This window comes from Hymenobacter lapidarius (assembly GCF_001816145.1).
GTDB lineage: Bacteria > Bacteroidota > Bacteroidia > Cytophagales > Hymenobacteraceae > Hymenobacter > Hymenobacter lapidarius.
The window spans coordinates 1-56,120 of the sequence record NZ_MDZB01000131.1; the positions used below are offsets into that span (position 1 = coordinate 1).

At 62.4% G+C, this 56,120-nt stretch carries 51 protein-coding genes, 1 tRNA gene and 2 pseudogenes (1 of these 54 running past the window's edge); 30 read left to right on the top strand and 24 right to left on the bottom strand.

Translation table 11 applies throughout. The annotated features are described in order from the left end of the window. The first annotated feature begins 228 nt into the window (after nt 1-228). On the top strand, nt 229-747 hold the full coding sequence (locus BEN47_RS14830) for a GNAT family N-acetyltransferase (protein ID WP_070729230.1): 519 nt from the start codon (nt 229-231) through the stop codon (nt 745-747). 62 nt (nt 748-809) lie between these two features. Here BEN47_RS14830 and BEN47_RS14835 read toward each other — a convergent pair whose 3' ends face one another. After that, on the bottom strand, nt 810-1,241 hold the full coding sequence (locus tag BEN47_RS14835; RefSeq protein WP_070729232.1) for a hypothetical protein: 432 nt from the start codon (nt 1,239-1,241) through the stop codon (nt 810-812). Between the two features lie 798 nt (nt 1,242-2,039). Between BEN47_RS14835 and BEN47_RS14840 the strand changes: the two genes are divergently transcribed. Then, the gene (locus BEN47_RS14840) at nt 2,040-2,711 is read left to right on the top strand and encodes a hypothetical protein (protein ID WP_070729234.1); all 672 of its coding nucleotides are present in this window, start codon (nt 2,040-2,042) and stop codon (nt 2,709-2,711) included. Between the two features lie 605 nt (nt 2,712-3,316). On the opposite strand, the gene BEN47_RS14845 is transcribed toward BEN47_RS14840, so the two are convergent. Further along, complete coding sequence (locus tag BEN47_RS14845) at nt 3,317-5,956, bottom strand: M1 family metallopeptidase (RefSeq protein WP_083322457.1); 2,640 nt, start codon at nt 5,954-5,956, stop codon at nt 3,317-3,319. 45 nt (nt 5,957-6,001) lie between these two features. On the opposite strand from BEN47_RS14845, the gene pxpB reads away from it, so the two are divergent. From pxpB to BEN47_RS14880, 7 genes are all read left to right on the top strand, one after another. Then, nucleotides 6,002-6,748, top strand: coding sequence for a 5-oxoprolinase subunit PxpB (pxpB, locus tag BEN47_RS14850; RefSeq protein WP_239691623.1), 747 nt, complete (start codon nt 6,002-6,004; stop codon nt 6,746-6,748). After that, on the top strand, nt 6,738-7,742 hold the full coding sequence (locus tag BEN47_RS14855; protein ID WP_070729236.1) for a 5-oxoprolinase subunit C family protein: 1,005 nt from the start codon (nt 6,738-6,740) through the stop codon (nt 7,740-7,742). Before pxpB ends, BEN47_RS14855 begins: the two co-directional genes overlap by 11 nt. Before the next feature lie 180 nt (nt 7,743-7,922). Continuing rightward, nucleotides 7,923-8,705 (top strand): LamB/YcsF family protein, encoded by a 783-nt coding sequence (locus tag BEN47_RS14860; RefSeq protein ID WP_070729237.1) that lies wholly within the window; start codon nt 7,923-7,925, stop codon nt 8,703-8,705. After that, a complete protein-coding gene (locus tag BEN47_RS14865) occupies nt 8,702-9,904 on the top strand; it encodes an NRAMP family divalent metal transporter (RefSeq protein WP_070729240.1) in 1,203 nt (400 codons plus the stop codon). The genes BEN47_RS14860 and BEN47_RS14865 overlap by 4 nt, the downstream gene beginning before the upstream one ends. A 140-nt stretch (nt 9,905-10,044) precedes the next feature. Beyond that, nucleotides 10,045-11,634 (top strand): glycerol-3-phosphate dehydrogenase/oxidase, encoded by a 1,590-nt coding sequence (locus BEN47_RS14870; protein ID WP_070729242.1) that lies wholly within the window; start codon nt 10,045-10,047, stop codon nt 11,632-11,634. Nucleotides 11,635-11,799: 165 nt separating this feature from the next. After that, nucleotides 11,800-13,320: an NCS1 family nucleobase:cation symporter-1 gene (locus BEN47_RS14875; RefSeq protein ID WP_070729243.1), complete on the top strand. Its 1,521-nt coding sequence runs from the start codon at nt 11,800-11,802 to the stop codon at nt 13,318-13,320. Nucleotides 13,321-13,326: 6 nt separating this feature from the next. Then, nucleotides 13,327-13,686, top strand: coding sequence for a hypothetical protein (locus BEN47_RS14880; protein WP_070729245.1), 360 nt, complete (start codon nt 13,327-13,329; stop codon nt 13,684-13,686). Between the two features lie 340 nt (nt 13,687-14,026). Here BEN47_RS14880 and BEN47_RS14885 read toward each other — a convergent pair whose 3' ends face one another. Next, a complete protein-coding gene (locus tag BEN47_RS14885) occupies nt 14,027-16,354 on the bottom strand; it encodes a T9SS type A sorting domain-containing protein (protein ID WP_083322458.1) in 2,328 nt (775 codons plus the stop codon). A gap of 629 nt (nt 16,355-16,983) precedes the next feature. Here BEN47_RS14885 and uvrA point away from each other — a divergent pair. Beyond that, nucleotides 16,984-19,527: an excinuclease ABC subunit UvrA gene (uvrA, locus tag BEN47_RS14890; RefSeq protein ID WP_239691624.1), complete on the top strand. Its 2,544-nt coding sequence runs from the start codon at nt 16,984-16,986 to the stop codon at nt 19,525-19,527. An 88-nt stretch (nt 19,528-19,615) separates the two neighbouring features. Continuing rightward, nucleotides 19,616-20,272, top strand: a complete 657-nt coding sequence (locus BEN47_RS14895) for a class I SAM-dependent methyltransferase (protein ID WP_070729250.1) — start codon at nt 19,616-19,618, stop codon at nt 20,270-20,272. A 132-nt stretch (nt 20,273-20,404) separates the two neighbouring features. Here the strand turns inward: BEN47_RS14895 and BEN47_RS14900 are convergent, their stop codons facing one another. From BEN47_RS14900 to BEN47_RS14910, 4 genes and pseudogenes are all read right to left on the bottom strand, one after another. After that, nucleotides 20,405-21,535 (bottom strand): peroxidase family protein, encoded by a 1,131-nt coding sequence (locus BEN47_RS14900; RefSeq protein ID WP_369073820.1) that lies wholly within the window; start codon nt 21,533-21,535, stop codon nt 20,405-20,407. After that, a pseudogene (locus BEN47_RS22905) lies at nt 21,515-22,707 on the bottom strand (peroxidase family protein); the annotation flags it as partial. The gene BEN47_RS14900 and the pseudogene BEN47_RS22905, both read right to left, overlap by 21 nt. A 624-nt stretch (nt 22,708-23,331) precedes the next feature. Beyond that, nucleotides 23,332-23,404 (bottom strand) — tRNA-Met (locus tag BEN47_RS14905). A gap of 119 nt (nt 23,405-23,523) precedes the next feature. Then, nucleotides 23,524-23,718: a hypothetical protein gene (locus BEN47_RS14910; RefSeq protein WP_070729251.1), complete on the bottom strand. Its 195-nt coding sequence runs from the start codon at nt 23,716-23,718 to the stop codon at nt 23,524-23,526. 386 nt (nt 23,719-24,104) lie between these two features. On the opposite strand from BEN47_RS14910, the gene BEN47_RS14920 reads away from it, so the two are divergent. The 7 genes from BEN47_RS14920 (at nt 24,105) to BEN47_RS14950 (ending at nt 31,866) form a co-directional block, all read left to right on the top strand. After that, nucleotides 24,105-24,755 carry an alpha/beta hydrolase gene (locus BEN47_RS14920; protein WP_070729255.1) on the top strand — a complete coding sequence of 217 codons (651 nt, stop codon included), beginning with the start codon at nt 24,105-24,107 and terminating at the stop codon, nt 24,753-24,755. 156 nt (nt 24,756-24,911) lie between these two features. After that, nucleotides 24,912-25,319: a hypothetical protein gene (locus BEN47_RS14925; RefSeq protein ID WP_070729257.1), complete on the top strand. Its 408-nt coding sequence runs from the start codon at nt 24,912-24,914 to the stop codon at nt 25,317-25,319. Nucleotides 25,320-25,386: 67 nt separating this feature from the next. Continuing rightward, a complete protein-coding gene (locus BEN47_RS14930; RefSeq protein WP_070729258.1) occupies nt 25,387-26,643 on the top strand; it encodes a TCR/Tet family MFS transporter in 1,257 nt (418 codons plus the stop codon). Between the two features lie 65 nt (nt 26,644-26,708). Further along, a complete protein-coding gene (locus BEN47_RS14935; protein ID WP_070729260.1) occupies nt 26,709-27,140 on the top strand; it encodes a hypothetical protein in 432 nt (143 codons plus the stop codon). A 186-nt stretch (nt 27,141-27,326) separates the two neighbouring features. Beyond that, on the top strand, nt 27,327-27,695 hold the full coding sequence (locus tag BEN47_RS14940; RefSeq protein ID WP_070729263.1) for a BlaI/MecI/CopY family transcriptional regulator: 369 nt from the start codon (nt 27,327-27,329) through the stop codon (nt 27,693-27,695). A 2-nt stretch (nt 27,696-27,697) separates the two neighbouring features. Next, the gene (locus tag BEN47_RS14945) at nt 27,698-29,635 is read left to right on the top strand and encodes a M56 family metallopeptidase (RefSeq protein ID WP_070729265.1); all 1,938 of its coding nucleotides are present in this window, start codon (nt 27,698-27,700) and stop codon (nt 29,633-29,635) included. A 134-nt stretch (nt 29,636-29,769) separates the two neighbouring features. Next, entirely contained in the window at nt 29,770-31,866 is a 2,097-nt protein-coding gene (locus BEN47_RS14950) for a M13 family metallopeptidase (RefSeq protein ID WP_070729266.1), read from the top strand. Nucleotides 31,867-32,063: 197 nt separating this feature from the next. Here the strand turns inward: BEN47_RS14950 and BEN47_RS22525 are convergent, their stop codons facing one another. From BEN47_RS22525 to BEN47_RS14970, 5 genes are all read right to left on the bottom strand, one after another. After that, nucleotides 32,064-32,675 carry a chorismate mutase gene (locus BEN47_RS22525; RefSeq protein ID WP_262490409.1) on the bottom strand — a complete coding sequence of 204 codons (612 nt, stop codon included), beginning with the start codon at nt 32,673-32,675 and terminating at the stop codon, nt 32,064-32,066. Then, nucleotides 32,663-33,145, bottom strand: a complete 483-nt coding sequence (locus tag BEN47_RS22270; protein ID WP_262490410.1) for a hypothetical protein — start codon at nt 33,143-33,145, stop codon at nt 32,663-32,665. The genes BEN47_RS22525 and BEN47_RS22270 overlap by 13 nt, the downstream gene beginning before the upstream one ends. Nucleotides 33,146-33,289: 144 nt before the next feature. Beyond that, the gene (locus BEN47_RS14960) at nt 33,290-34,135 is read right to left on the bottom strand and encodes a prephenate dehydrogenase (protein ID WP_070729268.1); all 846 of its coding nucleotides are present in this window, start codon (nt 34,133-34,135) and stop codon (nt 33,290-33,292) included. A gap of 131 nt (nt 34,136-34,266) precedes the next feature. After that, nucleotides 34,267-35,427: a pyridoxal phosphate-dependent aminotransferase gene (locus BEN47_RS14965; protein WP_070729270.1), complete on the bottom strand. Its 1,161-nt coding sequence runs from the start codon at nt 35,425-35,427 to the stop codon at nt 34,267-34,269. Nucleotides 35,428-35,456: 29 nt separating this feature from the next. Beyond that, the gene (locus tag BEN47_RS14970; RefSeq protein ID WP_070729272.1) at nt 35,457-36,335 is read right to left on the bottom strand and encodes a prephenate dehydratase; all 879 of its coding nucleotides are present in this window, start codon (nt 36,333-36,335) and stop codon (nt 35,457-35,459) included. A 574-nt stretch (nt 36,336-36,909) separates the two neighbouring features. Here BEN47_RS14970 and BEN47_RS14975 point away from each other — a divergent pair. Beyond that, nucleotides 36,910-38,001 carry an NADH:flavin oxidoreductase/NADH oxidase gene (locus BEN47_RS14975; RefSeq protein ID WP_070729273.1) on the top strand — a complete coding sequence of 364 codons (1,092 nt, stop codon included), beginning with the start codon at nt 36,910-36,912 and terminating at the stop codon, nt 37,999-38,001. Nucleotides 38,002-38,173: 172 nt separating this feature from the next. Here the strand turns inward: BEN47_RS14975 and BEN47_RS14980 are convergent, their stop codons facing one another. Then, nucleotides 38,174-38,695, bottom strand: a complete 522-nt coding sequence (locus BEN47_RS14980; protein WP_070729276.1) for a DinB family protein — start codon at nt 38,693-38,695, stop codon at nt 38,174-38,176. Between the two features lie 111 nt (nt 38,696-38,806). On the opposite strand from BEN47_RS14980, the gene lysA reads away from it, so the two are divergent. Beyond that, complete coding sequence (gene lysA / locus BEN47_RS14985; RefSeq protein ID WP_070729279.1) at nt 38,807-40,030, top strand: diaminopimelate decarboxylase; 1,224 nt, start codon at nt 38,807-38,809, stop codon at nt 40,028-40,030. Between the two features lie 49 nt (nt 40,031-40,079). Here the strand turns inward: lysA and BEN47_RS14990 are convergent, their stop codons facing one another. Both BEN47_RS14990 and BEN47_RS23060 read right to left on the bottom strand, forming a co-directional pair. Beyond that, a complete protein-coding gene (locus BEN47_RS14990; protein WP_070729280.1) occupies nt 40,080-40,493 on the bottom strand; it encodes a hypothetical protein in 414 nt (137 codons plus the stop codon). Nucleotides 40,494-40,597: 104 nt separating this feature from the next. Beyond that, complete coding sequence (locus BEN47_RS23060; RefSeq protein ID WP_438830505.1) at nt 40,598-40,822, bottom strand: pirin family protein; 225 nt, start codon at nt 40,820-40,822, stop codon at nt 40,598-40,600. A 250-nt stretch (nt 40,823-41,072) separates the two neighbouring features. On the opposite strand from BEN47_RS23060, the gene BEN47_RS15000 reads away from it, so the two are divergent. The 5 genes from BEN47_RS15000 (at nt 41,073) to BEN47_RS15015 (ending at nt 45,098) form a co-directional block, all read left to right on the top strand. Further along, nucleotides 41,073-42,092: a hypothetical protein gene (locus BEN47_RS15000; protein ID WP_070729284.1), complete on the top strand. Its 1,020-nt coding sequence runs from the start codon at nt 41,073-41,075 to the stop codon at nt 42,090-42,092. After that, the gene (locus tag BEN47_RS15005) at nt 42,041-43,153 is read left to right on the top strand and encodes a T9SS type A sorting domain-containing protein (protein ID WP_070729286.1); all 1,113 of its coding nucleotides are present in this window, start codon (nt 42,041-42,043) and stop codon (nt 43,151-43,153) included. The genes BEN47_RS15000 and BEN47_RS15005 overlap by 52 nt, the downstream gene beginning before the upstream one ends. 77 nt (nt 43,154-43,230) lie before the next feature. Next, a complete protein-coding gene (locus tag BEN47_RS21530; protein WP_158011038.1) occupies nt 43,231-43,395 on the top strand; it encodes a hypothetical protein in 165 nt (54 codons plus the stop codon). A gap of 43 nt (nt 43,396-43,438) precedes the next feature. Beyond that, complete coding sequence (locus BEN47_RS15010) at nt 43,439-43,753, top strand: pentapeptide repeat-containing protein (RefSeq protein ID WP_158011040.1); 315 nt, start codon at nt 43,439-43,441, stop codon at nt 43,751-43,753. A 310-nt stretch (nt 43,754-44,063) separates the two neighbouring features. Beyond that, nucleotides 44,064-45,098 carry a LacI family DNA-binding transcriptional regulator gene (locus BEN47_RS15015; protein WP_070729290.1) on the top strand — a complete coding sequence of 345 codons (1,035 nt, stop codon included), beginning with the start codon at nt 44,064-44,066 and terminating at the stop codon, nt 45,096-45,098. Nucleotides 45,099-45,742: 644 nt separating this feature from the next. On the opposite strand, the gene BEN47_RS15020 is transcribed toward BEN47_RS15015, so the two are convergent. The 4 genes from BEN47_RS15020 to BEN47_RS15035 all read right to left on the bottom strand — a co-directional run bounded on the left by BEN47_RS15020 (nt 45,743) and on the right by BEN47_RS15035 (nt 49,431). After that, the gene (locus BEN47_RS15020; RefSeq protein ID WP_070729292.1) at nt 45,743-46,510 is read right to left on the bottom strand and encodes a creatininase family protein; all 768 of its coding nucleotides are present in this window, start codon (nt 46,508-46,510) and stop codon (nt 45,743-45,745) included. Nucleotides 46,511-46,564: 54 nt separating this feature from the next. Continuing rightward, nucleotides 46,565-47,134, bottom strand: a complete 570-nt coding sequence (locus BEN47_RS15025) for a GNAT family N-acetyltransferase (protein WP_070729294.1) — start codon at nt 47,132-47,134, stop codon at nt 46,565-46,567. A gap of 260 nt (nt 47,135-47,394) precedes the next feature. Continuing rightward, the gene (locus BEN47_RS15030; protein ID WP_083322460.1) at nt 47,395-48,732 is read right to left on the bottom strand and encodes a TPM domain-containing protein; all 1,338 of its coding nucleotides are present in this window, start codon (nt 48,730-48,732) and stop codon (nt 47,395-47,397) included. Between the two features lie 129 nt (nt 48,733-48,861). Next, nucleotides 48,862-49,431 (bottom strand): GNAT family N-acetyltransferase, encoded by a 570-nt coding sequence (locus tag BEN47_RS15035; protein WP_070729299.1) that lies wholly within the window; start codon nt 49,429-49,431, stop codon nt 48,862-48,864. Between the two features lie 208 nt (nt 49,432-49,639). Between BEN47_RS15035 and BEN47_RS15040 the strand changes: the two genes are divergently transcribed. Both BEN47_RS15040 and BEN47_RS15045 read left to right on the top strand, forming a co-directional pair. Continuing rightward, complete coding sequence (locus BEN47_RS15040; protein ID WP_070729300.1) at nt 49,640-50,083, top strand: hypothetical protein; 444 nt, start codon at nt 49,640-49,642, stop codon at nt 50,081-50,083. Nucleotides 50,084-50,304: 221 nt separating this feature from the next. Continuing rightward, complete coding sequence (locus tag BEN47_RS15045; RefSeq protein WP_070729302.1) at nt 50,305-52,365, top strand: ExeM/NucH family extracellular endonuclease; 2,061 nt, start codon at nt 50,305-50,307, stop codon at nt 52,363-52,365. A 23-nt stretch (nt 52,366-52,388) separates the two neighbouring features. Here the strand turns inward: BEN47_RS15045 and BEN47_RS15050 are convergent, their stop codons facing one another. Further along, on the bottom strand, nt 52,389-53,702 hold the full coding sequence (locus BEN47_RS15050) for a cation:proton antiporter (protein ID WP_070729304.1): 1,314 nt from the start codon (nt 53,700-53,702) through the stop codon (nt 52,389-52,391). 111 nt (nt 53,703-53,813) lie between these two features. On the opposite strand from BEN47_RS15050, the gene BEN47_RS22275 reads away from it, so the two are divergent. Further along, nucleotides 53,814-54,113, top strand: coding sequence for a DUF433 domain-containing protein (locus BEN47_RS22275; protein WP_239691625.1), 300 nt, complete (start codon nt 53,814-53,816; stop codon nt 54,111-54,113). 4 nt (nt 54,114-54,117) lie between these two features. Here the strand turns inward: BEN47_RS22275 and BEN47_RS23065 are convergent. After that, a pseudogene (locus BEN47_RS23065) lies at nt 54,118-54,507 on the bottom strand (DUF433 domain-containing protein). A gap of 114 nt (nt 54,508-54,621) precedes the next feature. Here BEN47_RS23065 and BEN47_RS15065 point away from each other — a divergent pair. Next, nucleotides 54,622-54,846, top strand: a complete 225-nt coding sequence (locus BEN47_RS15065) for a DUF433 domain-containing protein (protein WP_070729307.1) — start codon at nt 54,622-54,624, stop codon at nt 54,844-54,846. Continuing rightward, a complete protein-coding gene (locus BEN47_RS15070) occupies nt 54,843-55,187 on the top strand; it encodes a DUF5615 family PIN-like protein (RefSeq protein ID WP_070729308.1) in 345 nt (114 codons plus the stop codon). The genes BEN47_RS15065 and BEN47_RS15070 overlap by 4 nt, the downstream gene beginning before the upstream one ends. Before the next feature lie 82 nt (nt 55,188-55,269). On the opposite strand, the gene BEN47_RS15075 is transcribed toward BEN47_RS15070, so the two are convergent. From BEN47_RS15075 to BEN47_RS15080, 3 genes are all read right to left on the bottom strand, one after another. Continuing rightward, nucleotides 55,270-55,689: a hypothetical protein gene (locus BEN47_RS15075; RefSeq protein ID WP_070729310.1), complete on the bottom strand. Its 420-nt coding sequence runs from the start codon at nt 55,687-55,689 to the stop codon at nt 55,270-55,272. 70 nt (nt 55,690-55,759) lie between these two features. Next, nucleotides 55,760-55,891: a hypothetical protein gene (locus tag BEN47_RS22530; RefSeq protein ID WP_262490411.1), complete on the bottom strand. Its 132-nt coding sequence runs from the start codon at nt 55,889-55,891 to the stop codon at nt 55,760-55,762. A 7-nt stretch (nt 55,892-55,898) separates the two neighbouring features. Further along, on the bottom strand, nt 55,899-56,120 hold the 3' portion of the coding sequence (locus BEN47_RS15080) for a hypothetical protein (protein ID WP_070729312.1). Its footprint extends 72 nt past the window's final position; only the last 222 of its 294 coding nucleotides appear in the window; its start codon lies beyond the right edge, outside the window; its stop codon occupies nt 55,899-55,901.

Genomic DNA, 56,120 nt, shown 5'->3' on the forward strand with positions numbered 1-56,120 from the left:
CCAGTGCGGGCCTGCTGCATCTGGCAAAGCTACCGAAAGGGAGTAGCAACTAAAGTCTTGCCCTAAAGGGCATAGCTTTAACTAGCGTGCTTGAAAAGTAAATAATAAAAAGGCCATCATGCTGAGCGCAGCCGAAGCATCTCTACCGCTTCGTTGAACTGATTAGCATCGCAATAGAGATGCTTCGGCTGCGCTCAGCATGACGGACCTACCTGAACAATTTTACATATGAACTTCCACCTCACTACTGCCACCCCCGCCGACGCCCCGCGCCTCACCGCCCTGGTGAACAGCGCCTACCGCGGCGACGCCTCCCGCCAGGGCTGGACCACCGAAGCCCACCTGCTCGATGGCCAGCGCATCGACGAGGCCGGAATGCGCGAGATGCTGGCCGTGCCCGCCGCCGCCATGCTTCTGTGTCTTGGCGAAAACGACGAGCTGCGCGGCAGCTTTTACGCCCACCCCAACGGCAACAAAATGTACTTGGGCATGCTGGCCGTGGCGCCCACCGGCCAGGGCCAGGGCGTGGGCAAATTCCTGATTCGAGCCGCCGAAGACTACGGCCGACAGCACGGCTGCACCACGAGCAAGATGACCGTTATTTCGGTGCGGCCTGAGCTCATTGCGTTCTACGAGCGGCTGGGCTACCGCCTCACCGGCGCCACCGAATCCTTCCCCACCGACCCACGCTACGGCATCCCTCGGCAGCCCCTTACGCTGCTGGTGCTGGAAAAGCCGCTGGATTGAGGCCACTGCTGGATTGAGGCCACTAAAAGCGCGGTGACAAGTAACTAAGGCCTACCCTTTCCTTACTGGCGCTTCACGCTGAGCACGGCTTTTGTGGGCTGCGGAGGGGCTGAGGGGCGAAACTTCGGATAGGGCGTCACGGCGTGGAGCACCACCAGGTACCGGCGGCCGTTGGCCTGCACCGTGGCCGAGTCGCGGCCGGGCAGCTTCAGCGCGATTGCCTGCACGGCACCGTTCTCATCGCGCACCGTGAGCGTCGTTTCGACCTCGCCGCCCCAGCCGCAGGTAACGTCTTCGGGGCAGCGGCTGTCGCTGATTTTATCGAACGTGATGGTAAGCTCCGGCGCCCGCTGGCTGGGAAAGGCGCCACTTTGCTGCTGGCGCAGCGCCACCTGCTTGTCGAAGGGCGCATCGATACGGGGAGCTGCGGAATCGTCTTTCTGGCACCCGGTGAGGCACCCCAGGAAGGCCGTGATAATCAGAAGGGATTTCATAAAAAGGAGATTAATGCCGCAGCCAAATCCAGGCGGTTTCCAAAGCGTTGACCGCTGCCTCAGCCCAATGGTTGCGTGCGCCCGCCGGGGCGCTGGCACACGGCTCCCGTTGCGGCAGGCGCGCGGGTGTGAGATATTTTGCAACCCTGCGTCTTCGGCCACCCCCGCCACTATACCGCCGCCGAGCGGGCGTACGTGGAAGGAGCTTTGCCGCTGTTGCTGCCGGTGGTGCAGCAGTACGTGCGGGAAATTTGATAGGTGGATTGCGGGCGTTTAGGCGTAGCTTGACTACCGTTTTTGTAAACTCCAAGACTCTCGCTAATCTGGTTGGGCAAGCGGCCTAGTCCACAAACTCCCTTGGTGGGGTCCGCCTCCACGCCCGTTTGGGAAGAGGCCAACGCGGAAGCCGGACATTCTGGCCAGTCGCAGCAGGGGATATAAGGGATTTATAATATCCCTTTTTTGGCACATATACTGCTAATTAATAATGGGTTATTATCCTAAAGGCCACGAACGAATGTCTGCTATTCGTACATATGACGTTGGTTTCTGCTTCCGGGGGCGGTAGGTTTGACCAACTCATCCGTGAAGCGGATTTTACCCTTGCTATAACCCCTTGCCCGTCCGCTCTGCCCGCCTATCGCGGGCTTGTCTGCTTAGTTGTTTGCCTGCTGCTAGCGGCGTGCAGGGGCGACGACCCGACCACGGGCCCGACGAAAGTCGAGGGCCAAGTGATGCAGCGCCAAACGCGCCAGCCCGTGGGTGGTCTCCTTTCGCTTGTCACCTTTCAACCCTGCCATGATTGCTCACATCTTATCTTCGCAGACAGTCAGAACGTTTTGTTGGGGGCTTCGCTGCGCCATGCTAGGAATCGTGGTAAGCGGCTGCGAAAAAGAAAGTGGCCCAACGAAAGTGTCCGGACAAGTGGTAGAATTCTACACTGGTAAGCCGGTGCCTTATGGCAAGGTGCAACTATTAGCTTCCAATCCCAATGGCCGAATCAACATCGTGAACGGTGGGGGTTTAAACGCAAAGGGCGACCCGCATTTGGCGGATGCACAAGGACGATTCACCTTCACTTTCGAGGCCCAAAGGAATATCAACTACGGGCTCAGGGGCCGCCTAGACCCCTACTATTTCGGTAATACAGAAGTAAGTATTGATGGTGGTCGGGCCAACAACGATTTACGGGTTCCCGTCTTTGCCTTTGCCTGGGTGCGCTATGTGATAGTGAACGAGCTGCCCAAGCCGCCTAATTCAGTCCATTCCCTTTATATAACCGGACACGGGAGCGGGTTGGGAATTAATATTTATCAGCCCCGCGACACCGTGATTATTGAGCGGGTCATCGGCGGCACCAACACCAGAACCACTTGGTTTGTCAGGGACCGGCAGGGTAAAAGCACCCAGTACGATAAAAACACCCTAGTGCCGCCCCTCGACACCTTGGACGTGCGCATTACCTTCTAGTCTACCCGCTCACCAATCCCCGCAAAGCCCCGGCAACACCCGTTGCCAGGGTTTTGCACGTCCCGAAATTCTACCCCTCCTCCACTTTCACCCCGCCATCACCAACGACTCGCGCACGCTGGCCCTGCAAGTGCGCACCTTCGTGGCCGAGGCCGGGGCTGGAGCAGCCGGGTCGGGGCCGAAATCGGCGCTGCAAACCGTGGTTTAGCGCCAGATAGCCTGGTGCTACTGCCTGGGCGAAACCCTCTTTTTCCTAAACGACTAAAATAAACAGCCGGCCGGCTCCATATAGCTTACGAACCAGCGTCGGCGACGTCGGTCGAGTTTAAGAAACCCGTCTACCAATCAAAGTTTACGAAATGTCCGATGGAGATGAGTTTCGTGAACTGCCTTTCCCCTTTACCCTGGCGCGAGTTTAAGCGGAGCGTAACCCGTGCCGGAGCATGAGGGGGAGGTTGTATCTACCTGCCGCGCCAGCGGCAAAGCGAAACCATAACGCATTGGTCATTCTGGAATGTTGTCCTATGGAAGGCACAGCCTCTCCCGAATAATCGGCACGAGTTACGCTGCGCTAAACTCGCGCCAGGGCAAAGGGGAAAGGCAGTTCACCGCACCAGCTTCTCAGCCCGGAAAAGGTCATCCGAAGCTTGCAGGAGCTTGGCGCGCAGCTTGGGGTTGTAGTCGGGGTGGGCTTGCAGGAAGGCGCGCACGACACTGGCGGCGCTGGCGGTTTGGTAGGAGCCCAGCGAAGCCTGCAGCCAAGAATACGGGAAGAAGATGTCGCCCGTGAGCTGGATTTCTTCCAGCAGTTCCAGGCTGGCGGGCAGGTATTTTTCCGAAGTAGCCTGGCGCAGCGGGTGGTGCAAGTAGCCCAGCGCGGCCGTAACCCAAGCTTCTTTGTCGCGGTTTTTGTCGTCGGCCAGCGAGGCGAAGAAGGCGTCGCGGGTGGCGGCATCGGGGGCCAGGGCGGGCATCAGGAATTCCAGGCGGCGGCGGCGGTCCACGTTTTTGATGCGGGCGAGCTGTTGCGGCAGGATGGGCTGCGGCGTAGCGCCCTGTCCGGCGGCAAAGTCGCGCACGGCCAGCGCCAGGGCCAGGGCGGTGTAGTCGTCTTCGGTCAGCTTCACGCCGGCGGGGGCTTTTTCCGATTGCCAGATTTGGAAGAGGCGGGCCTGCGCGGGCGGCGTGAGGGCGATGGACTGATAGGTTTTGAAGAGCAGCTTCCGGGAGTTGGCCGATGGATTTTTCTGCAGGGCGGCCCACAGGTCTTTCTCCAGCGCGGGCGCTACGGCCACGCGCTGCGCCGGGCTGATGAATTGCCAGAAAATGCTGCTGGCCTGGCCGGTCAGCAGCTTCAGGTTCAGCTCTTCGGGCTCGCGGGTGAGGGCCTGGCGGTACACCGAGAGCAGCTCCTGCGGCTTGATGACCTGGCCGTTGAGCATGTTCTCGTAGAGGTTGACGTAGGCCGCGGCGCGGGCCACCGGGTTCTTCAAACCCGCGAGCTGCGTAGGGAGCTGCCCGGCCACCGGAAACACGCCGTAGCCCAGGCCGGTGGAGTTGAAGAGCACGAAGCTGGGCGCCGGCTGGCCCACGGCCTGCGGCAGCGCTACGGTGCGCTCGGTCATGTTCACGGTCAGCTGTTTGGTGCGGCCGCCGGGGTACACCAGCAGCACCTCAAACAGCTGGGGCCAGAGGCGCTCGGAACCGTCTTCGGCCCGCTGGGTGAGGCTGAGTTGAGTGATTTTGCCGGCCGCCGTTTGGAGGTTGGAGGTGAAGACCGGGCGGCCGGGCTGGTTCACCCACACCTGGTTCCAGGCCTGCAGGTCGGCGGGGGTGCGGGCATCCAGAATATCGATGAGGTTGGGCCAGGTGGCGTTGCCGCCGGCGTACTTCCGCAGGTATTCCTGCAGGCCCTGCTGGAAGGCCGATGGCCCCATCAGCCGCTCGAGCTGCCGCATCATAATGGGCGCTTTGTGGTAGATGATGTTGCCGTAGAGCGAGCCCGCATCCTGCAGATTGGCGAGCGGCTGCCGAATGGGATTGGCCCCGGTGGTGCGGTCGATGCCGTAGGCCGCGGGGTAGTGGTCGATGACGAATTTGAGGTCGTAGTTCGAGTTTTTAACGGCTACCTGCGTCACTTTATCGGCCATGAAGTTGGCGAACACCTCCTTCATCCACACGTCGTTGAACCACTGCATGGTCACGAGGTCGCCGAACCACATGTGGGCCGTTTCGTGCGATACCAGGCTGGAGCGGGCCAGGATTTGGTCCTGCGTGGCGCCCTCGTCCAGAAACAGCGTCGAGGCCTTGTAGTCGATGGCCCCCACGTGCTCCATGCCGCCGTACTGGAAGTCGGGAATCGAGACGAAATCAAACTTCTGAAACGGGTACGGCAGGCCGGTGTATTGCTCCATAAACTGCAGCGCATCGGCGTGCAGCTGGAAGATGGGCCCCAGGCTCAGGCGCAGCTTGGTAGAATCCGTTTCGCGGTGCAGCAGGGCCATGGTGCGGCCGTTCAGCTGCCGCGTGAGGCGGGTGAACCTGCCCGCCGCGAACGAAAACAGGTAGGTGCTGATGCTATCCGACGTAGCGAAGGCGTACCGCGTGGCACCCCCGCTGCTTGCTGAGTCGCGCAGTGGGGCATTAGCCATGGCCTGCCACCCCTGGGGCACGGTGAGAGCCAGAGTGAACGTGGCTTTCAAATCGGGCTGGTCGAAGACCGGGAAAACGGTGCGGGCTCGGTCGGGCACCAGCAGGGTGTAGAGGTAGTCGGCGTTGCGGTTGAGCGACTGCTCGCCGGCGGTGAGGCGAATTTCGGCCACGTTGCGGCCCAGCTTCAGGGCAGCGGCGGGCAGCACGAGGTGCTCGTTGCGGTGGTTGATGGCCACGGTCTGGCCGTTCACGGTGAGACTTTGCAAGTTGGCGGTGGGCGCTTTGAAATCGAGCTGTACTGGCTGCTGGCTGTCGCGCAGGTAGAACGACACTGATTCCACTACGGCAATGGCTGCGGTTTTCTGGGCCGGAACGGTCAGGTTGAGGTCGTAGGCCACGCGGCTGATGTTCTTTTTGCGCGCAATGGCCAGGGCTTCGGAAACACCGGTGGTGACAGGGAGCGGAGCGGCTTCCAAAACGGCGGCGGCGGGTGGCGCAGTGGCGCGGGACAGGGGCTGGCGCTGGCAGGCAGTGGCCAGCACGGCCAGCAGAAACGCGCCGGCCCTGCCATATTTACGGAAGCTAAAATTCATCAAGAGCGAGTCGGTGCTAAGAACTCCAAATGTAACCGCAAGCCCGTGAGCACTGTCCCTGAGCCGCTGGCCGCACCGGCCCCCAACGTGCGACTGTTTCCGTTGGGCGACGCCGCCATCGTGCTCGAATTCGGCGGCGGCATCAGCGCGGCCACGCACGCGGCTATTGCGGCGTTCCGTGCCCGGCTGGTGCGGCTGCCCTGCGTGGGCCTGCGCGAGATGGTGCCCGCCTTCACCACCCTCACCGTGTACTACGACCCCTGGCTGGCCGGCGAAAACGGCCGCTACGCACCCTACGACCGGGTAGCCAGCCAGCTGCGCGCGCTGCTGGCCACCACTGCAGTAGCCGAAGCCGCTACCGAAACCGCCGCAGTGGAAATCCCGGTGTGCTACGGCGGAGCGTTCGGCCCTGATTTGGATTTTGTGGCCCGCCACACCAAGCTCGTTCCCGCCGAAGTAATTGCCCGGCATAGCGCCCCCGACTACCTTGTGCACATGATTGGCTTTGCCCCCGGCTTCCCGTACCTGGGCGGGCTGGATGCGCAGCTGGCCACGCCCCGCAAAGAGCAGCCGCGTCCGCTGGTGCCAGCCGGCGCGGTGGGCATAGCAGGCCCGCAAACGGGTATTTATTCCCTGCCGACGCCGGGCGGCTGGCAGCTCATCGGCCGCACGCCGCTGCGGCTCTTCAACCCGGCCTGGGCCCCGCCCAGCCGGCTTCAGGCCGGCCAGCACCTGCGCTTCGTGCCCATCAGCGCAGCGGAATTTCAGCGGCTCCAGCAGCATGAGTCTTAATATTCTGCGGCCCGGCCTGCTCACCACCGTGCAGGACCTCGGCCGGCACGGCTACCAGAAAGACGGCATCATTGTGAGCGGCGCCATGGACGCCACGGCCCTGCGTGTGGGCAACCTGCTGGTAGGCAACGCTGAAGAAGCCGCCGGCCTCGAAATCACTTTGCTGGGGCCTAAAATCTGCTTCGAAGCTGACCACCTGATTGCCCTCACAGGCGCCAACCTTTCGCCCACGCTCAACGGCCAGCCGGTGCGCCTGCATCGGGCTACCTGGGTGGTGGCGGGCGTGGAGCTGGCCTTTGGGGCGCCCGTGGCCGGCAGCCGGGCTTACCTGGCGGTTGCGGGTGGCCTGGCAACTGCGCCGGTGCTGGGCAGCCGGTCTACGTACCTGCGGGCCGGCTTTGGCGGGCTGCACGGCCGGGCCCTGCAGGTCGGCGATGCGCTGCCCGTGGGCAACCCCGGCACGGTTGGGCAGCAGCTTGGGCAGCAGCTGGCCGAGGGAGCCGCAGCGGGCTGGGCGCAAGCCCGCTGGGCTCCCGGCCCCGAACTGCGCCCGAAGTCGGCGCGGCACCCCATCGTCCGGACCATTCGCGGGCCGGAGTTCGCTACTTTTTCTTCCAGGAGCCAGCAGGCATTTTGGCAACAGCCTTTCACGGTAACCACCGAGGCGGACCGCATGGGCTTCCGGCTGCAAGGCCCGTTGTTGGAACGTGAAACCACGGCTGAACTACTTTCTACCGCCGTGGCATTTGGCACGGTGCAAGTGCCGGCCGGCGGGCAAGCCATTGTGCTGCTGGCCGACCACCAGACCACCGGCGGCTACCCCCGCATTGCTCAGGTGATTTCGGCAGATTTTTCGGTGCTGGCGCAGCTGGCGCCGGGGCAGGCCTTTCGGTTTGTCGAAGTGTCTCTGGCCGAAGCGCAGGCGCTGTACCTTGCGCAGGAAGAGCAGCTGCGGGCGCTGCGGCGCGGCATTGCGTTAAAAGTGTTGACATGAGGCCAGTACAGCTGGCCAGAAGATTGTCCGAGTCATCAATAGATGCCCACAACACCAGAACGTCATGCTGAGCTCGCCGAAGCATCTCTACCGCGCAACTAATCCATTTACTACTGCGGTAGAGATGCTTCGGCAAGCTCAGCATGACGTTCTTACTCTTACACCACCCTCCTATCCTGTATGCCTGCACCCCTTACCGTTGATTTAAACTGCGACATGGGCGAGAGCTTCGGCGCCTGGCACATGGGCCACGACGCGGCCATTCTGCCCTTCGTGACCTCGGCCAACATTGCCTGCGGTTTCCATGCCGGCGACCCGGCCGTGATGAAACGCACCGTGCGCGCCGCCCTGCGCCACGGCGTGGCCATTGGGGCGCACCCCGGCCTGCCGGATTTGGTCGGTTTCGGGCGGCGTAACCTGGATATTTCAGCCGAAGAAGCGTTTGACATGACGGTGTACCAGCTCGGTGCACTGGCGGCCGTGGTGAAGGCCGAAGGCGGCCAGCTCCACCACCTCAAGCCCCACGGCGCGCTCTACAACATGGCCGCCACCAACGCTGCTTTGGCCGAAGCCATTGCCGAGGCCGTGTACAAGGTGCAGCCCGAGCTCATGCTCTACGGCCTGGCCGGCAGCGAGCTGACCAGAGCCGGCGAGAAGCTGGGGCTGGCAACCGCGCACGAAGTTTTTGCCGACCGCACCTATCAGGCAGATGGCACCCTCACCCCGCGCCGCCAGCCCGACGCCCTCATTGCCAATGCCGAGGCGGCCATTGCCCAGGTGCTGCGCATGGTGCAGGAAGGCAAAGTACGCGCCCAACAGGGCCACGAGGTGGCCATTCGGGCCGATACCATTTGCATTCACGGCGACGGCGCCCACGCCCTGGAGTTTGCCCGGCGCGTTGCTGCCGCCCTGCGCCAGGCGGGCGTGACGCTGCAAGCCGGCCATTCGGCCGCCACCGCATGAGGCCGCTACCGAAAGCCCGCTGGTTTGGCGGGGCCAGCCTCGGGGCGGCGTTTTTGATGGCCAATTCGTCGATTGGCCCGGGGTTTCTCACTCAAACCACGGTGTTTACCCAGCAGCTGCTCACCAGCTTTGGCTTCGTAATTCTGGTGTCGGTGGTGCTCGATGTGGGTGCCCAGCTCAATACCTGGCGCATACTCACGGTGAGCGAATTGCGCGCCCAGGACCTGGCCAACGGGCTGCTGCCGGGCCTGGGGTACTTCCTGGCCGCGATGGTAATTCTGGGCGGTTTCGCCTTCAACATCGGCAATATTGCGGGCTGCGGGCTGGGTCTTAATGTGCTCACGGGCATGTCGTTTGAGCAGGGCGCCCTCATTAGCTGCGGGGTGGCGCTGGTGCTGTTCTGGGTGCGCGAAATAGGGAAGATGCTCGACGGCTTCACCAAGATTCTGGGCACGGTCAAGATTTTACTCACGCTCATCATTGCCTTCAGCGCGCACCCGCCTGTGCTGCAGGCGCTGCACCACACGCTGCTGCCGGTGCAGATTAGCGCGGCGTCCATCGTCACCATTGTGGGCGGCACGGTGGGGGGCTATATCACGTTTTCGGGCGCGCACCGGCTGCTCGATGCCGGCATCAAGGGCCCGGACCAGCAGGGGGTGGTCACGCGCAGTGCCATCAGCGGCATCGTTATTTCCACCATCATGCGGTTTGTGCTGTTTCTGGCCATTGTGGGCGTGCTCAGCCAGGGCGCGGTGCTGGACAAGGACAACCCGGCGGCCAGCGTGTTTCGGTCGGCCGCGGGCGAGGTGGGCTTCCGCATTTTTGGGGTGATTTTGTGGAGCGCGGCCATCTCCTCGGTGGTGGGCGCGGCCTACACGTCGGTGTCGTTTTTCAAGACCTTCCACCCCGTGTTTGCGCGCTACGAGCGGCTGTGCATTTCGGTCTTCATCGTGCTGTCTACGGCCATTTTTGTGCTGGTGGGCAAGCCGACCCAGCTGCTGGTTTTTGCCGGTTTCATCAACGGCCTGATATTGCCCATCGCGCTGGCCATCGTGCTGATAGCCGCCACCAATCCGCGCCTCATGCGCGGCTACCGACACCCCCGCTGGATGCTGGCCGCCGGCTGGGTGGTAGTGGTGGTGATGGGTGGGCTGAGTGTGCCGCTGCTGGTGGAGCAGGTGGGTGGGTTGCTGCGATAACCTCACCCCCCGCCCCTCTCCCGCGGAGAGGGGAGCCACGGCGGCGCAGCATGAAAAAGACGCATGAAATCGTCAGGCTCCCCTCTCCGCAGGAGAGGGGCTGGGGGTGAGGTCCCGCCAGCCGCGCCATATTGCACTCCATGACAACCCCTAACCCCTACCGTCGCGAAATCCTGGTGCAGCAGCTCACCGCGGTGCCCGTCTGGGACCTCATCGTCATCGGCGGGGGGGCCACGGGGCTGGGCGTGGCGCTGGATGGCCTCAGCCGGGGCTACAAGACGCTGCTACTGGAGCAGGCCGACTTTGCCAAAGGTACCAGCAGCCGCAGCACCAAGCTGGTGCACGGCGGCGTGCGCTACCTGGCGCAGGGCGATGTAGGGCTGGTGCGTGAAGCGCTGCACGAGCGCGGCCTGCTGCTGCAAAACGCCCCGCACCTGTGCCACAACATGGCCTTCATCATCCCCAACTACAGCTGGTGGGGCGGCCCATTCTACACCATCGGCCTGAAGCTGTACGACCTGCTGGCCGGGCGCCTGAGCCTGGGCACATCGGTGCACCTGAGCAAAGCCGAAACCCTGCAGCAGCTGCCCGGCCTGCGCCCGGAAGGCTTACGCGGCGGCGTGCGCTACCAGGATGGCCAGTTCGACGACGCCCGCCTGGCTGTGAACCTGGCCCAAACCTGCATCGACCACGGCGGCACGGCCCTCAACTACTGCGCCGTGCAGGGGCTGCTGAAGGATGCCAGCGGCCGCCTGCAGGGCGTGCGCGCCACCAACCTGGAAACCGGCCTCGCCTACGAGCTTCGCGGCAAAGCCGTAGTGAACGCCACCGGCGTTTTCGTGGACGAGGTGCGGCGGCTCGACGAGCCCGGCGCGCGGCCCCTGGTGCAGCCCAGCCAGGGCGTGCACGTGGTGCTCGACCGCTCGTTTTTGCCCGGCGATGCGGCCCTTATGATTCCCAGCACCGAGGACGGGCGGGTGCTGTTTGCCGTGCCGTGGCAGGGCCGCGTGGTGCTGGGCACCACCGATACGCCCGTGCCCACCGCCAGCCTGGAACCGCGGGCTCAGGAGGCCGAAATTGACTTTCTGCTGCGCACCGCGGCCCGCTACCTCACCACGCTCCCCACCCGTGCCGATGTGCGGAGCATCTTCGTGGGCCTGCGCCCGCTGGCCGCATCCCCCAGCGGCAGCACCAAAACGAAGGAAATTTCGCGCAGCCATAAGATTTTGGCCTCGCGCAGCGGCCTCATCACCATCACGGGCGGCAAGTGGACGACTTATCGCCGCATGGGCGAGGACACCATCGACAAGGCCATTGCGCTGGGTCAGCTGCCACCCGCAGCCAGCCAGACGGCTAATCTGCCCATTCACGGCGCTGGAAAAACAGTGGCCACGCCCGGCACGCACGACCATCTGGCCCTGTACGGCGATGACCAACCCCGGCTGCAGCAGCTCGTGGCCGCAAACCCCGCCCTGGCCACCAAGCTGGATGCGCAGCTGCCCTTCCGGCACGCCGAAGTAGTATGGGCCGCCCGGTTTGAGCTGGCCCGCACCGTTGAAGACGTATTGGCCCGGCGCGTGCGGCTGCTGTTTCTGGACGCGGCGGCGGCCCTGCGCGTGGCGCCCACCGTAGCCGCGCTGCTGGCCCAGGAGCTGGGCTTTGATGAGGAGTGGCAGACGCAGCAAGTGGCCGTATTTGGCGAGCTGGCGCGCGGGTACACACTGGGCTGAACAACCAGTATCGCAATTAGAGAACGTCATGCTCATCTGGCATCCGTTTGCCGAAGCATCTCCACCGCGCAAGTATATTCAGTCAATTAGATTAGTATTGAGGGAGAGATGCTTCGGCTGCGCTCAGCATGACGTTCTGATTATTTCGACTTTGATACAACTGCCATGAATCCTCACGCTTCTGCAGCCTACGCGCCCGGCCTCACCAGCCCCGACCTCGCTCCTACCCTGCCGGCCGAGCGCACCTGGGGCACCGGCAACTACGCCGCCCTCTGGATTAGCATGAGCCTGTGCATTCCGACTTACATGCTGGCCAGTTCGCTCATTGAGGGCGGCATGAACTGGTGGCAGGCCCTGCTCACCATCTTTCTGGGCAACAGCATTGTGCTGGTGCCCATGCTGCTCAATGGCCGGGCAGGCGCGCAGTATGGCATTCCGTTTCCGGTGTTTGCGCGGGCCAGCTTTGGCGTGCGCGGGGCCAACGTGCCGGCCCTGCTCCGGGCCATCATCGCCTGCGGCTGGTTCGGCATCCAAACCTGGATTGGCGGCTATGCGCTGTACCAGATGGCGGTGTTGTGGTGGCCGGGGCTGGCCACGCTGCCGGCCGTGTTCCCGGCCAGCTGGGAGCTGGCCACGGGGCCGGCGCTGGTGTTCCTGCTGTTCTGGCTGCTGAATATGTACGTGGTGTATCTGGGCGTGGACAGCATTCGCAAGCTGCTGGTGTTCAAGGCGTTTTTTCTGCCGGTGGCGGCACTGGCGCTGCTGTGGTGGGCTATATCGGCGGGCAATGGGCTGGGGCCTATTCTGGCGCAACCGAGCAAGTTCACGACCAGCGCGGCGTTCTGGGCGTTTTTCTTTCCCTCGCTCACGGGCATGGTAGGGTTTTGGGCCACGCTCTCGCTCAACATTCCGGACTTCACGCGCTACGCCACCAGCCAGCGCGCCCAGCAGATGGGCCAGGCCATCGGGCTGCCCACGTCGATGACTTTGTTTTCCTTCGTGGGCGTGGTCGTGACCTCGGCCACGTTCGTCATCTACGGCAAAACCATCTGGGACCCGGTGGTGCTGGCGGCTAAGTTCGAGAGCAAGCTGCTGGTGAGCGTGGCCATGCTGGCCGTGGCCCTGAGCACGCTGGCCACCAACATCGCGGCCAACATCGTGAGCCCGGCCAACGACTTCGCCAACTTCTCGCCCACCCGCATCAGCTTTAAGATGGGCGGCTACATCACCGGCGTGCTCGGCGTACTCATCTTCCCCTGGAAGCTCATTGCCGACCCCTCGGGCTATATTTTCACCTGGCTGGTGGGCTATTCGGGGCTGCTCGGCCCCATCGGTGGCATCATGATTGCCGACTACTACCTCATCCGCCAGCAGCACCTCGACGTGCCCGACCTCTACCAGTACCACGGCCGCTACGCCTACCGCAACGGCTTCAACATAGCGGCCCTCGTGGCGCTGGTGGTGGGCATTCTGCCCAACGTGCCGGGCTTCCTCACCGCCATTGGCGTGCTCGACAAAGGCACGGTGTGGTCCGGCCTGGTGGCGGTGTACAACTACGCGTGGTTTGTGGGTTTCCTGGTTTCGGGTGGTGTTTATTTGCTGCTCATGCGCGGTCAGCGCGCGGAACAACCGGCGGCGCCTACGCCCGTGACGGTGGCTACCGCTTCTCACTCACTCGTTCAGTAAATTTTTATGGTTGAAGTAACTCACCAGGGCGACGATGTGCTATTCACGGTGCAGGGCCTGCACAAGCTGTGGGCGTTCAAAAGCTCGCTCACCATTCCGCGCAGCCACATTGCCGGGGTGCGGCAGGACCCGGAAGCGGCGCGGAACCTGAAAGGCTGGCGCGCCCTGGGCACCGCCGTGCCGTGGGGCCTCAAAGCCGGCACCTTCTACCTCGACGGCACACCCGGTCTGAAACCGGCTTTCATTGACATGGTCGACCCCGACCAAACCGTGATTATCGACCTGCACGACGAAGAATACCAGCAGCTCATCATCGAAGTAGAAGACCCCGCCGCCGTAGTGGCGCTACTGGCTGCGCAACACTGACGCCGCTATTCCGCGCAGCCGGAAGGCCCGCTGTTCGCGTCGCAGGAAGCAGCCGTGGCACCAGTCCCACCAGCGCGCACGGATGCATCGTTGCCAGCTCGCCACTTCGTAGGAGCGGAGCAAGGATACTCCACTATTGGCCGGCCTCTTCCTAACTCATCAGCAAAATGCCCTCCTTCCCCCCCGACGCGGCAAACCCAGCTTCATGGCCGGGCAGCAGTCGATGCCGGCCGTAGCCTGCGGCCGGCCATTGGAAGGCAGAACACAACCTGGAACAACGGCCATAAAAAAGACCGGCAACGTTGCAGTTGCCGGTCTTTTTAGCGCTTAATGATTGAGATTATCTTTTCACAATCAAGCGCTTCGTCTGAATCGAGCTATCGGTAATCAGACGCACCAGGTAGATGCCTTCGGCCATCTCGCTGCTGGAAAGCTGGAAACGGTTGGGGCTACCAGCTTCTGCAACACCCGTGGCCACGCGCATCACGATTCTGCCGTTCATATCCAGTACCTGCAAGCTGTAGCCTTCCGACTTACTGAGCGTGAAATCAACCCAAGCCTGATGCGAGAAGGGATTCGGATAGATGTTCATTGCCGGCTCGGCTACGGGTGCACTGTCAAGGATGGTGGCGGTGGCAGTGGTAGCGTTAGCGGCAGTGGTAGCGGCAGTGGTAGCGGCAGTGGTAGCGGCAGTGGTAGCGGCAGTGGTAGCGGCAGTGGTAGCGGGCGTTCCGCCTAATGGGCAGTTCATGTTGTTCAAACCATCCAGGTAAGAGGCATACCCACCCGGAGTAGTCGGAATAGTCCCGCCAGGGATAGTGCCTCTCGATAGAAAGGCACCATTTACTGCGGTAATGAATCCGGCTATATCACCCTCAAAAATGGAGTAGGTAACATCTGGATGGCAGATGTTTAACAACGCGGCTACTGATTGCCGAGCCAGATTTGCTTCCTTCCCGCCGCCTAGGTTAAGAACTTGCAGTAACGTAAGTTTCTCAATGGAATAGGGGATGCCATCGTTGTTCGTCAGTGCCTTGTCTTCTTCTACACTACCGTTCCCAAATACAGTTCCATACAAAGTACCTGTGGTATACATGGGAAGGTCATCCGCTGTAGTTGGAGTCTCATTTGGAATCCGGCACCCAGACCAGCGGTCGGTGTGGTTTTTCCAGTAGCCCAAGGTGCAGCCTACGTAAACAACGCATGTCGGGGCAACGAGTATAACCTCGCTGCTAGCTGTGCAACCACTGCCACTAATTGTACTGTAGTTGGCATCGCGCACTTGCACTGTATAGCTTCCGCCTGAAAGGTTAGGAAAGGAATAGCTGCCTGTACTGGGCATGGAGGAAACAAATCCGTTGATGCTAACCAGATAGGTCGAGGTACCGCCAGTAATCGTCCCGGTAATTGAACCACCCGATAGGTTTGCGCAGGTCGGGTCGGTGCCCGTACCGCTTACACTAACTATAGCATTGGGCTCGGTCACGGTTGCCGAGGCCGTCGCGGTGCAGCCGTTCTTATCGGTCACGGTCACCGTGTAGGTGCCCATGGCCAGGCCCGAGCGGTCTTGCGTGGTGGCCGAGCCGTCGCTCCAGGCGTAGGTGTAGGGGGCCACGCCCCCGCTCGCCGTCAGGTCGATGCTGCCCGTGCTGCCGCCCTTGCAGAGCACCGGGCTGGCCACGGCCGAGGCCACGAGCTCGTCGGCGGGCTCGGTCACGGTTACTGTGTAGGGGGCTGAGACGCAATTGGCAGCACTAGTGAAGATAATGCTGTATGTACCGGGGGCAAGACTGGTGAGGTTGGTAACTAAGTTAGTGGAAGGGCTGGGGCCTCTCACCGCAAAGGTACCGTTGCCCAAATCAGTGGTGTTGAGCACAACTGAGCCTGTGGTGTTGGAGCAGTTTGGTTGCGTCAATGTTACGTTCGCAAGCGTTATGATGGGCGTAATGCAGCACCGCAGCAAAGAGCTAGTTCGGCTGCCATCATAGGCTTCATTGATTGCCGAGACAATATCATTCAGCTGCGAGAAGGAATAGACTGTGGGGCAGCCGCCCAGTGCTTGGTTGGCTAGGGCCAGCACATCATTAACCGTCATGCCGAGAAACGGACCGCTTTGGGTAATTATGGCATCTCCCAGCAACGTGTTCGACTCACCAAAGCTGGCTTCGTACCTATCAAAGCCCACCGAAAGCGTAAGTGCGACCACTTGGCCGGCTAGCACGTTCGAGTAGGTGGTGGGGTCAATGTAATCCGCATCTAAAGCCCGGGCAGTGCTGCCCGATGGAAGGAAGTCGCGCACGGCCTCGGCGGATTTGAGCACCAGGGTTTTGCCGTTGAGGCAGCCGCCTCCAACTGTTAGGCCGTCTGGAAAAACCAAGGGGAACAGCCGGGCTACAATTGTTCCTGGATTGTTCCCTTCGGGATTAGAGCCGTAGCCGCCTTGCGTATAAGTAGTAAAGTTGCAATTATCTGTATTTGTCTGAGCTAATGATGGACCGGTAACTGATAGGAGCGTGAGAATAAACAGTAGGAAGTGTAGCCAACTAGCTGTGGCACGCCTTGCAAAAGAAGTTGAAGCTACTGCAGGCGTACATAGTCGGGCATAGACGAAGTTTGGTGTTTTAAATACTGTGTTCATGACATTAGATGAAAAAGTTTCGCCATTCATTCGCGTCGAGGGGGGCTGCTGAAGCAGCAGACCGGGGCACTGGGCAGGTAACCACAGTCGCGTGAGACCAGAAATCGTAGGACAAAAGCATCCCGTTCCGTAGCCGGCGGCCAGGAAAAAACTCAGAATGGTTTGGGTCAGGGGGTCTGGGTCTACTTACAATTGAGCTGGCTTGCAGTCAGGTCAGGGTTGTAAATACGCAGTAGGACAGTTCTAAAACCGGTCTTGCCGGTGCCATTATTGGCAATTGCATCCAAAAATTCACCCAGATTACTGGGAGTACACGAGGTCACGCGCCATAGCCGAGCGACGGGCTGCTCTTTGATTTATATAAAGATAGTGAAAGATGAATTATTAAACAATCTTATTTTAATAAAAATTTGAATATTTACTATCTCAACAACAATTAAAAATTTAAACTGTCATATAAAGCACGTAGATGAGCTGCTTTCCTGATTAGGTTAATGACCAACAACTTTCAGATATCGCTACCAAGTTGAACGAACGAAGGGAAACCCCTCTTCTACCGCACTGCCCGCGCTTGCATCGCCGCCAAAAGACATCCTGAAGCAGCTCACGTATGTATGCGCTCCAGAGCCCGGCGCTTTCAACTCACTATGTTCCTACCCTTGTTTCCTGTTACACCCGAAGATTTTACCGGCTTCGTGCGCGTGCGCGGTGCCCGCGAGCACAACCTCAAAAACGTCGACGTTGACATTCCGCGCGATGCGCTGGTGGTGTTCACCGGCGTATCAGGCTCCGGCAAATCATCGCTGGCGTTTGGCACGCTCTACGCCGAGGCCCAGCGCCGCTACCTGGAATCGATGTCGCCCTACGCCCGCCGCCTGTTTCATCAAATGGCGGTGCCCGCAGTCACGAGCATCAATGGGCTGCCGCCGGCCGTGGCCTTGCAGCAGCAGCGCGGCGCCCCTAGCACCCGCTCGTCGGTGGGCTCGGTCACCACGCTGTCCAACCTGCTGCGCATGCTGTACTCGCGGGCCGGCGACTACCCGGCCGGCCAGAGCATTATCTACGCCGAAGCTTTTTCGCCCAACACGCCCGAGGGGGCCTGCCCTACCTGCCACGGCCTGGGCCGCGTGTATGAAGTCACGGAGCAAAGCATGGTGCCCGACCCTGCGCTTACCATTCGGGAGCGGGCCATTGCGGCGTGGCCCCAGGCCTGGGGCGGCCAGAACCAACGCGACATCCTCGTGACCATGGGCTACGACGTGGACACCCCGTGGCGCGACCTGCCCCAAAAAGACCGGGACTGGATACTCTTCACCGACGAGCAGCCCGTGGTGCCGGTGTACCCCGGCTACTCGCCCCAGGAAACCCAGCGCGCCCTCAAGCGCCGCGAGTCGCCGAACTATATGGGCACGTTCACGGGCGTGAAACGGCACGTGCTGCATACCTTCGCCACCACCCAAAGCGCCCTGATGAAGAAGCGGGTGGCGCAGTACATGCTGGGCAGCGACTGCCCCACCTGCCAGGGCAAGCGACTACGGAAAGAATCGTTGTCGGTAAGATTTGCGGGGTTGGACATCGCCGAAATGTCGCGGCTGCCGCTCAAGCGGCTGGCGGCGCTGCTACAGCCCTTTGCGGCAGGCACGGCCGCCCGGCAGCGCCACGACCAGCAGCACCCCGAGCAGGCCATTGTGGCCCGGCGCATTGCCGAAGACCTGGCCGCCCGCCTCGTTGTGCTGCTCGATTTGGGCCTGGGCTATCTGTCGCTGGAACGCGGCACGCCCACGCTTTCACCGGGCGAGCTGCAGCGCCTGCGACTGGCCACCCAGCTGTATTCCAACCTGTTCGGGGTAGTGTATGTGCTCGATGAGCCTTCGGCCGGCCTGCACCCCGCCGACACCGAGGCCCTGCTGGCGGCGCTGGCGGGGCTGAAAGGCGCGGGCAATTCCCTGTTTGTGGTAGAGCACGATTTGGACGTTATCCGCCAGGCCGACTGGCTGGTGGACGTGGGCCCGGCCGCGGGCGAGAAAGGCGGCGAAATCCTCTACAGCGGCCCGCCCGAGGGGCTGAAAACCGTGGCCGCTTCGCAAACGCGCCAGTTCCTGTTCGAGACACCGCCGCTGCCCAACCAGCCCCTGCGCACGCCCACTGGCTGGCTGAAGCTGGCCGGCGTAACGCGGAACAACCTCGAAAACCTCTCCGTGGAATTTCCGCTGGGGGTGTTCACCACCGTCACGGGCGTGTCGGGCTCGGGTAAATCCAGCCTCGTAAGCCAAGTGTTGGTGGAATTGGTAGCCGAACACCTGGGCCAGGATGTTTCGCTGGGCGAAGAGGAAGCCGATGCGCTGGACCAACCCGCGCCCGTCACCCTCGGCGGACATATTACGGGCGGTATGGAAGGCATCAAGCGCCTGGTGCGCGTCGACCAGAAGCCCATTGGCCGCACGCCGCGCTCCAACATGGCCACCTACACCGGCCTGTTCGACCACGTGCGCAAGCTGTTCGCCGCTACGCCCGAGGCTAAAAAGCGCCGCTACGATGCCGGCCGCTTCTCCTTCAACGTGGCCAAGGGCCGCTGCGAAAACTGCCAGGGCGAAGGCTTCGTGATGGTGGAGCTGCTGTTTCTGCCCAGCGTGTACGCGCCCTGCCCCGTGTGCCACGGTGCGCGCTACAACGCCAAAACCCTCGAAGTGACCTATCACGAAAAGAACATCGCCGAAGTCCTCGCTCTGACCGTGGACGACGCCTGGGCGTTCTTCGCCGAGGAGCCGCCCGTGCACCGCGCCCTCACGGTGCTGCGCGAAGTGGGCCTGGGCTACCTGCGCCTCGGCCAGCCCGCCACCGAGCTGAGCGGCGGCGAAGCCCAGCGCATCAAGCTCGCCACCGAGCTGCAGCGCATCGGCCGCGGCAACACCTTCTACGTCCTCGACGAGCCCACCACCGGCCTGCATCCCTCCGACGTGGAAAAGCTTCTGCTCCAGCTCGACGGCCTGGTAGATGCCGGCAACACGGTCATCGTGGTAGAGCACGACATGCGCGTAGTAGCCGGCTCCGATTGGGTAATTGACATCGGCCCCGGCGCGGGCGACGAAGGCGGTCGCGTGGTGGCCGCCGGCCCGCCCCGGAAGGTGGCAACAGCGAAAAGCAGCCGTACCGCGCCTTATCTGCAGGCGTTTCTACAACCCCAGGCAGTTGCAGTGCTCTGATAATCATGGAAACCTTGTTGTTGAGTTCCGGCTTAGGTGGTCCCCCTCCTGCCAAAGCAAGCCAAAGGTCACCTACTCAATACCAGACATGGACCCCAATAGCCCGTTGCCCGCTAGCCTGTTCCAGCGACAAGACGAAACGCCCGATGCGGAATTCTATCACCATCCGCGCTTCGTCGCGCACATTGATGACGCAGCCATTGCCGCCGTCAAGCAGCTCTACCGCGAGTATTTTCCGCCCCACAGCGCCCTACTCGACCTGATGAGCAGCTGGATAAGCCACCTGCCCGCCGAAATTGCCTACCCCCGCGTGGTGGGTCTGGGCATGAACGCGGCCGAGCTGCGCGCCAACCCGCGCCTCAGTGCCCACGTGGTGCAGGACCTGAACGAGCAGCCCAGCCTGCCCTTTCAGGACCAGGAATTCGACGGCGCGGCCATCTGCGTGTCCATCGACTACCTCACGCAGCCGGTGGCGGTGCTGCGCGAGCTGGCCCGCGTGCTCCGGCCCGGCGCGCCGCTGGTCATCACGTTTTCCAACCGCTGCTTTCCCAGCAAAGCCATTGCCGCCTGGCACGCCCTCGACGACCGCGGGCACCTGGCGCTGGTGCAGCGTTTCCTGGAAGAAGCGGGTGGCTGGCAGCCCATCACCCTGCTGGACCGTAGCCCCGCCCCCGGCCGCTCCGACCCGTTGTATGCCGTGGTGGCACACGCCGCCACGCCGCCAATCCAAGCCGTTATCAATTGATATAATGCATGATAACAAACAAAAAGAGCGCGCCAATTGGCGCGCTCTTTTTGTTTGTTATCATGCTCCGAAAACCTTACTCCGTTGCCTAGAGCGGTTTTTTGGACAGCTACTGCCGCTACATATGGGTTATTAAAATGAAACCTTCACGTCGTAGCGGTCGAGCATCATCACCTTATCCCACGCCTTCACGAAGGCTTTCACGAAGCGTTTCTGGCCATCGCTGCCGGCGTACACTTCTGCTACTGCGCGTAGCTGGCTGTTCGAGCCGAAGATGAGGTCGGAGCGCGTTGCCGTGAAGCGTTTCTCGCCCGTTGCACGGTCTTCGAGCGAGAAGGTCATGCCTTGTGCATCCGTCTTTTTCCATTCGAAGTCCATGCTGGTGAGCACCGTGAAGAAGTCGTTGGTCAGCACGCCCACGCGGTCGGTGAAAATGCCGTGCGCGGAGCCGTCGTGGTTGGCATTCATTGCTTTCAGACCGCCCATCAGCGCCACCCACTCCGGGGCGGTGAGCGAGAGCAGCTGGGCCTTGTCGAGGAACATTTCCTCCGGGGCCACGCCCTGCGAAATGGCATCGAACTCTTGGTCGAGGTAGTTGCGGAAGCCATCAGCCACCGGTTTCAACCATCTGAACATCTCGATATCGGTCAACTCCTGCGTGGTGTCGCGGCGGCCCGGCGTGAAGGGAACCGCCGTGGTAAAGCCCGCATCGGCGGCCGCTTTCTCAAGCGCGGCGCAACCGCCCAGCACAATCAGGTCGGCGAGCGACACCTTTTTGTCGCCTTTCTGCTGGCCGTTGAACTCCTTCATTACCGTGCGCAGGGCTGCGATAACCGGTACCGTGCGCCGGTTAACCGCCCAATCTTTCTGCGGGGCCAGCGCGAGCCGCCCGCCATTGGCACCGCCCCGCTTGTCGCTGCTACGGTGCGTGACCGCGGCCGAAAAGGCGGTGTATACCAAGTCAGACGCGGAAATGCCCGACGCCAGAATCGATTTCTTGAGCGCCGTGATGTCCGCCGCGTCAACCAACGCATAGTCGGCCAGCGGGATGGGGTCCTGCCAGAGCAGGTCGTTTTCGTTCACCTTCTCGGGACCGAGGTACCGCTCGCGCGGACCCATGTCGCGGTGGGTCAGCTTGTACCAGGCTTTGGAAAAAGCCTGGGTGAAGGCGTCGAAGTCGCCGAGGAATTTCTCGCAGACCTTGCGGTATTCGGGGTCCACCTTCAGGGCAATGTCGCTGGTCATCATCATCAGCGCGTTCATCTGGCCGAGGATGTGCGCGTCGGGCGTTTTGGGCGCGTTCGGGTCGGTGGGGGTCCACTGCAGGGCGCCGGCCGGGCTCTTGGTCTGCTCCCATTCAAATTTGAACAGGTTTTCGAGGTAGTCGTTGTCCCACTGGGTTGGGTTCGGCGTCCAGCTGCCCTCAATGCCGTTGGTCATCGTAAATTCGGCGTTGCCCGGGCCCTTGGGGTTGTGCCAGCCAAAGCCCATGGCCTCCATGGGCGCAATCTCGGGCGGCATCCCAATTTCGGATGCCGGTACCATGCCGTGGCTCTTGCCGAAGGCGTGGCCGCCGGCAATCAGGGCCACGGTTTCCTCGTTGTTCATGGCCATGCGCGTGAACGTCACGCGGATGTCGCGCGCCGAGCCCATCGGGTCGCCGTTGGCGTATGGACCTTCGGGGTTCACGTAAATAAGGGCCTGGTGAGAGGCCGCCAGCGGGTTTTCGAGGTCATAGTTCGCGTCGCCATTTTGGCCGCGCCACCGCTTATCCCGGTTCACCATGCTGTCGGGCGATTCCGCATTCTTGAGGTCTCGCACCACCTCGGGGCCCCAATAGGTGCTGTTGTCCACCTCCCAGGCATCGTGGCGGCCGCGGCGAAACCGTAGGTGGGGAAACCCATGATTTCCAGCGCGCAGTTGCCAGTCAGCACAATAAGGTCGGCCCAGGACAGGGCGCTGCCGTACTTCTGCTTGATGGGCCAGATAAGCCGGCGCGACTTGTCGGTGTTGCCATTGTCCCACCAGCTGTCGACGGGCGCAAAACGCTGCAGCGCCTCCCCAGCGCCCCCGCGGCCGTCGGCAATGCGGTAGGTCCCGGCCGAGTGCCAGGCCATCCGAATCATCTGCGGGCCGTAGTTATTGTAGTCGGACGGCCACCAAGCCACCGAAGTGGTCAGAAAGGTCTTGATTTCCTGCTTCAGTGCCTCCAGGTCGAGGGCGTTGAATGCTTCGGCGTAGTCGAAATCCTCGCCGAGCGGATTGGCGCTCGGGCCGTTCTGGTGCAACTGCTCCACCTTCAGCCGGTTGGGGTACCAGTCGGAAAGCGCGGGCGGCGTCCCCACCGCGCCGCCGATGCTGTCGCCGCCGAAAGGGCATTTGCCCGCCATTTCAAACGTATCGGTGTTGGTCTTGTCGTTGGTTATGTTGAGCATATGGGGTTTGTGTAGGTAGTCGATTTTGAGCACGCTGCGGCAGGGCGCTACTTAACAACCACACGGCAGGGCATCGGGTTACCGCGGGCCCAAAGCTGCGGCTGCCTGGCTGCCGAGTCCTGTAACTGCCACGTAATCGTTCAGAAACGTTTCTTTAGCAGCATTCCAGGTTAAACGCAGGTACAGCGCCCGCGACTACATTTTCGAGGAAACAGCAAGGCGCTTGGCTACAGTAGCGCCGATGTGACGCACGCTGCCCGAATGACTGGTTTTCGGTATGTCCTTGCGAAGCGGTTTGGCCGCGTCCACCCAAGTTGAACCACCCGCAGCGGCTGGGTTCAGCTTGCTTAATGCCAGGCAACGGTGCCGGCACCCTTTCCCACGCCATCACAAAAAAACCCGCGCCCTCAGTGGAGAAACGCGGGGCTGCTATTGTCAGGCTAGGCTGGAAGTTGCAGTGGGAGGGCCGACAAAGGGGAACAGCGGCATTTTCCACTCCTCACCGGGCGGCATTTCCGATGCTAGAGGCCTACTTGTTGACGTAAAGGCGACCAAAGTTGTCCTGGTAATTATCGTATGGACAAAAGAAAAGGCCGTTTTCCACTAGGAAAACGGCCTTTTAGGTAGCGGGGACTGGACTCGAACCAGTGACCTTTGGGTTATGAGCCCAACGAGCTACCAACTGCTCCACCCCGCACTGTTTGTGATACAAAGGTAAGCTGCTTTTCCGGGAAGGCAATGCCTTTTCCAGTAAAAACCCGCCCATACCAAGTGAGCCACTGACTACCAGACGAGTATTTTACTAATTTACCGGCTCTAAGTCCGGTCGCCGGTGGTCTTCACCAGATTGATGCCGGCCAGAAAGAAGATAAGGCCCACCACGAACGGGACCGCAGAATTCATCTTGCTGAGGCCGATGCTGCCAATGCCCAAAAAGGCAAGGGCCCCGACGATGATGCCAATGATGCCCAAAATGGTGAGAATCGTGCCAAAAGTGCGTTTCTGGTTCATGAGAATGGTTGAGATGAATAAATACAGCCGGAAGTCCCGAAGACTCAGGAATGCCCCATCATACGGTAATCATCAGCAAATAGATAGAACCGGGGTAATAGGCTGACGCCGGTGACGGTGGGCCGGCCCGCAGTGAGCAACCGCTCACGAGCCAACCCGGGCCCGGCCTTTCACGCTGAAGCAGCGCTGGCACAGCGCGACGTGATTGCCGGTATTGCGGCACTGCCCTCGGCAAGTGCCTATATTGCCGACATCGGCACGCCCGGGACGCGGGCCGGAATGCCGGGCCGGTAGGCACGGCTTTTGGCAGGGACCTGCTTTCTGGGCCGGCGATGAACTACCAGCGGCCGTATACCGGGTGCTCAACCATGATTTCACGTAGACGAATGACCCCAATTTCCTTTACCACGCCGCGCACCGCCCGCTACATCAGCCTGGGCGAGCCCGGCCCGGCCATTGAGCAGGTATGGGTGTGCCTGCACGGCCACGACCAACCCCTTGCCGACCTGGCCGAGCAGCTCCGCAACCTCGACACGCCCGAGCGCCTGCTGCTGCTGCCCGAGGCCCTGAGCCGCCACGCCCTCGCCCCCGCCGACGGCGCGGCCCCGCGCACCGGTGCCGCGTGGTTTGCCCCCGATTCGCTGCTGGCCGACCTGGCGGACCTCGGCACCTACCTCAATGCGTTGACCCAGGAAGTGCTGGCCCAGTGTGCCCCGGGCACGCCGGTCACGGTCATTGGCTTCGGGCACGGGGCAGCCGCGGCGTGCCGCTGGCTGGCTGGCAACACCGTGGATTATACCCGGCTAATACTATGCGCGCCCGTGTTCCCGATTGAGATTGACCGGCGGGCTACCCTGGTGGCCCTGCCCGAGCGCCCAGTGCTGGTGGTGAGTACCAGCAACGACACCTACACGCGCGAAACCATTGGCGAAGGCCTCATGCAGGACCTGCTCGACGTGGGCCTGAGCGCCCAGCAGCGCATCGTGGATTCGGGGCCGCTGCCGTTGGCCGCCCTGGGTGCCAGCGCCCCCGTTTAGCAACCCGGTTGGCAGCAAAACGAGGCGACAATCGCACAGAACCAAGAATACACCGGCCGCGGCCCGCCTCAAAGCAGCCCCGGCGGTTTCCGTGGCGTTGGCAGGCGGCAAGGCTGTCCCGTACCTTTGTGGCCCGCTATTGTTTGCTTGCCGCGCATGAAACCCATCCTGGTACAGGACTTCCTGGAAATCAGCTACCGGACCGACCTGGACTTGCTGGTGGGCCGGTGGCTGCGCCCCGTTGAGCTGCCGGAAATGCAGCTTGGCTACCAGCTGCTGCTCGATGCGGCCCAGGCGGGCAGCTGCCGCCGCTGGCTGCTGGACGTGCGCCGGCGGCAAAACACCCACCAGTTAGGCGCCCAGTGGATGGTAACTACCTGGCTGCCGCAGCTGGAGCCCCGGTTGGGAGGCCGCACCCGGCTGGCCTACCTCATGGCGCCCGTTTACATGCGCGACGAGGCCGCCGACGCGGCTTTTCCGCCACCGGCGTATTTTGCTGACAAACCTTTTGTCGGCGAGCGGTTTATCGAAGAAAATGCCGCCCTTGCGTGGCTCGGTGCCTAAGCGCTAGTGCTGGCTCCGGCCACTGTACCGGGCCGTGGTCCTCCCACTCGCTTCCTTGTTTTTTCGAATGTCCGATAAACGCTCTCCCGCCCTTGGCTTCATTTTCGTCACCATTCTGATTGACGTTATCGGGCTGGGCATTATTATTCCGGTGGTGCCCAAGCTCATTCAGCAGCTCACGGGCGAGGGGCTGAGCCGGGCATCGGAATACTCGGGCTGGCTCACGTTTGCCTACGCGGCGGCGCAGTTTTGTTTTGCGCCCGTTATTGGTGGGCTCAGCGACAAGCTGGGGCGGCGGCCGGTGCTGCTGGCGGCGCTGCTGGGCCTGGGCCTGAACTACATCTTCCTGAGCTTTGCGCCCACCCTGGCCTGGCTGTTTGTGGGCCGCGTGATTGCGGGCATCACGGGGGCCAGCTTCACCACGGCCACAGCCTACATCGCCGACATCAGCACGCCCGAGAAGCGGGCCCAGAATTTTGGGCTGGTGGGCGCGGCCTTCGGCATGGGCTTTATCATTGGGCCGGCGGTGGGCGGCTTGCTGGCCGATTTTGGCTCGCGGGTGCCGTTTATGGTGGCGGCGGGGCTGAGTTTGTGCAACTTCCTGTACGGCTTCTTCGTGCTCCCCGAGTCGCTGCCACCCGATAAGCGGCGGGCATTTGAGTGGCGCCGGGCCAACCCCGTGGCCTCGCTGCTGCGGCTGCGCAACTACCCGGCGGTGCTGGGCCTGGTGGCTTCGCTGGTGCTCATTTACCTGGCGGGCTCGGCCACGCAGTCGGTCTGGTCGTTTTATACCATGCTCAAGTTTGGCTGGACCGAACGGCTGGTGGGCATCTCGCTGGCGGTGGTGGGGCTGTTTTCGGGGTTGGTGCAGGGCGGGCTGGTGCGGGTGGCCATCCCGAAGCTGGGCGCGGCGCGGGCCATTGTTATTGGGCTCTCGTGCTACGCGGTGGGCTTTGTGCTGTTTGCGTTTGCTTCCAGCGGCTGGCTCATGCTGGTGTTTCTGGCGCCCTATTGCCTGGGCGGTCTGGCCGGGCCGGCGCTGCAGGGCACCATTTCGGGGCAGGTACCGGCCACGGAGCAGGGCGAGCTGCAGGGCTCGCTCACCAGCCTCATCAGCGCCACGGGCGTGGTGGGGCCGCTGATGATGACGTACTTGTTTGGCTACTTCACGCGGCCCACGGCACCGGTGCAGTTTCCCGGCGCGCCCTTTCTGCTGGGGGCGGTGCTCACGCTGGCCAGCGTGGCCCTGGCGGTGCGCTCCCTGCGCAAGCACCCGCCGGTAGCGGCCGGGATTGCCCCCGCCGAAGCCGTGCCCGTACACTAGCCGGCAGCGCCGGCACGCCTCGACTTCATACCCTGCGTAATTTGCCCGAACTTCTGCTTTTACTCATGTCCACGGAACTCCCCGCGCCTCTCCTCGAATGTTCCCACCGCGCCGACCTCGACATTCTGGTGGGCCGCTGGGGCCACCAGCCCGACCCGCGCGAGCTGCCGGCCGTGTACCAGCACATGACCGATGTGGCCCTTGAGAAGCAGGCCCGATTCTGGCTGCAGGACATCCGCCGCCGCACCCTCAACGACCCCGCCACCACGCAGTGGCTGCTGAGCAACTATTTCCCGGGAATGGCGCGGCAGCTGGGGGGCCGCTTGTTTGTGGCCTACCTCGTGGGCCCGGCCCTGCACGAGTCCATCATCAACCAGCCGGATTATGTGTCGGCCGAGGCCTATGACGACAAGCCGTTTGCCATTTCCTTTTTTGGCGACGAAGGCGCCGCCATCCGCTGGCTGCAAATCCAGCAGACGGATAAGGTCCGGCACTAGCCCCGTCGTTTTGAGAGCAGCCAACGTTGCCCGCACCAACAAATTTATTTTTCTACAAAAAGCCTTTTCCGCGGTGGAAAAGGCTTTTTTGTTGTCGCTAAAATATTCTGGATAAATTAAATTTTTTCTTATTACGAAATATTCGTAGAATTACGACACAATCGTAAATACAGCTTAGCTATTCCTATGGAACGCCTAACTCAGCCCGAAGAAGATGCCCTGCGCGTGCTCTGGCCCCTGCCCAGCGGGGGCTTCGTGAAGGAAATACTGGAGGGCCTGCCCGCGCCGCGCCCGCCCTACACCACGCTGGCCAGCACGCTCCGCAACCTGGAGCGCAAAGGCTTCGTGCGCGCCGAGAAGCTGGGCAATTCGTACCGCTTCGTCCCCCTGATTTCGGCCGACGACTACCAGCGCCGCTCGCTGGGCACGCTGGTGCAGCAGCACTTTCAGAATTCCTACAAAGACCTGGTGTCGTTTTTCGCGCAGGAGGAGAAAGTCAGCGCCGCTGATTTGCAGGAGATTATCAAGCTCATCGAAAGCAAAAAAGCCCAGTAGCCATGGCACCCACCCTGCTCTACCTGCTGAAGGCCAACGTGGCGCTGCTGCTGTTTGCGGCGGCGTATTTCGGGCTGCTGCGCCGGCTCACGTTTTTCACTCTCAATCGTTTTTACCTGCTGTTTGCCCTGGTGTTTTCAGCGGCGTACCCGGTGCTGCCCCTGCCGGCGCTGTTTCCGGAAGCAGCCAGCCTGCCGGTAGCGTTTACGGTGCTGGCAACCGCTGGCGGGCCAAGCGAGGCGGCTCCGGTGGCGGCGGCGGCGTCCATCGATTGGGAGCATGTGGGCCTGGTGCTGTACGCGGGCGGCGCGGCGGTGCTGCTGGGCCGGCTGCTGGTGCAGCTGCTCTCGTTGTGGCGGGTGCGGCGCAACTCGCAGGCGGCCGTGCTGCACGGGCAGGCGGTGCGCACGCTGGCGGGAGCCGTGAGCCCGTTTTCGTTCTGGCAAACCATTTACCTCAACCCGGCCTGGCACCCGGTGCCGGAGCTGGCCGCCGTGCTGCGCCACGAGCAGGTGCACGTGCAGCAGTGGCACACCCTGGATGTGCTGCTGGCCCAGGTGGCGCAGGCCCTGGCCTGGTGCAACCCCGCCGCGTGGCTGCTGCGCCGCGCCCTACTCGATAACCTGGAGTACCTGGCCGACCACGCCGCCCTGCAAACCGGCCTCGACCGCCGGGCCTACCAATACAGCCTGCTGCGCCTCAGCCACGGCGTGGCCGGGCCTTCCCTCGTTTCTCATTTCACATTTCCTACCCTCAAAAACCGCGTTGCCATGATGAATACTCCGCTTTCTTCGACCGGGCAGTTGACCCGCTACATTGTGGCCGGGCCACTGGTGCTGGCCGTGGCGCTCGGCTTCTCGGCGGCGCAAGCGCAGGGCGCCGGGCCAAAGGTGCCCGTGGGAACAGCTACCGCAGCTACTGCAGTAGAGCCAGTAGGCTTATCTAGGGTCTATTATCTTGATGGGAAGCCAACTACCCTGAGGGGCAAAGATGATTTATTTGGCGATGTAGCCACGATGAAGATTCTCAAAGACGCCCAGGTGCAGCAGGTGCTGGGAAATGGCGTGGACGCAGACTGGGCGATAATGATTACGACCAATAAAAACCGTAACCGGGCCGATTTGCTGGCCCTGAACGCAAAAGTGGACGCAGCCGGGGCACTGGATACCAAGTTCAAGCTCGGACCCGCCGTTGACCCTGCCAAACACCAGCTGCCCGCTGGCATCAAGGCCTACATTGCCAAAACCTATCCGAACGCCAAGCTGGTGAGCTGGGCCATCAGCGAGAAACCCAGCGCTAAGGCCCCTTTCGTTAAATACCTGGCCGCCGTTAAAGAGGACGACCGGCGCGTTCAGCTGTATTTCAATGAAGCTGAGCAGCCCGTGCAAGTGGCAAAACCCACCAGTCAACGCCAAGAGCCCGCCTCGGCCACCGAAGCGGTTGTTGCAAAAGCCCTCTCGGCCTCGCCGGGTCAGGCGGCCGGCACACCGCCAATCGTCTATGTCGACGGGAAGCGGACCACTACTGACATTAATGCCATCAGCCCCAGCAGCATTGCTTCCATCAGCGTGCTCAAGGGCGAGAGCGCCCGGCAGCTGGCCGGCGACGCCGGCGCCGAAGGTGTCATCCTTATAACTACCAAGGAAAACCAGGACGCGCCCGAGGTGCAGGCTTTCAACGCGAAATACGGAGCAGCAGCACCAGCACCAGCCGTGGCCGAAACGCCCAAAAGCGTGGCCTACCTGGCGCCCGAGGCGCTGCTTTACATCACCAAAACGTACCCGGGTGCCCGGCTGCTGGGCGTGAGCGAAGTGCCTGGCGTCAATGGTGGGGCAACGCGCTACCAGGCCGAGATTGTGCTGGGCCGGCGTCCAGGCTATCTGCTGTTCGATGCGCAGGGGAAATTTATCTCTGATTCGTATACTTCGAACGCTCGCTGACCTCCGCACTTTGCCAGGTTGTAATTTTACAAAAAAGCCGCTGCTGTTAAAAGAGCGGCTTTTTTGTGCCTTTGCTTCATTCCGGGCCCCGGCTTCTTTCTACTTTGCGCCTGCAAACCCGTCTTTCCATCTTTATGAACAAATTGCACTTGCACCCTTGGTTAGCGGCAGGCACGCTGGCCTTGGCCAGCTGCGCCGGCACCAAGCTCGCTCCCGTGGCCACCACGCCAACCGCGGCGGTTGCCGCAACTCCGGCCGACCCGGCTGGCGTGGGCCTCGACATGGCCGACCTGGACCGCACGGTGAACCCCTGCGATGACTTTTTTCAGTTTTCGGGCGGCAATTGGTTGAAGAGTAACCCCGTGCCGAGCTACGCCAGCAGCTGGGGGCCGCGCAACCTGCTGGGCAACCGCACGCAGGAAACGCTGCGCCGCATTCTGGAAGATGCTGCGGCCAACCGCACGGCCGCGCCCGGCAGCAACGCCCAGAAAGTAGGCGATTTTTACGCCGCCGCCATGGACACAGTGGCTATTGAAAAGGCTGGCATCGGGCCACTGAAACCGGAGCTGGACCGGTTGGCGGCCGTGCGCGACAAGGCCGCGCTGCGTGCTGCCATGGTGCACCTGCAGGAGCTGGGAACTGGCATTTTCTTCCGCGGCGGGGTGGAAGTGGACGAGAAAAAGACCACCGAATACGCCGTGCAGCTCAACCAAGGCGGCCTGACCTTGCCGGACCGGGATTTCTATTTCAAAAACGACGCGCGGACCGAGAAGGTGAAAACTGCCTACCGGACCTACATGACGGAGGTGTTTGGGCTGCTGGGCGACGCCCCGGCCGTGGCCCGGCGCAACGCCGCCACCGTGGAGCGCCTTGAAACCCGGCTGGCCAGGGCCTCCCGGACCCGCGTGGAGCTACGCGACCCACAGTCGAACTACAACAAGATGACCGTGGCGGCGGCTCAGAAGCGCTACCCCGCCCTCGACCCCAAAAAGCTGCTGGCCGATATGCAGCTCAGCAAGGCCCAGGAAATCATCCTCGGCCAGCCCGCGTTTTTTGATGAGGTGAACGCCGTGCTGAAGACCGAGCCGCTGGCTGACCTCAAAACCTACATGCGCTGGCATCTGGTGCGGTCTTTCGCCTCCGCCCTGCCCAGCGCCTACGCCGATGCGGCCTTCCGCTACGGCCAGGCCCAGACCGGTGCCAAGCAGCAGGCCGCCCGATGGAAACGCATGCAAACAGCCACTGACCAAACGTTGGGTGAAGCCTTCGGCCAGCTTTACGTGGACCAGGCGTTTCCGCCCGCCGCCAAGGCCAAGGCCCTGGAAATGGTGGCCAACATCAAGGTGAGCATGGCCGAGCACATTCAGAACAACACCTGGATGAGCGCACCCACCAAAGCCGAGGCGCTGAAGAAGCTGAACGCGCTGCGCGTGAAAATCGGCTATCCCGACGTGTGGAAGGACTATTCGGCCCTGAGCATCGGCCGGGAGAGCTACCTGAAAAACGTGCTGGCCGCTCGGCTGTGGAACAACAAGCGCGAGACCGCCAAATTTGGCGGTCCGATAGACCGCAACGAGTGGGGCATGACGCCGCCCACCATCAACGCATACTACAACCCGCCGCTGAACGAAATCGTGTTTCCGGCCGGCTACCTGCAGCCGCCGTTCTTCGACCCCAAGGCCGACGACGCCATCAACTACGGCGCCATTGGCGGGGTGATGGGCCACGAAATAACCCACGGCTTCGACGACCAGGGCCGGCAGTACGACTCCGAGGGCAACCTGCGCGACTGGTGGAAGCCCGCCGACGCGGCCGAGTTCACGAAGCGCGCCAACGTGGTGGGCCAGCAGTACGACGCCTTCTCGCCCCTCGACTCGGTGCACGTGAACGGCAAGCTGACCATGGGCGAGAACCTGGCCGATTTTGCCGGCCTCACCGTGGTGTACGGCGCCCTGCAGAAGCAATTGCAGCAGCGCTACGGCAACGGCCCGCGCCCGAAATACGACGGCTTCACGCCCGAGCAGCGCTACTTCTTGAGCTGGGCCCAGCTGCGCCGCACCAACATTCGCCCCGAGGCATTGCGCCAGCAAATCCTGACGGACCCGCACTCGCCGGGCCAGTACCGCACCATTGGCCCGTTGATGAACATGCCGCAATTCCAGGCTGCCTTTGGGTGCAAGGAGGGCGACAAAATGATTCGCAGCACGACGGACCGGGCTGTAATTTGGTAGAGCAATTAAATGTGATGATGCATTGAAGGAGCTTTTGGCACCACAACCGATAGCACACCACACACTAAAGCACAAAAAAGAGGCCTTACTATACATGAGGCCTCTTTTTTATATACTATTAGTACAAACCGAGCACAAGACACCTGTTACGCAGGCGCGTCTCGACTATTCTCGGCGTGACGTCCTCTCTTGTCGGTTTAGCCTTCCATCACCTTATTCTGGTGGCCAATGGACTCCAAGTGCACTGCTGCCAGGTACTGCTCCACAAAATCGGTGGAAAGGCCTACTGACTGGCCCTGGCGGATGGCGCGCTCCAGCACCTCGTTCCAGCGGGCGGTTTGCAGGATGGTGATGTCGTTTTCCTTTTTGTACTGCCCGATTTTCTCGGCCACGGCCATGCGGCGCCCCAACAGCTGCATCACTTCGGCATCGAGCTGATTGATTTGCTCGCGGAAGCTGGCCAGGGCCGTCAGGAACTCGCGCTCGTTGGTGGTTTCGTGGCGCCACACCAGGCCTTCAATCAGGTCGCGCAGCACTTCCGGGGTGATTTGCTGCTTGGCGTCGCTCCAGGCGTTGTCGGGGTCGATGTGGCTTTCAATCATGTTGCCGTCGAAGCCCAGGTTGAGGGCCTGCTGGGCCACGGCGACCAGCGTGTCGCGCCGGCCACAGATGTGGCTGGGGTCGCAGAGCAGCGGCATTTCGGGCATACGGCGCTTCATCTCAATGGGCAGGTGCCACATTGGCGCGTTGCGGAAATCGGTGTTGCCGTAGCTCGAAAAGCCGCGGTGAATGAGGCCTACGTGCTGCAAACCGGCTTTTTGCAGCGCTCGACGGCGCCCACCCACAGCTCCAGCTCGGGGTGAATGGGGTTTTTTACCAGCACGGGCACGTCCACGCCGCGCAGGGCATTAGCAATTTCCTGCACCGAAAACGGGTTGCCGGTGGTGCGCGCGCCCACCCACAAAATATCCACGCCGAAGGCCAGGCAGTCCTCCACGTGCTTGGCGGTGGCTACTTCCACGGCGATGGGCAGGCCGGTGAGCTCGCTGGCTTTTTTCAGCCACGGCAGGCCCTTGGTACCCACGCCCTCAAACATGCCGGGCTTGGTGCGCGGCTTCCAGATGCCGGCGCGCAGGGCCTGCACCTTGCCGGTGGCGGCCAGCCGCTGGCAGGTATCGAGCACTTGTTCTTCGGTTTCGGCCGAGCAGGGGCCCGAAATGAGGAAAGGCTTGTCGTCGGGCTGCCGGTTGAACAGCGCGGATTTCATCGTTGGTATCATGGGATTGGGATTGTTTAGTTTTAGTTGATTGTAGCAGCCAGTGATGACAGGCATTGCATTAAACATGCTGAGCGAAGCGTCCTATTGCTACGGAACGAGGCATCGCAACGTGATAAGATGCTTCGCTGCGCTCAGCATGACAGTTCACGGCAGAATTTTGCCAATGTGATTCGCTAGCTGGATTTGCTCGGTTAGCCCAGCGTAATCCTCGCGCGCCAGCAAGTCGCGCAGGTGCTGGAGTTGGTACAGATGCTCATCCAGCACATCGAGCACATTCAGCCGGTTTTGGCGAAAAATGGGCACCCAGGTTGCCGGAGAGCTTTTGGCCAGGCGCACCGTGGACTCGAAGCCACCGCTGGCGAGGTCGAAGATGCGCTGTTCTTCCTTCTCTTTTTCCAGCACCGTGAGGGCCAGGGCAAAGGAGGAGATGTGCGAGATGTGCGACACGTACGCCGTGTGCAGGTCGTGGGCGGCACCGTCGAGGTAGAGCAGGCGCATGGGCAGCGCGTGAAACAGTTGCTCCACCACGCGCACGGCGTCGGCGTCGCTGTTAGCGGTGTCGCACAGCACCACCGTTTTGCCCTCAAACAGGCCGTTTATGGCAGCTTCGGGGCCGGAATGCTCGGTACCGGCCATGGGGTGCACGGCCACGAAGCGGCCCCGGTTGGGGTGCTGGGCCACGGCCGTCAGCAGCGCCTGCTTGGTAGAACCTACGTCGATGACGACCTGGTGCGCGGCTACGGCATCGAGCACGGGCGGCAGCACGGCCACCATGGCGTCCATGGGCACAGCCACCACAATTAAATCGGCACGGCGCACGGCGGTGGCCAGGTCGGCTTCTATTTCATCGACCAGGCCCAGCTCCAGGGCGCGGCGGGCGTGAGGCTCGCTGGCTTCCACCCCCACGAGGCGGTGCGCCAGGCCGTGGTGACGCAGGCTGAGCGCCAGCGAGCCACCGATGAGGCCCAGACCGATAATGGTAACGTTCATGTCGTTTGGTGATTTTTACACTAAAAAGAACCGTCATGCTGAGCGTAGCCGAAGCATCTCTACCGCTTCGTTGGATCAGCATTGGTTACTACTGCGGTAAAGATGCTTCGGCAAGCTCAGCATGACGGTTCCTATTGATTTCGAACCCTTTCCAGCGCTTCGCGCAGTACCGTTTCGGGCTGGCAGAGGCTGGCGCGCACATATCCATTCCCATTGCTGCCGAAGATGCCGCCCGGCGTGAGAAACACCCGGGCCTGGGCCAGCACGGCATCGCTCAGGGCGTAGCCATCGGCGAATTCGGCAGGCGTGGCGGCCCAGATAAACAGGCCTACCTGGCCCGGCGCGGGGTCGCAGCCCAGGGCGCGCAGCAACTCCACCACCAGCTCGCGCCGGGCGCGGTAGGTAGCGTTAAGCTCCGTAAACCAGTCGGGTCCCAGTGCCAGGGCCGCTACCGCGGCCTGCTGCACCCCCAGGAACATGCCCGAATCCATGTTGCTTTTGAAACGGAGTACGTCGGCCAGCAAGTCGGCGCGGCCCATGAGCATGCCCACGCGCCAGCCGGCCAGGTTGTGCGATTTGCTCAGCGAGTTCAACTCAAGGGCTACCTCGCGGGCGCCGGGCACGGCCAGCAGGCTGATGGGCGGCGTTTCATTGAGAATAAAGCCGTAGGGATTGTCGTGCACCAGCAGAATTTGGTGCTGCCGGGCAAAGGCCACGAGGCGCGTAAGAAAGGGCAGGTCGGCGGCTGTGCCGGTGGGCATGTGCGGGTAGTTCACCAGCATCAGCTTCACCCGCGAGAGGTCGGTGTGAGCCAGCGCCTCCAAATCGGGCAGCCAGCCCGTGGCGGCCGTGAGGTCGTACTCGCGCGCTTCGGACCCGCATATTTCGGCCACGGCGCGGTAGGTAGGGTAGCCGGGGTTAGGAATCAGCACGGCGTCGCCGGCTTCGAGAAACGTCATGGCTACGTGCATCAAGCCCTCTTTAGAACCCAGCAGCGGCATAATCTCGGTGGCCGGGTCCAGGGTCACATCGTAGTGGCGCTGATAGAAATCCGCCATGGCGCCGCGCAGGGCCGGGGTACCCTGGTAGCCCTGGTAGCCGTGGGCGTTGGGCAGCGCGGCGGTAGCCGTGAGGGCGGCGGTCACGCTGGAGTGAGGCGGCAAATCGGGACTGCCGATGCCGAGGTTAATAATATTGGCCCCGGCGGCGTTGAGGGCGGCCAACTCGCGTAGCTTACGCGAGAAGTAGTATTCGCCGGTGTGGGCCAGGCGGCTGGCAACGGGCACTTGCATTCGAGTTTCTGAAGTAGTCGTCATGATTTTCAAGCCAATTGCGCTGCTATTGAGGCGGCCGGGGTTTCGGTAGGCGCGGTGCTCCACTGCCCGCGGCGGTAGGTGCCCAGCACACGCAGCTCTTCGGTCACGGCAGCCAAATCTGCCAGTAAAGCATCCAGCTGAGGTATTGCCTCAAACTCAACATCGGCGTGGAAGCCGTATTGCCAGGGCTGGCTGGGCCGCGGGCACGACTGCAGCTTGCTCAGGTTGAGGCCGTGCGTGGCCACGCGGGTGAGCACCTGCGCCAGGCTGCCGGGCGCGTGACTGGTGTAGAAATAGAGGGAGGCTTTGTCGGCCTGCGGGTCGGGCTCCACGTCAGTGGTACGCTCCAGCACCAGGAAACGGGTGTAGTTGTGCGGGTCGTCGTGAATGGCGGGCGCCAGGATTTGGAGGCCAAACTGCTCGGCGGCTTGAGCGCCGGCCACCACGGCCACGCCGGCCGTGCGGGTTTCGGCCAGCAGCTGGGCGCTGTGGCCGGTGTCGTCGGTTTCCACCAGCTTCCAGTGCGGGTGCTGGTCCAGAAACTCGCCGCACTGGCGCAGGGCCATGGGGTGCGAGTGCACAGCCTGCACCTGGGCCAACGTAGTGCCGGGCAACGCCAGCAGGTGCTGGTGAATGGGCAAATACACTTCGCCGGTCACCTGCACGGCGTGGCGCTCCAGCAGCAGGTAGTTGGGCAGGATGCTGCCGGCCAGCGAGTTTTCCATGGCCATCAGGCCGGCCCCGGCGGTGCCCTTCACCACGTGGGCCACCACTGCGGCGAAGGTGGCGCAGGGCAACAGCGCGGGCGCGGCCCCAAAATACCGGCGAGCGGCCACTTCGTGAAAACTTCCCTGAAAGCCCTGAATGGAGACGTGCGTGGGCATAACGAGCGTAGGTAAGTGAATGGCAATAAAAAAGGGCCTCCGTTGTGCGGGGCCCTGGTGTTGTTGGCAGCGAGTGGTTAGCTCTGGCAACAGCGGGCCGGCTTCTTCAGATAGAAGGAGTAGTAGCTGTAGGCAAAAGAGACTTGCTGCGAAGCTGCCATGTAGTGAATGGGCAATAAAAAAGCGCCTTCTCGATGAACGAGCGGCGCTGGAGAAGTTTGTTGGATTAACTACAAACGGCGGCTCGTTCTACGCGGCAGCGTAAAAGTAATGATAGCCGAAGAAGCAGCGCGTCTGGAACATGCGGGTGATGAATGAGCTGGCAAGGTAGGCAGGAGTTAGGGAAATACAAATCCACCGGGGTGCACTTACCAGCTCGCTGCTATTCAGCCCAAGATTGCCGAAACATCTCTCCTCCTTCCCTGGAGGCTTTTTCAACGAAGCGGTAAAGATGCTTCAACAGCGTTCAGCATGACTATGAATCGCCTTCTTGGCTTCCCCAGATACGTTCTGATTCAATAACCCCAGGCACAAAAAACAGGTTATCTAGCTTCGCATTCCTCAGTCACTCCTCATGCCCAAGCTGTTTGAACCCCTCGCCCTGCGCGGAATTACCCTAAAAAACCGCATTGCGGTGTCGCCCATGTGCCAGTACAGCAGCGTCGACGGCTTCGCCAGCGACTGGCACCTGGTGCACCTGGGCGGGCGCGCCGTGGGCGGGGCCGGCCTCATCATCAGCGAGGCGGCGGCCGTGTCGCCGGAAGGCCGCATTAGCCCCGACGACCTCGGCATCTGGAAAGACGAGCACCTGCCCATGCTCCAGCGCATCACGGCTTTTCTCACGGCGCAGGGCAGCGTGCCCGGCATTCAGCTGGCGCACGCCGGCCGCAAAGCCAGCACCTACAGCCCCTGGACCGGCGAAGGCGCCGTGCCCGAAAGCGCAGGCGGCTGGCCGGTGGTAGGCCCGAGCGCCGTGGCCTTTGCCGACAATTACCCCCAGCCCACGGCCCTGGACGAGGCCGGCATTCGGAAAGTCATTACTGATTTCCGGGCCGCCGCCGCTCGCTCCCTGGCGGCGGGCTTCCAGGTAGTTGAGCTGCACGCGGCGCACGGGTACCTGCTGCACGAGTTTCTGTCGCCGCTGAGCAACCACCGCACTGATGCGTACGGCGGCTCCTTCGAAAACCGTATTCGCCTGCTGCTGGAGGTAACGGCCGCTACCCGCGAAGTGTGGCCCGAAAACCTGCCGCTCATCGTGCGAATTTCGGCCACCGACTGGACCGAGGGTGGCTGGAACGCCGACGAAGCCGTGCAGCTGGCTTCTATTCTCAAAACCCGCGGCGTCGACCTGATTGACTGTTCCACGGGCGGCAACGTGCCCAAAGCACCCATCCCCGTGGGCCCTGGCTACCAGACAGAATTTGCCGAGCGCATCAGGGAAGAAGCGGGCGTAATGACCGGGGCCGTGGGCCTCATCACCACGCCCGCCGAGGCCGAGGCCATTCTGGCCAACGGCCAGGCCGACCTGGTGCTGCTGGCCCGCGAGTTCCTGCGCGAGCCGTACTTTCCACTGCTGGCGGCGCACGAGCTGGGGGCTGAAATGCCTTGGCCAGCGCAGTACGAGCGGGGCAAGCCGCGGGTGCAGGCCGCCGCCGGGCAGCGGTAGAATCAAGAGAAAGGTTGTGTTGATAAAAGGCCGTTATCCTGATAAAGAAATGTCATGCTGAGCTTGTCGAATCATCTCGCGTGCAGTCTACTAATCCTTTTTCAACGACTGGTTCACTACCACACGCGAGATGCTTCGACAAGCTCAGCATGACGTTTTTATTTTGCTCATTTTACGCCAAGCTTCGCACCCACTTGGCCGTCACCAGCAGCTGGCCCAGGTGCCTCGTGGTGTGCTCAGCCGCGTGCGTGAGGATGCCGATAACGGTGGACGGGACCTGCGCCCGTCCCACCCCGCGCATTTCAGCCAGGCTACTTTCGGCAGTGATGCTCAGCTGCAGTAGCGCCGCGTCCACTTCCTGATTAAACCGCTGAACCAAGCGTATCACCGCATCCGGGGAGATGGGCAGCGGCGGGGTTTCGGCGTTGAAATCGGCGAATTGGCTTTCTGACAAAGGCTCGGCACGGGCGTAGGTCAGCAGGCGGTTGAGCACGCCGGCCAAGTGCTGCAGGTGGAAGCCAACGGACGCCACGCCGGCCGGCCGCTCATTGAGCAGCTCGGGCGGGAAATCAGCCAACGCGGCGTTCAGCTCTTCGCGGGCCTGCAGCAGGGCGTGGGCCACGGGCTGAAGCAGCGGCGGCACGTTGGGCAAGGGGCCGCGCAGCCACACTTCCAGGGGTTGAGGGGTGGACATGTTGGGGTAGTGCAGTGATAATGATTAACCAAAAAACCTCAGGCCGTCCGGCTGAGCGCGACCGAAGCCGGACGGCCGGTTTTCCTCGTACCGGGCCTTACTTTTGTACTTATGTCTGGTATTAACGATGCGCTGCGCGCCGCTGCCGACCAGTTCGGCACCCCCCTTTACGTTTATAATTCCGCGACCATCACCGGTCAGTACGAAAAACTTGTAAAAGCTTTTTCGGGGCATAAAACGCGCTTTTTCTACGCCTGCAAGGCGCTGAGCAACGTGAGCATCCTGCGGCACATTCACAGCCTGGGCTCGGGGCTCGACTGCGTGAGCATCAATGAAGTGCGGCTGGGCCTGCACGCAGGCTTTGCACCCGGCGATATTCTGTTTACGCCCAACAGCGTGACGTTTGAGGAATTAATAGAGGCCAAGGACCTGGGCGTCAACCTCAACATCGACAACATCTCGCTGCTGGAGCGGTTCGGGGCCACGTTTGGCGGCTCCTACCCGGTGTGCGTGCGCCTGAACCCGCACATTGAGGCGGGCGGCAACTATAAGATTCAGACCGGCCACATCGACAGCAAGTTTGGCATCAGCATTCACCAGCTGCGCCACCTGGAGCGCGTGGTGAAGGGCACCGGCCTGCACGTGAAGGGCCTGCACATGCACACCGGCTCCGAAATAAAGGACGTGGGCGTGTTCATGCGCGCGCTGGAAATCCTGTTCGATGCCGCCGGCCGCTTCCCCGAGCTGGACTTCCTGGACCTGGGCTCGGGCTTTAAAGTACCCTACAAGCCTGGCGATGCCGAAACCGACGTCGACGCCCTGGGCGTGCAGGTGGCGGCGGCCTTCAAAACCTTCGAGAAAGAATACGGCCGGCCGCTGGAGTGCTGGTTCGAGCCCGGCAAGTACCTGGTGAGCGAGTCCGGCTACCTGCTGGTGAACGTGGCCGTGGTGAAGCAAACCACCGCCACCGTGTTTGCGGGCGTGAACTCCGGCTTCAACCACCTCATCCGGCCCATGTTCTACGACAGCTACCACCACATCAGCAACCTGACCAACCCCAAGGGCACCGGGCGGCTTTATACCGTGGTGGGCAACATCTGCGAGACCGACACCTTTGCCTGGGACCGGCTGCTGCCCGATATCCGCGAAAACGACCTGCTGGCCTTTCACAACGCCGGCGCCTACGGCTTCGAGATGAGCAGCAGCTTCAACTCGCGCACCCGCCCCGCCGAGGTGCTGCTCGAAGGCGGGCAGTTGCGCCTCATCCGCCGCCGCCAGACGTTTGAGGACCTGCTGGCCGGTCAGGTAGACGCCGAGGTAGTAGTGCAGGCGTAAGGAACCGTTGCCCCTGCCAGGCACGGCAGCAGCCCTTGGTGCGGCTGCGCTACTGCTGCGCAAGCCACGCCACGGCCGCGTCTTCGGCTTCGAAGGTGCGGTAGGTGTGAGCCAGGGTGCGGGTGGCCATCACCAGCTGGTTCATGGCCAGGCGGGCGAATACGTTGTGGGCCACCAGCACGGCGCCGTAGCGGTAGCCGCTTTCGCGCACGGCGCGGGGCAGCCATTCGTTGGTCATCCAGTCCTGCTCGGTGGGGCTGAAAGGGGCCATGCTGCGTTGGTCCACCAGTATTTTGTCCCACTGCCGCCGGCTCAGGGCCTGCGCCAGGTGCGTGAGCAAGGCCCGAAACTGCAGAATTTCGCGCACCCCGGCGCGGTATTCCAGCCGCAGGAAGCCACCGTGCTCTTCCCAAATGCGGCCGGAACTGTTTTCGAAATAAAGGGAACGATTGAACTGCTGCATCAACAAACCAAAAACTCAGGTAAAGCTACTGTCCCATACCGGCACAGGTTTGCAGGCCACAACTCAAAAGCAGCAGCTGCGGTTAAGTTTCGGGCAGCTTTTTTTTAGTACTGGCCTTTCCACGTGCCAAACGCACCGCGCCGGTAGTCGGCGTAGGCCTGCTGGGTTTCGGCTTCGCTGTTGTCCTTGTGCAGGATGTCGCCTTCCAGAATAAAGGGCACGGTTTCGAAACCGCGGCGCGGGTGCGGGCCGAAGGGCTGGCCGTTGTGGTGGGGCCGGTACACGTGGCCCGTGGCGGTTGAGAAACAGAAACGGGTCCACGTACTCAATGGATTCCGTGGGCAGAGCCCGGTAAGTGACGAGGTCGGCAATGGGCGCACTCACGGCGCGGTGCTGCTTAATGGTGCGCATTTGAGTAACGGGAATTGGGGTTGTCAATAAAACCAAAACGCCATAAAACCAGAACATCATGCCGGCAAGCAGAACGTCATGCTGAGCGCAGCCGAGGCATCTCTTACTACTGGACTAAATACAGGTACTTTTGTATTCGGTATTCTTCCAATTCACGAGCCTGTCTTCATGCAACTCTTTTACAAGGCGTTATCACTGCTCACTGTATTTCTCGTGGCCTGCGCTGCGGCGGGAGCCCAGCAAATCACGCCCATTGGCATTATTCAGGGTTCCGGGGCCCTGGCCACGTCGGGCACCTTCACGGTTGAGGGCATCGTCACGGGCGTGTACGCGGGCTTGAACCCGGCCGGTTTCTACGTGCAGAACGACGCTGCCGGGGCCGACGGCGACGCCGCGACTTCCGATGCGCTTTTCGTGGTGCAAACCGCCCCTTCGGTGGTGGTAGGCAACCGGGTGCGCATCACGGGGGCGGTGCAGGAAATTGCCTCCACGCCGTCGTTCAACCAGGCCGTGCTCACGGGCCCTGCCATCACGGTGGTGTCGGCGGGCAATGCGCTGCCCGCGTTTTCCATCATCAGCAACGCCACGTATTCCAACGCCACGGCCGAGCCTTTTGAAGGCATGCTGGTGGAGTTTTCGGCCCCCGTCACGGTTACGGACGTGGCCGCGCTCAAGTCGCGCGGCGAGCTGAACATTTCCCCGCAGGGCCTGGTGTACCAGCCCACCCAATTTGTGGACCCCAACGACGACCCAGCCAGCGGCACCACCAGCGCCGGCGCCACCAACGTAGCCGCCGTGACGGCCTATCAGGCTGCCAACGCGAGCCGAATTCTGCTCCTCGACGACGGCCGCGCCACCGTCAACCCCCTGCCCATCCCCTACCTCGACGCCACCACCCAAACCGTGCGGATAGGCAGTACGGTGGGCCGCCTGCGCGGCATTCTGGGCTACGGCAACAGCCGGTGGCGCGTGCAGCCCCTGGCCGGCGCCGATGCGCCCGTGGTGACGGTGCTGCGCCCCGCGGTGCCCACTTTTAGTGCCATTGATGTGAAAGTGGCCAGCTTCAACGTGCTCAACTACTTCAACGGCGACGCGCAGGCGGCGGCTTTCCCACGGCGCGCGGAGCCAAAACGCTGGTGGAATTTAACCGCCAGCGCAGCAAAATCATTGCCGCCCTCGTGCAGATGAACGCCGACGTGGTGGGTTTGATTGAGATTGAAAACGACGGCACCGGCGCCACTTCCGCCATTCAGGACCTGGTGAACGGCCTCAACCAAGCCGTGGGCGCCACCACCTACGCCTTTGTGGAAGACGGCGCTCTGCGCCAGCCCAACAACACCGACCTGATTCGCTGCACCATCCTCTACAAGCCGGCAGCTGTGAAGCTCTACGGCAACGTGCTGCTGGACACTTCTATTGGCATTTTTGAGCGCCCGCCCGTGGCCCAGCTTTTCATCACCACCCGCACCACCCAGCCCGCCGACACCTTTGCGCTGGTCGTGAACCACTTCAAGTCGAAAGCCAGCGGCAGCGGCCTCAACGCCGACCAGGGCGACGGCCAGGGCGCCTCCAACCTGCGCCGCCGGGGCCAGGCCCACGGCCTTATTGACTTCATTGATAAAACGGTGAAGCCCGCCGGCACGCGCTACGTGGTGAGCGTGGGCGACTACAACGCCAACTACGAGGAAGACCCCATGGACATTCTGCGCGCCGCCGGCTTAGTGGTGGGCAGCCTGGCCAGCAGCATATCCTACGTATTCAGCGGCCTGAGCGGGGCCCTCGACCACGCCGTGCTCACGCCCAACCTGGTGGGCCGCGCGGCGGTGGCCAAGTGGAACATCAACGCCTTCGAGCCGGAATTCCTGGAATACAGCGTGGCCGGCGCGGCCACCGTGGTCGACAGCCCGTTCCGCTCCTCCGACCACGACCCCATCCTCATCGGGCTGAATTTCCGGGGCGTGGTAACGGCTGCCGGGCAACCGAAGAACGAGGCCGGCGGGCAGCTGCAGGTATTCCCCAATCCTGCCCCGGCCGCCTTCAATATCCGCATCGTGGGCCTGCCCAAAACCGAGCGCCTGACGCTGGAGGTAGTGTCGGCTCTGGGTCAGCGAGTCCTCGCCCTTCAGGGCACCGCCGAAACCCTGCCAGCTAACATCAGCCGCCAGACGGCCCGGCTGGCGCCGGGCATCTACCTGCTGCGCCTCAGCGGCGCCGGCATCAGCCAAACCCAGCGCGTGGAGAAGCTATAGGGGCAGCCGAAACTTCACCCCGCACACCCCTTCCATAGGCCAGCTCGCCGTTAATTTGCGGCTTGCTCTGCTCGCTTATGAAACCCCGTCGCAAACCCAGCATCGCCCGCAAACCTGATTACTTCCCGGCCGAGAACGTGGCGGAAAACTGGGATGCCCGCCTCCTGCTGCCCCATGCCGAGTTCGACGAATACCGCTTCGTGAACTGCGATTTCAGCGGCGCTGCAAAACGTTGCGTTTGACGACTGCAAGCTGCTGGGCCTGCAGTTCACGGCGTGCCGCGACATGATGTTCGGGGTACATTTCGACAACTGCCAGATGCGCTACGCCTCGTTTGCGGGCCGCAAGATGCCGGCTACCCGCTTCGTGCGCTGCATCCTCGACGAAGCCGATTTGGTGGATACCGACTTGTCGAACGCCGTTTTTCAGGATTGTTCCCTGGCCGGGGCCGTGTTCCAGAACACCGTGCTGGTGGGCGCCGATTTCACCTCGGCCACCGGCTTCACCCTCGACCCCGAGACCAACCAGCTACTCAACGCCCGCTTCACCCTGCACGGCCTGCTGGGCGTGGTGGCCAAGTACGGGCTGGTGGTAGAATAAGCGCGGCGCGCCGGACCCCACGGCCGAAACCTCCGCCAGCAGCACGATAAGTGCCACCGTAGCCTCCGGGCCACTATTTTCCATTGCAGCGGGCGGCTATTCCTGTTCGGCTAGTAGATTGCGGATGAATTCCCATCTACGCCCGAAAGGGGCAGCCTTGCCACGAGGCCGCCCGCCAGCTTTCGGCACCTTGTCAGCATGCACGGCCGGAGCGCCGGTGGGCCCAGCAGCCCATCCTTTCCGGTAGTGCCAGGGCCCGCCCCGCTCCTACCGGGACGCGGGCATTCTTTCACCTCGCTACAATTTCAAGATGGCCAATCGCCGTGCTTCCATAACCGACCTGGCCAAGACGCTGGGGCTTTCGCCGTCCACCATTTCGCGGGCTCTGAGCGACCACGACGACGTGAGCGAGGCCACCAAGGCCCGCGTCCGCCAGCTGGCCGAAGAGCTGCACTACCAGCCCAACCAGCTGGCCGCCGCCCTGCGCCGGGGCCGCAGCAACATCCTGGGCGTGCTGGTGCCGCACATCACGGGGCACTTTTTCCCGCAGGTGGTGCACGGCATCGCCACCGAGGCCGCCAAGCTGGGCTTCAACGTGATGATTTGCCAGTCGAACGAAGACGCCCTCCAGGAGCAGAAAAACATCGACCTGCTGATGAACTCCCAGGTCGAAGGCATTTTGGTCTCTCTGGCAAATACCACCCAAAGCTTCGGCCACTTCGAAGCCGTGCGCCAGCAGAACATCCCGCTGGTGTTTTTCGACCGCGTGGTGGAAGATTTCAGCGGCAGCAACGTGAGCGCCGTGGTGGTAGACGACTACCAAGGCGCCTACCAGGTGGTGACGCACCTCATTGAGCAGGGCTGCACGCGCATTGCCCATTTCACGGGCCCGCTGCACCTGAGCATTCACAAAAATCGCCACCAGGGCTACCGCGACGCCCTCCTGGCCCACGGCCTGCCACTGGACGAAGAACTCATTATGTTCTGCGAGATGAACCAGAAGGGCGGCACCCAGGCCATGCGCCACCTCCTGAAACTGCCCCAGCGCCCAAACGGCGTGTTTTCGAGCAACGACCTGGCCGCCATCGGGGCCATTCAGGCGGTGAAAAGCCAGCGGCTGCGCGTGCCCCAGGACGTGGCCATTGTGGGCTTCAGCAATGAAATGTTTACCACGCTCACCGAGCCCATGCTGAGCAGCGTGGACCAGCGCTGCGAACAAATGGGCAAAACGGCGGTGCAGCTCCTGCAAAAAATGCTTAAAAGCGGCCCCGACCGCGTGGGTCCGCCCAAGCCCATTGTGCTCAAGCCCAAGCTGCTGGTGCGCGAGTCATCGCAGCGCAAATAGGTACGGAGCCTTTTTTGGGGGTCGTGGCCGTGGGAAGCCATGCGCCCCACTCGCCCAGCTGCTCAATCCCGCCTCCTGCAAATCAAGACGGCATGCCGGGCATGTCGAAGGCTCTCTCCTGCGCCTCCTGTCTGCGCCACTTGTCATCCTGAGCATTCTGCGATTAAAGCAGCCCCGAAGAACCTTCTCACCCTGAAACGATTTGTTCGCTGGTGAAAGGATGCTTCCTTCGTCAGCATGACAAGAGGCATGGCTCCTTAAGTGGGCAGGTGGCCGGGCTCCCACAGCCGCTTAATAATATTACTACAGCCGCTCCCGCAATTCGCTAAGCTGGGCGATACGCTCCGGAGCCTCGGCCGCCGTGAGCTGGCCGAAGCCGTAGCTGGCAAACATGAATGGCACCCAGGCTGGCGGCCGGGTCGCCGGGCGTGTGGCCCACGTACACAGGAACCCGCAGGCCATAACGGGACCACCACCTCGCGGATGTTCTCGGCTATGGTCAGCTTTTTGGTCCCGAAACAGTGAGCAAAACCAAGCAGCACGTAGTTGACGGTGAGTGATGAGTAGTTAATTCTGGCTGTTGCGCAGCGTACGGCTGGCGCACGACGGCTGGCACGCACCACTTACCATTAACCCCTAAACCCTTATTCGTACAAATCCTGCGGGTCGGCCGCGGCCAGTTCTACTAAGAACTGCCCGATGTTGGTGGTCGCGGCCTCCAGAAACGCGGCGCCTTTTTCGGCAGTGGCCTCGGTGGGGTCGCCCACGCCGGTGTCGGCCGTCACCTTGCTCCATTCGCGCTGGGCCCAGGCCCAGCCCTGCCGCAGGGCCGCGATGCGGAACTGCTTGGCCGCCCCATCGCCGGCGTCGGCCAGGGGGCTTACCAGGTCGGGGGCAATGTGCAGCATGGCGCTTGTTTCCAGGGCGTCGGCGTGGTCGCCGGGCGCCGTGAAGTACTGGCTGCGGTCGGCCGCCTTAAACCAGTTGAGCGTGCTGAGAAACACCGTGGGAAACTCGGCCTGCAGCTCGCGCAGGATTTGCCGGAAGTCGTTGCCGCCGTGGCCGTTCAGAATCACCAGCTTGGGAATGCCCTGGCGCGCCAGCACCTGCACCAGGTCGCGCACGATGGCCAGCTGCGTGCTGGGATTCAAATTCATGTCCAGGGTAATGTCGAGCTGGCCGGTATTTACGCCGAAGGGGATATTGGGCAGCACCACTACTTTGGCGCCCTGCTCCCAGGCTTTGCGGGCGGCTTCGGCGGCCACGTAGTCGTTCTGGATGTTGTCGGTGGCGTAGGGCAGGTGGTAGTTGTGCGCCTCGGTGGCGCCCCAGGGCAGCACCACCACCTGGTAGTGGGCCTCGCGCACGGTGTGCCAGGTGGTTTCGGCCAAGATGTAGGGACGCGGCGCCATAGCAGGTTTCAAGAAAAAGCGACGAAGTGTGACCGGCGCGCGAGCGGCCGGGGATTAATTTTCCGGCCAAGCCGCCGGCAGCGCGTCCCGTTCGAGCAGCACAATGGGCTGGTCGTGGTAGGTGGTGCGGGCGTATTCGCGGTAGCCGAACCTGGCAGCTACTTTCATAGAGGGCGCATTGTCGGGGTGGATGATGCAGACCGTGCGTACGAGACCAAAATGCGCGTGGCCCCAGGCTAGTACGGCGGCCACGGCTTCGCTGGCAAAGCCTTGGCCGTGCACGGCGGGGTCCAGCACCCACCCGATTTCGGGCGTGTCGCCCAGCGGCGGGCTCAACTCGCGCTTGAGGCTTAGGAAGCCTACGGCGCCGATAAACCGGCCGCTGGCCTTCTCCTCCACGGCCCAGAAGCCGTACCCCATCACCACCCAGTGGCCCGCGCTGCGCAGCAGCAGCTTCCACACTTCTTCGGCAGGCATGGCCTCGGGGCCGAAATAGCGGTGGTAAGCGGGCGTGCGGCTCAGGGCAAACCAAGGCTCGAAGTCGTCGGCGCGAAAGCCGCGTAGCACCAGGCGGCTGGTGTCCAGCACGGGCACCGCAGGCAAGGCGACAGAGGTTGAGTTCATAAGCAAGAGAAAAGAATCCGGCGATAGCGCCCCGGGCTATGCCGGCAAGGCAAAATTCGGGGTTTGCACGATGCCCGGCCTATTGACAACCAAGATGAGCATGGCGCCGACTAAGAGGCCGAAAGATAGAGCGAAGTGCTACGACTGCTCAGAACCGAAGCAGCGTTACCGCAATACCGAAATTATTTTCAGGGCTGTGTACCTCCCTTTTTCCACTCAGGAATTGTGTTAAGCCCTACCCAAAAGGCAGGGCTAAGGCTCTACCACGACCCGCTGTTGTCGTCGTCACCATCGAAGCCACCACCGCCGGAATCGCCGGAATTGGGGTCGTCGTAGGAAGAGTTGTCATCGGCCGAGAAGTAGTCGCCCGAGTTGTTGGCCGTGTCTTCCGCAGAGAAATAATCGGGGGCGGTATTTCCGGCGTCCCCGCCGTCGCGCGACGAAAAGTAACCGTTGGCGGCACCTGTGCCCGCGGCGCCCGAACCGGCACCACCCAGGCCGGCTGCCGTGCCAGGGCCCGGGTTGCCGGTATTGCCTTCGTTGCCCAGGCTGTTGCTACCGGTGTCGTGGCCCGAGGCCATGCGGTTGCCAAGGTAGGCGCCCGCGGCGGCGGCGGCGCCAGTGGCCAGCATGCCGCCCATGCCCATGCCGCCGCCACCCATCATGCCGCCCTGGTTTGGGTTGTTGTAATTGTTGTTGCCCTGGCCCGGGCCGCCCGAGGGGCCGTTGGGCCGGTTGGGCAGGAAGTTGGGGGTAGCATTGGGATTATTGGATTCGCGCCGGTTGGGCAGGAAGTCAGGGGCAGCACTACCAGGCGCGCTGTTGGATGGTCCCGCCGGGGCGGCGCTGCGCCGCCGGAACATGCGCACCAGAAACCACAGCACGCCGCCCACGGCCAGTGCCCCAATCAACAGCGTTCCCATGCCCGGCCCCGTCGATTCGGGCTCGGCAGGAGACGACAGCATTGGGTCGTAGGGTGTACTGGCAACCGGCGTTTCAGCCGCGCCCGATGGGTTGGCGCCGGTAGCATCAGTGCCTGTCGCAGCGCCCAGTGCGTCCGTAGAAGAAGGTGTGGCCAACTGGGCCGCCTGTGGGGCTGATGACGGGTTGGCCGTAGCCATCAGGGTATTGAGACCGGCACGCAGCCCCGCAAAGTAGTTGCCCTGCTTGAAGCCGGGCGTCATTTCGGCGATGACACGGCTGGTCACGGCCGGGGTAATGGTGCCGGCCAGCCCGCTGCCGGGCTGAATGGTCACTTGGCGCTCCTGGCCGCTGAGCAGCACCACCACGCCGTTGTTTTTGTCGCGCTGGCCCACGCCCCAGGCCGTGCCCAGGGCCCGGCCGTAGTCGGCCACGCTGCGCCCGCCCAGGGAGGGCACGGTCACCACTACTATTTGGGTGCCGGTGTTGTCGGCGTAGCGCCGCAGGCCGCTTTCCAGCTTTTTGGCATCGGCCGGCTCCATCAGCCCGGCCTGGTCATTCACAAATTTGAAGGGATTCGGCCGGGGCGGCAACCCCTCGGCGCCGGATTGCGCGGCCACGGGGCCCGCGAAGACCGCCGAGACCAGCAACAGCAAAAGAAACAAGAGACGAGGCATGGCGAAGGGGGCTTGGGTGGAAGGAAAGGGCTTTTTGCCTTCTACGTCGCCCGCGCCCGCTTAGCTGCGGTGGCGGCTTGTTTCCCCTTTTCGGGCCTGCGGCTGGGTGGGCCCGGGCCGCTGCTCCCGCTATGCGCCGGCTGCTCCCAGTGCCGCATCGGCCGCCGGCACCACCGCGCGCTCAAAGCGTAGCCGGCCATCAGGGGTGGTGCCCTCCGGCTCAAACCCGTTGCCGGCCAGCACGTGCTGCGCGGGCAGGTCGGCAGCGGTGGTGTGGGCCACCAGCTGCAGCACCATGCCGGTAGCGGCCGCCTGCTGCAACAGGCCCGCCACCAGCTCCGTGCCCAGGCCCTGGCCGCGCCACCCGGCGGCCACGGAAAACTCAATTTCGGCCAGCCCCGCCGCATCGGGCGGGCCCATGAAGCCACCGGCCCCGATGAGGGTGCGCGGCACGTCGCCTTCCGCTTTGCGCAGAGCATACCAGCCGTACCAGCCGGCGGCGGTGCGCCCCCCGGCCGTGAGCTGCTCCAAGAAATAGGTCATGGCCTCGCGGTTGTGGTGGCCGGGTGGCCAGTCGGCGGGCAGGGCGGCGCCCAGCAGCACCGGAAAGTACTGGGGCTTGTGCAGCTCAGCCGTGAGCAGGGCGCGGCTGGCCGCCAGCAGCAGCAGGCGGGGGGTGTGGGTGATTAAAGGAATCATACTTAAAAAGGACTATGGCCCACGTGGCAACCGGCCGGGCCTGGGCGCCGGGACGCGGCGAAGCCAGCGCCACGCCACCCGAAAGCCCAATAATCTACCTGATACCGCCAGCCAAAGCAAAAAGTTGAATTCCGACAGTAACTGCCTGATTTTTTGGAGAGGTCCAGTGTATCTTTATTTGCTCACCCGATTTGCTCACTCGCACCCGTTGGTCCCCGTACATGCCTGTTGCGCTTCTGCTGTACTCGACCTGCATTACGACGACGAAAACGCCTGGCTTTACCTGGACTGGAAAGGCCCGCAGGAGTTGGAGTTGGTGCAGGCTGCTTGCCAGGACGTGCTGGCCTTTATCAAGCAAACCGGGGCCCGGAAGGCGCTGAACGACAACACCCACATCACGGAAACCAGCTGGGACCTGGCGCGGTGGGTAGGCTACGATTTTATTCCGCAAGTGGCCGCCGCCGGGCTGGAGTACATCGCCTGGGTGTGCAGCCCGCTGCTCAGTTGCCGGACCAATCTGGGCCTCATGTCTTCTTTCAGCGACCAAAAGCCCCAGGTGGCTGTTTTCGATGAAATAGCGGCCGCTTACGGGTGGCTGAACAGCGTGCATGCTTCCGGCCCGGCCCGGGCCACTTCCCCGAGCGGCACCTAGCAGGCACGGCTTGCCGCGGGGCGGCACTCTTCCTTTACTGGTGCCGGCCACCGGTTATTTCACTGCTCTAAATTGGGTATAAACCAGTAGGATAATGTGCCCGCAGGCGCCCGCCCGCCCAGTGCCAGCGGCGCCTGCGCCTCCCTGCCGCCGCTGCCGCCCGCGAGAGTCCGATTGCGGACCCTATATTTATTTCGATTCTCACTTTTCTACTGTTTCTGATGCGCTGCAAGCTCGTCCTCTCCGCTCTTTCTTTTCTGGCTGCGGCCCAGGTCAGCGCCACTCCCATTGGCACCATTCAAGGCACTGGCAATGAGGCCAAAGCCGGCACCCACACCATTGAAGCGGTGGTAACGGGCGTGTACAAAGGCCTGAACCCGGCCGGCTTCTACGTGCAGGACGAGACGGCCACGGCCGACGGCAACCCCGCCACTTCCGACGCCATTTTTGTGGTGCAAAAAGACCCCACGGTGGCTGTGGGCGACAAAGTGCGCATCACCGGCACGGTGCGGGAAGATGCCGGCGCGCCGTCCTTCACCCAGGCCGTGCTGCTGGAGCCGGCGATAACCGTACTCACCAGTGGCAATGCGCTGCCGGCGTTTGTCATGCTCCAAAACGGCTCGTTTTCGGTTCGGGACGCGGAGCGGTACGAGGGCATGCTGGTGCAGTTTGTGGCGCCGCTCACCGTCACCGACAACTACAGCCTCAAGCTGCGCGGCGAGCTCACGCTCTCGGCTGAAGGCGTAACCTACCAGCCCACGCAGTTCATCGACCCCAACGACGACCCCGCCACCGGCACCAGCAGCACCGGCACCCGCAACCTGGCCGCCGTGAATGCCTACCAGGCCGCCAACGACAGCCGCAGCCTGATTCTCGACGATGGCAGCTCGGCCTCCAACCCGACGCCCATTCCCTACCTCGACCCCAAATCGGGCACGGTGCGTGTGGGCAGCACCATCAGCAACCTGCGCGGCATCATGGGCTACGGCTTTGGCAAGTGGCGCCTGCAGCCGCTGGCCGGTGCCCAGGCACCCACCGTGCGCACGGTGCGCCCGCTGGCGCCGCCCGCGTTCGGGCCGCTCGATTTGAAGCTGGCCAGCTTCAACGTGCTCAATTACTTCAACGGCGACGGCGAGGGCGGCGGCTTTCCCACGGCGCGCGGGGCCAAAACCCCGGCCGACTTCATGCGCCAGCGCACCAAAATCATTGCCGCGCTTCGCCAGATGAACGCCGACGTGGTGGGCCTCACCGAAATTGAAAACGACGGCAACGGTTCTACGTCGGCCATTCAGGACCTGGTGAACGGCCTGAACCAGGCGATGGGCGCCAACACCTACGTGTTTGTGAACGACGGCGACGCCAACAAGCAGCCCAACAACACCGACCTGATTCACAACGCCATCATCTACAAGCCCGCGGCCGTGGCCCCGCTGGGCCCGGCCCTGATTGCCACCGTGCCGGGCGTGTTTGAGCGCCCGCCCCTGGCGCAGGTGTTCGTGACCAAGCGCAAGGCCCGGGCCGACACGCTGGGCTTTGTGGTGAACCACTTCAAGAGCAAGGGCAGCGGCAGCGGGGCCGATGCCGACCAGAACGACGGGCAGGGCGGCTCCAACGCCCGCCGCAAGGCCCAGGCCACGGCGCTGGTGGCGTTCATCAATCAGGCCGTGATACCGGCCGGGGCCGCGCGGGTGGTGAGCGCCGGCGACTACAACGCCAACTACGAAGAAGACCCCATCGACATCATGCGGGCCGCCGGGCTGGTGCCCGCCACGCCGCCCACCAGCGCTTCCTACGTGTTCAAGGGCCTCACCGGCTCCCTCGACCACGCCGTGATTACATCCAACCTGGTGGGGTTTCTTGATGTGCAGAAGTGGCACATCAACTCGGCCGAGCCCGTGATGCTGGAGTACGACCAGGCCGGCGCGGCCACCGACGTCAGTACCCCCTTCCGCAGCTCCGACCACGACCCCGTGCTCATTGGGGTCAACTTCGCGGGCATCCGCAACGCGGCCTCGGCCCGGGGCACCACGCGCCTGTTTGTGTACCCCAGCCCCGCCGCCGGCCCCGTGGCCTTTAGCCTGGCCAAGATACCGGCCAGTGCCGGCCGCCTCACCCTGGATTTTTCGCTGCCCCAAGGCACCCGGCTGCTCTCGCTGCAGGGCTCGCCCGGTATGCTTCAGGCCGAGCTTGACCGCTACACCACCCACCTGGCGCCGGGCATCTACCTGCTGAAGCTGCGCGGCCAGGGCTTTCAGCAAACCCAGCGTGTAATGAAGGAGTAGCGAATGCCCAGCATAGGCGCGGCTTATTCCGCGGTGGTTTCTTTCTCGGTAGTTTCTTTCTCGGTGTCTTCTTTCTCCGTGGCTTCGGTAATCTCCGCCGCGGTTTTGCGGCCGTGGCGGCGGTCCAGCCAGTTCATCACGGGCGTGGCCATAATGCCGTGCAGCGTGATGGACAGCAGCATGCTGAAGGCCAGCACGGCCCACACCTGCCGGGCCTGCGGAAACTCGGCCTTGCCCAGCGCAAAGGCAACGTAGAAAATGGAGCCAATGCCCCGAATGCCAAAAAACGAGATAACTGCCCGCTCGGCCAGGCTCACCCGCTTCGAGCCCAGCAGGGACAGCATGCCGCCCAGGGGGCGCAGCACCAGCACCAGCAACAGGCCCATTGCCGCGCCCTCCCAGGTGAGGGCGCTCAGCAGGCCATCGGCCATGGCCGCGCCCAGCATCAGCAGGATAACCACGATGAACAGGCGCTCCATCTGGTCGGTGAAGGCGTGCATCTGCCGGTGGTACTCGTGCCGGCGCTCGCGGCCGCGCAGGGTGATGGCGGCAATGAAAACGGCCAGAAACCCGTAGCCGTGCAGCAGCTCCGTGACGGCGTAGGACGTGAGCGTGACCGCCAGCGCCACAAAGCCGTAGCCCTCCGTTTTGATGCTGACCCGTTTGGGCAGGCTGAAAATGAGGTAGGCCAGGAACTTGCCCGACAGCCAGCCCATGAGCACGCCCGCCCCCACGCGGTAGCCCACGTCCATCACCAGCCAGTCCACCAGCCGTTCCGACAGGGGCATGGCGGCGGGCAGCAGCGCCAGGGCCAGGTACACAAAGGGAAAGGCCAGGCCATCGTTCAACCCGGCTTCACCCGTCAAAGCAAAGCGCACGTTGTCTTCGCGGCCTTCGCCGGGGTCGCCCACCTGCACGTCGCCGGCCAGCACGGGGTCGGTGGGGGCCAGGGCCGCGGCCAGCAGCAGCGCCGAAGCCGGGGCCAGCCCCACCAGCCAGTGGCCCGCCAGCGCCAGTCCGGCAATGGTGAGCACCATGAGCAGCAGCACCAGCACCAGCGGCGTGCGCCAAGCCCGCAACGAAAACGGCCGGTCAATCTTCAGGCCCGTGCCCGTGAGGGCCACAATCACGCACAGCTCCGACAGGTGCGTCACCAGCGGGATGTGCGCCTGCGGGTCGGCCAGGGGCAGGTGCAGCGGCAGGCTGTACACCCCCAGCCCCAGCAGAATGTAGAGGATGGGGTACGAAAGCGGGTATTTTTCCAGCAGCGACGGCAGCCAGGCCACGCCTAGAATGGCCACGCCGAGCAGCAGCAGCGCGATGGTGTAGAAAGGCATTGGCAAAAAAACGCCCGCCGCCGCGTCCCGCACCGTTGCGGGGCCATGGCAGCCGGCCAAGGTAATGCGTCAGCTATACGTCATTATCAGCAAGAGGGCCGGCCAAAGCCATTGCGCACAGTTGCCCGCCTGGTATTGCTCCTGCCCGGCTCCAAGCGCCACCCGGCCGTTCCCGGCACCCCAGCAGCTAACCGAAACCAGAAGTATCTGAGGCCTACTGAATCCCTGCTCTCCCGCATCACCACCAACCCGCGCCAGTACGGCGGCTGGCCCTGCATTCGCGCCATACGCATCCGCGTGGCCGACGTGCTCCAGCTATTCGCCGCCGGCCTCACCGCCGGGCAGATTCTGGCCGAGATGCCCGACCTCGAAGCCCTCGACCGGCAAGCCGCCCTGCAATACGCCGCCTAAGCAACTATTGCCGCGAGGGTAGCTGTCCCTTTTCGTTCAGGACCGTGGCAGGTGGCACCGTCCCGGTTTCTATCAGGTGCGCTAGAAACTCCTGTTTCGTCACTGCTTGCCGTGGTGCTTTGCCGGCGGCAATTTCTTCGTCGGTCAGGCCGCTGGTTTCGAATATGCGCCCCATCTTCTTGAGCAGGGATGCCGCGTAGGCCTGACAAGCCGCAAAGTCCTCCGCTTCCAGGTCGGGATAATCGGCCAGGATTTCCGTCTCACTCATGCCGGAAGCCAGATACTCCAGCACCACCCACACCGGTTAACGCAAGCCCCGCACCACCGGCTGCCCGTGGCAGATGTTCGGGTCGAGAGTAATGCGCGGATGCGCCGCTGAAGCAGCCGTTTCCATGTGGCTAAGTTACGAAAGCGCCGCCCCGACCCCACGACCCCACGGCCACGCCCACCCCATCCGCCGCCACCGGGGGCGGCAGCGGCGAACCGAAACCCGAAGTATCTTAGCCGTATGGAATCCTTGCAGCATCGCATCACCACCAACCCGCGCCAGTGCGGCGGCCGGCCATGCATTCGCGGCATGCGAATCCGCGTGGTCGACGTACTACAGCTATTCGCCGCCGGCCTCACCGCCGAGCAGATTCTAGCTGAGATGCCCGACCTCGAAGCGGCCGACTTGCAAGCCGCCCTGCAATATGCCGCCCGCCAGCTCGACTACCCGCGCCTGGCCGCATGACCATCTGGATTGACGCGCACCTCTCGCCCCTCATCGCGGCGTGGATAAAATGGAAATTCCCCGTTGAGGCCGTAGCCCTCCGCACACTGGGCCTGTGCGATGCCGAGGACGAAGAAATATTCCGGGCCGCCAAAGCCGCCGGGGCCGTCGTGCTCACCAAAGACGCCGACTTCCGGCACCTGCTCGACCGTTTCGGCCCGCCGCCCCAGGTTATCTGGCTTACCTGCGGCAACACCTCCAACGAGCGGCTGCAAGAAGTGCTACTCGCTACCCTGCCTGCCGCCATAGAGCTACTAGAAGCCGGAGAACCCTTTGTGGAGATTGGCAATATCCTGCCCTAAATATCCCCCACGGTCCCACCCGCCCACCCGCCGCGACCGGGGGCGGCAGCAGCTGGAGAAGCTGGAATTGCATTTACGTTGTCTAGGAAACCATTGCATTCACATAAGTAATCTTTCTTTTTAAATCTGCTATTTGAAACTCGTATTTTTTCTGCCTTTTAACAGCATCATCGTCGTATCGCATATGCGAAAACTCTAGCTTTTGCTCGTCATGAAACTCCTGTAAACCACTGATTTTCATTCTAAGCTGCATTTCTAATGACTCTAAGGCTTTAACCTTGCCACTTTGATTTACAAATTGCAATAACTCGTCTTTCCATACCTTTTGCTGCTGCTCATAAATACTCATCACTGGTTGTGATGGACGAGTTTTACTGGCAAGGGTTTTATCCACTATTTCCGGCACTGCTTTCAGTACATTGAAAACAACCTTTAGCCCGACAACAATTAGAGCGAGAAATATGCTGATGATAGCAACACTAAAATCAAAAGGTCCTTCCATAGATGCGATTGTGTAGAAAAAAGGACATTTTGGATTGTGCCTGTCATACAGAGCCAAAGTGCTCCATGAATTAAGAAGCCTGTTTGTACTCCGCATTGGGTGGCAGCTTACCAATCTTCTTCAAATAAGCAAACAGCTCCTTATCGGAAAGTGGGCCGCTGATACGACCCGCTTCCCACTCCTCGGGCGTTTTACCATTCATCGAAAGGCTAGTTGGTTTCTTCGAGGAACTGCTTGATGACGGCTTTTCGTATGGCTCCATAATCGGCAAGGTTTACATCGTCAATGACGATGGTGTGTTCTCTCAACGTGAAAACCACCGCAATAAATTTCCGGTAGCTATTGGTATAGCCGACGCGCTCAAATTGGCCGGCCGGACGAATATACGTAGAAACCTGCGTGGCTTGCTGGATTAATTCCCGGATTTCGTC

Bases quoted from the DNA above. Each gene is read 5' to 3' on its own strand.
- BEN47_RS14885 (WP_083322458.1), bottom strand. From the start codon at position 16,354: ATGAATGGCGAAACTTTTTCATCTAATGTCATGAACACAGTATTTAAA.
- BEN47_RS15050 (WP_070729304.1), bottom strand. From the start codon at position 53,702: ATGCCTTTCTACACCATCGCGCTGCTGCTGCTCGGCGTGGCCATTCTA.
- BEN47_RS14935 (WP_070729260.1), top strand. From the start codon at position 26,709: ATGTCCACGGAACTCCCCGCGCCTCTCCTCGAATGTTCCCACCGCGCC.
- BEN47_RS15015 (WP_070729290.1), top strand. From the start codon at position 44,064: ATGGCCAATCGCCGTGCTTCCATAACCGACCTGGCCAAGACGCTGGGG.
- BEN47_RS14845 (WP_083322457.1), bottom strand. From the start codon at position 5,956: ATGAATTTTAGCTTCCGTAAATATGGCAGGGCCGGCGCGTTTCTGCTG.
- BEN47_RS14900 (WP_369073820.1), bottom strand. From the start codon at position 21,535: ATGAACGCGCTGATGATGATGACCAGCGACATTGCCCTGAAGGTGGAC.
- BEN47_RS14945 (WP_070729265.1), top strand. From the start codon at position 27,698: ATGGCACCCACCCTGCTCTACCTGCTGAAGGCCAACGTGGCGCTGCTG.
- BEN47_RS14870 (WP_070729242.1), top strand. From the start codon at position 10,045: ATGACAACCCCTAACCCCTACCGTCGCGAAATCCTGGTGCAGCAGCTC.
- BEN47_RS14830 (WP_070729230.1), top strand. From the start codon at position 229: ATGAACTTCCACCTCACTACTGCCACCCCCGCCGACGCCCCGCGCCTC.
- BEN47_RS14925 (WP_070729257.1), top strand. From the start codon at position 24,912: ATGAAACCCATCCTGGTACAGGACTTCCTGGAAATCAGCTACCGGACC.
- BEN47_RS14960 (WP_070729268.1), bottom strand. From the start codon at position 34,135: ATGAACGTTACCATTATCGGTCTGGGCCTCATCGGTGGCTCGCTGGCG.
- BEN47_RS15065 (WP_070729307.1), top strand. From the start codon at position 54,622: ATGGAATCCTTGCAGCATCGCATCACCACCAACCCGCGCCAGTGCGGC.
- BEN47_RS22270 (WP_262490410.1), bottom strand. From the start codon at position 33,145: ATGATACCAACGATGAAATCCGCGCTGTTCAACCGGCAGCCCGACGAC.
- BEN47_RS22530 (WP_262490411.1), bottom strand. From the start codon at position 55,891: ATGAATGGTAAAACGCCCGAGGAGTGGGAAGCGGGTCGTATCAGCGGC.
- BEN47_RS15000 (WP_070729284.1), top strand. From the start codon at position 41,073: ATGCAACTCTTTTACAAGGCGTTATCACTGCTCACTGTATTTCTCGTG.
- BEN47_RS14860 (WP_070729237.1), top strand. From the start codon at position 7,923: ATGCCTGCACCCCTTACCGTTGATTTAAACTGCGACATGGGCGAGAGC.
- BEN47_RS14965 (WP_070729270.1), bottom strand. From the start codon at position 35,427: ATGCAAGTGCCCGTTGCCAGCCGCCTGGCCCACACCGGCGAATACTAC.
- lysA (WP_070729279.1), top strand. From the start codon at position 38,807: ATGTCTGGTATTAACGATGCGCTGCGCGCCGCTGCCGACCAGTTCGGC.
- BEN47_RS14910 (WP_070729251.1), bottom strand. From the start codon at position 23,718: ATGAACCAGAAACGCACTTTTGGCACGATTCTCACCATTTTGGGCATC.
- BEN47_RS14840 (WP_070729234.1), top strand. From the start codon at position 2,040: ATGATTGCTCACATCTTATCTTCGCAGACAGTCAGAACGTTTTGTTGG.
- BEN47_RS15030 (WP_083322460.1), bottom strand. From the start codon at position 48,732: ATGCCTCGTCTCTTGTTTCTTTTGCTGTTGCTGGTCTCGGCGGTCTTC.
- BEN47_RS14930 (WP_070729258.1), top strand. From the start codon at position 25,387: ATGTCCGATAAACGCTCTCCCGCCCTTGGCTTCATTTTCGTCACCATT.
- BEN47_RS14920 (WP_070729255.1), top strand. From the start codon at position 24,105: ATGACCCCAATTTCCTTTACCACGCCGCGCACCGCCCGCTACATCAGC.
- BEN47_RS14855 (WP_070729236.1), top strand. From the start codon at position 6,738: ATGAGTCTTAATATTCTGCGGCCCGGCCTGCTCACCACCGTGCAGGAC.
- BEN47_RS14980 (WP_070729276.1), bottom strand. From the start codon at position 38,695: ATGTCCACCCCTCAACCCCTGGAAGTGTGGCTGCGCGGCCCCTTGCCC.
- BEN47_RS14950 (WP_070729266.1), top strand. From the start codon at position 29,770: ATGAACAAATTGCACTTGCACCCTTGGTTAGCGGCAGGCACGCTGGCC.
- BEN47_RS14875 (WP_070729243.1), top strand. From the start codon at position 11,800: ATGAATCCTCACGCTTCTGCAGCCTACGCGCCCGGCCTCACCAGCCCC.
- BEN47_RS15045 (WP_070729302.1), top strand. From the start codon at position 50,305: ATGCGCTGCAAGCTCGTCCTCTCCGCTCTTTCTTTTCTGGCTGCGGCC.
- BEN47_RS14990 (WP_070729280.1), bottom strand. From the start codon at position 40,493: ATGCAGCAGTTCAATCGTTCCCTTTATTTCGAAAACAGTTCCGGCCGC.
- BEN47_RS14895 (WP_070729250.1), top strand. From the start codon at position 19,616: ATGGACCCCAATAGCCCGTTGCCCGCTAGCCTGTTCCAGCGACAAGAC.
- BEN47_RS14880 (WP_070729245.1), top strand. From the start codon at position 13,327: ATGGTTGAAGTAACTCACCAGGGCGACGATGTGCTATTCACGGTGCAG.
- BEN47_RS14970 (WP_070729272.1), bottom strand. From the start codon at position 36,335: ATGCCCACGCACGTCTCCATTCAGGGCTTTCAGGGAAGTTTTCACGAA.
- BEN47_RS15070 (WP_070729308.1), top strand. From the start codon at position 54,843: ATGACCATCTGGATTGACGCGCACCTCTCGCCCCTCATCGCGGCGTGG.
- BEN47_RS15010 (WP_158011040.1), top strand. From the start codon at position 43,439: ATGATGTTCGGGGTACATTTCGACAACTGCCAGATGCGCTACGCCTCG.
- BEN47_RS14835 (WP_070729232.1), bottom strand. From the start codon at position 1,241: ATGAAATCCCTTCTGATTATCACGGCCTTCCTGGGGTGCCTCACCGGG.
- BEN47_RS15035 (WP_070729299.1), bottom strand. From the start codon at position 49,431: ATGATTCCTTTAATCACCCACACCCCCCGCCTGCTGCTGCTGGCGGCC.
- BEN47_RS15025 (WP_070729294.1), bottom strand. From the start codon at position 47,134: ATGAACTCAACCTCTGTCGCCTTGCCTGCGGTGCCCGTGCTGGACACC.
- BEN47_RS21530 (WP_158011038.1), top strand. From the start codon at position 43,231: ATGAAACCCCGTCGCAAACCCAGCATCGCCCGCAAACCTGATTACTTC.
- BEN47_RS15075 (WP_070729310.1), bottom strand. From the start codon at position 55,689: ATGGAAGGACCTTTTGATTTTAGTGTTGCTATCATCAGCATATTTCTC.
- BEN47_RS14975 (WP_070729273.1), top strand. From the start codon at position 36,910: ATGCCCAAGCTGTTTGAACCCCTCGCCCTGCGCGGAATTACCCTAAAA.
- BEN47_RS15020 (WP_070729292.1), bottom strand. From the start codon at position 46,510: ATGGCGCCGCGTCCCTACATCTTGGCCGAAACCACCTGGCACACCGTG.
- BEN47_RS14865 (WP_070729240.1), top strand. From the start codon at position 8,702: ATGAGGCCGCTACCGAAAGCCCGCTGGTTTGGCGGGGCCAGCCTCGGG.
- BEN47_RS14940 (WP_070729263.1), top strand. From the start codon at position 27,327: ATGGAACGCCTAACTCAGCCCGAAGAAGATGCCCTGCGCGTGCTCTGG.